Here is a 40,562-nt window from a genome sequence, read left to right on the forward strand (position 1 = left end):
GCGTGTAGTAGCTTTCCACCTGTTCCAGCGCGCGGCCGCGGTAATCGACGCCGGCGTCGACGTTCATGACGTCGAGTTTTTCCTTCAGTAGCGCGATGGTCGGCAGCATGCGGTCGCGGTGCAGGCCGTCCGGGTACAGCAGGTCCGGATCGTAGTTCGACGTCATGATGAAGGACACGCCATTGTCGAACAGGGCCGACAGCAGGTTGTACAGGATCATCGCATCGGCGATGTCCGAGACGTGGAATTCATCGAAGCAGATCAAACGGTATTTCTTGGCGATGCGCTTGGCGACCTCGTCGAGCGGATCGGCCACGCCCTTCAATTCATCGAGCTGCTGGTGCACGCCGCGCATGAATTCGTGGAAGTGCAAGCGCGTCTTGCGCACCAGTGGCACGACGGAATAAAAACTGTCCATCAGGAACGACTTGCCGCGCCCTACCCCGCCCCACATGTACACGCCTTTCGGCACGGCGGGACGGTTGATCAGGCGCTTGAAGGTGCTCGAGCGCTGGCCCTTGTAGGCCACCCACTCGTCGTAGCACAGTTGCAGGCGGTCGACCGCGCGCCGCTGGGCGGCATCGGCCTTGAAATCGCGCTTCTGCAACGCGTGCTGGTAAAACTCTTCAACGTTCATGGGATTCGATTCAACTGGGATTCTGGACATAGCGCAAACGGGCCGGCAAGGCAGAAACTGCTTTGCCGGCCCGCTGCGAGGTACTCTAGCGTTTAGAAATTCAGCGTACGCTTGTCTACTGCCAATGCCGCTTCCTTGGTCGCTTCCGACAGGGATGGGTGGGCGTGGCAGATGCGTGCGATGTCTTCGGCCGAGGCCTTGAATTCCATCGCCACGACGGCTTCGGAAATCAGTTCGGAGGCCATCGGGCCGACGATGTGCACGCCGAGGATTTCATCGGTGGTCGCATCGGCCAGGAATTTCACCATGCCCGAGGTGTCGCCCAGTGCGCGCGCACGGCCATTGGCCATGAACGGGAAGGTGCCCGCCTTGTAGGCGATGCCTTCGGCCTTCAGGGTTTGCTCGGTCTTGCCGACCCACGCGATTTCCGGCGAGGTGTAGATCACCCACGGAATCGTGTTGAAGTTGGTGTGGCCATGCTGGCCGGCGATACGCTCGGCCACGGCAACGCCTTCTTCTTCGGCCTTGTGCGCCAGCATCGGGCCGCGCACGACGTCGCCCACTGCCCATACGTTCGGCAGGTTGGTCTTGCAGTCGCCGTCGACGGCGATGAAGCCGCGCTCGTCCAGCTGCAGGCCGACCTTGTCGGCACCCAGGCCATTCGTGTTCGGCGTACGGCCGATCGAGATGATCAGTTTGTCGAACACGGCTTTTTGCGCTTCGCCCTTGGCGTCCACGAATTCCACGGTGACGTCTTTCTTGCCTGGGGTGATCGCACCGATCTTGCAACCGAGGTTGATCTTCAAGCCTTGCTTGGTGAACAGCTTCGACGCTTCCTTGGCGATCTGCTCGTCGACGGCGCCGAGGAAGACCGGCAGGCCTTCCAGCACGGTGACGTCGGAACCCAGGCGGCGCCAAACGCTGCCCATTTCCAGGCCGATCACGCCGGCGCCGATGACGCCCAGCTTGGCTGGAACGGCGTCGATGGCCAGTGCGCCCGTGTTCGACAGGATCAGTTTCTCGTCGAATGGTGCACCCGGCAGTTCGCGCGCGTTCGAACCCGTGGCGATGACCACGTGCTTGGCGTTCAGGGTTTCATTGGCTTCACCGGTGACGCTGATGTCATACGTGCCAGCGGCGGCAGCGGCGAAAGCGGCGCGGCCGTGGAAGAAGGCGATCTTGTTTTTCTTGAACAGGTACAGGATGCCGTCGTTGTTTTGCTTGACGACGGTATCTTTACGCTTGAGCATCTGGCCCAGGTTCAGCTTCAGGCCGGCGACGTCGATGCCGTGCTCGGCGAAGCTGTGGCCCGCGTGTTCGAAATGCTCGGACGATTGCAGCAGCGCTTTCGACGGGATGCAGCCGACGTTGGTGCAGGTGCCGCCAGGAGCGGCGCCGCCCTTGGCGTTCGACCACTCGTCGACGCAAGCGACGGAAAAGCCCAGCTGCGCTGCGCGGATGGCGGCGATGTAGCCGCCAGGGCCCGCACCGATGACAACTACGTCAAATTGTTTAGTACTCATGTTTTGTTATTCCAATCTCTTCGTCTGGTACGAAAATCCACAATAGAAGGTAAATCACCACGCCGAAGCCGAAGGTCAATGTAAACAGGACGAACACGAGGCGCCAGATCCACGCTTCCATGCCGGAAGCGCGTCCCAGGCCACCGCACACGCCGCCGAGCCAGCGGTCGTTGCGCGAACGGCGCAGGCGGTTGAATTCCTGCACCAGGTCGTTCGCCGGGCCGGCAGCCGGACCGGCGCCGGCGCCGAACGTGCTGTCCGGCTTGTCCAGGTTGATATTGCTCAGGAGCTTGGCTTTCGCTTGCGCGAATTCCGCGTCGCTCAGGGCGCCCGCCAGGTGCAACTCGTGCAGACGCTTGATTTCTTCAGAGACGTTCATAGGAATCCTCTTTCATTGAGATCAGCCAGCTGCGTCTTCTGGCAAGGGGTACCAACTACATTGCCCCGGCGGCTACGCCGGGGTGCTACGGTGCTTACAGGTCCAGCAACAGGCGTGCAGGATCTTCCAGCGCTTCTTTCATCGCCACCAGGCCCAGGACGGCTTCGCGGCCGTCGATGATGCGGTGGTCGTAGGACATGGCCAGGTAGTTCATCGGACGCACCACGATCTGGCCGTTTTCCACGACGGCGCGGTCCTTGGTCGCATGCACGCCCAGGATGGCCGATTGTGGCGGGTTGATGATCGGGGTCGACAGCATGGAGCCGAAGGTGCCGCCGTTCGAGATCGAGAACGTGCCGCCCGTCAGGTCGTCCAGGGTCAGCTTGCCTTCCTTGGCTTTCGCGCCGAATTCACCGATTTTTTTCTCGATGTCGGCGATCGACAGCTGGTCCGCGTTGCGGATGATAGGCACGACCAGGCCGCGCGGCGAACCGACAGCGATGCCGATGTCGAAGTAGCCGTGGTAAACGATGTCGTTGCCGTCAACGGAGGCGTTGATGATCGGGTACTTTTTCAGGGCGGCGACGGCAGCCTTGACGAAGAAGGACATGAAGCCCAGCTTGACGCCGTGCTCTTTCTCGAACTTGTCCTTGTACTTGTTGCGCAGGTCGATGACCGGCTGCATGTTCACTTCATTGAACGTGGTCAGGATGGCGTTCGTCGATTGCGATTGCAGCAGGCGCTCGGCGATACGCGCGCGCAGGCGGCTCATCGGCACGCGCTCTTCCGGACGGTCGCCCAGGCTGGCGGCCGACGGCGTGGCAACTTGCTGCAGGGCCGGCTTGGCGGCGGCTGGCGCCAGCGGCGCAACGGCAGGCTTGGCGGACGCGGCCAGGGCGTCGCCCTTGGTCACGCGGCCATCTTTGCCCGAACCGGCGACGTCGCCAGCGGACAGGCCTTTTTCGGACAGGATCTTGGCGGCGGCAGGCATGGCCACGTCGCCTTTGGTGGCGGCAGGCGCCGAAGCGGTCGAAGCGTCTTGTGCGGCGGCAGCCAGGGCTGGCGCGGCAACGGCCGACACTTCCATCGGGCTGACCTTGGCCGAGCCGTCGGTATCGATGATGGCGATGACTTCGCCGGCAACGACGGTGGCGCCGTTATCCTTGATGATCTGGATGATCACGCCAGCGGCTGGCGCAGGCAGTTCCAGCACAACTTTGTCGGTTTCGATATCGATCATGTTTTCGTCGCGCGCGACTGGTTCGCCGACTTTCTTGTGCCATGCCAGCAGGGTCGCTTCCGCAACCGATTCCGACAACTGGGGAACTTTGACTTCGATTTGTGCCATGTAAAACTCCGTTTATTTTGTTATTGCGGCGCCGCCCCTGCGTAGCAAGGGCGGCGCTCCGTCATCATATACTGGTCAGGCGCCGCGCAAACCGCGCAGCGCCCGTTGTCCCGCCACTTACTTGGTCAGGATAAAGCCCTTCAGCTTCGAGAATGCCGTTTCCAGCAGGTCTTTTTGCTGGGCGTAGTGCTTGTCATAGTAACCGACGGCAGGCGACGCCGAAGCAGGACGGCCGGCATACGCCAGACGCTGACCCGACTCCAGGCCTTCGAAGATGTTGTGCTGGATCTGGAACCAGGCGCCCTGGTTTTGCGGCTCGTCCTGGGCCCATACGACTTCGACCAGGTTCGGGAACTTCTTCAGTTCAGCAGCAAACGACTTGTGCGGGAACGGATACAGCTGTTCCAGGCGCACGATCGCCGTGTCGGTCTGGCCGCGTGTCTTGCGTGCGTTGACCAGGTCGTAATAGACCTTGCCCGAGCAGGCGATGACGCGCTTGACTTTCTTGGCGTCGATTTTCTCGTCGACTTCGCCGATGACGGTCTGGAAACCGCCCTTGGCCAGGTCGGTCAGCGGCGAACCGGCATCCTTGTTGCGCAACAGCGACTTCGGCGTCAGGATGACCAACGGCTTGCGGAACTGGCGCACCATCTGGCGACGCAGCAAATGGAAGATCTGCGACGCCGTCGTCGGCTGCACCACTTGCATGTTGTTGTCGGCGCACAGCTGCAGGAAACGCTCAGGACGCGCGGACGAGTGCTCAGGACCCTGGCCTTCATAACCGTGCGGCAGCATCATGACCAGGCCCGAAGCGCGGCCCCATTTCACTTCGCCGGAGCTGATGAATTGGTCGATCACCACTTGCGCGCCGTTGGCGAAGTCGCCGAACTGGGCTTCCCAGATCGTCAGCGTGTTCGGTTCAGCGGTCGAGTAGCCGTATTCGAAGGCCAGTACGGCTTCTTCGGACAGCACCGAGTCGATGACGGTGAACGGTGCCTGGTTGTCCGACACGTTTTGCAGCGGAATGTAGGTACCCGCATCCCAGCGCTCGCGGTTCTGGTCATGCAGCACGGCGTGGCGGTGCACGAAGGTGCCGCGGCCCGCATCCTGGCCCGTCAGGCGGATGGCGTAGCCGGACGATACCAGCGAAGCGTAGGCCAGGTGTTCGCCCATGCCCCAGTCCAGGTTCATTTCGCCGCGGCCCATGGTGGCGCGGTCGCCCAGGACCTTCTCAACCAGCGAGTGGACCTTGAACTCTTCCGGCACGGTGGTGATGCGCGTGGCCAGGCGTTTCAGTTCCGTCATCGGCACGGCCGTATCGGCCGAGTCGGTCCATTTCTTGTTCAGGAACGGCAGCCAGTCGACGGCGTACTTGTTCTTGAAGTTCGAGATGACTGGATCGACCGTGTGCTTGCCGGCGTCCATGGCGTCGCGGAAAGCGGCAACCATCTTGTCGCCGCCGTCGGCAGGAATCACGCCTTGCGCTACCAGCTTGTCCGCGTACAGCTTGCGGGTGCCCGGGTGCTGGCCGATGCGCTTGTACATCAGCGGCTGCGTCAGTGCCGGCGTATCCTGCTCGTTGTGGCCAAGCTTGCGGTAGCAGATGATGTCGAGGACGATGTCCTTCTTGAATTCCATGCGGTAGTCGAGCGCGATCTGCGTCGCCAGGACCACGGCTTCCGGATCATCGGCGTTGATGTGCAGGACCGGTGCTTCGATCATCTTGACGACGTCCGAGCAGTACAGGGTCGAGCGCGAGTCGCGCGGATCCGAGGTGGTGAAACCGATCTGGTTGTTGATCACGATATGCACCGTGCCGCCCGTGCCGTAGCCGCGGGTTTGCGCCAGATTCAGCGTTTCCATGACCACGCCCTGGCCGGCGAAAGCGGCATCGCCGTGCACCAGGATAGGCAGCACTTGCGCGCCGTGCACGTCGCCGCGGCGGTCCATGCGGGCCTTGACGGAACCTTCGACCACCGGGTTGACGATTTCCAGGTGCGACGGATTGAACGCCAGCGACAGGTGGACCGGGCCGCCCGCGGTGGAGATGTCCGACGAGAAGCCTTGATGGTACTTCACGTCGCCGGCAGGCAGGTCGTCGCCATGCTTGCCTTCGAATTCTTCGAACAGTTCCTGCGGCGCCTTGCCCAGGGTGTTCACCAGCACGTTCAGGCGGCCGCGGTGGGCCATGCCGATCACGATTTCCTGCACGCCTTTTTCGCCGGCGCGCTGGATGGTTTCATCCATCGAGGCGATGAAGGTTTCGCCGCCTTCCAGGGAGAAGCGCTTCTGGCCCACGTAGCGGGTGTGCAGATAGCGTTCCAGGCCTTCAGCTGCGGTCAGGCGGTCGAGGATGTGGATTTTTTTCTCTGGGGTGAAATTCGGGGTGGAGCGGATCGATTCCAGCTTCTCTTGCAGCCAGCGCTTCTCGGCCGGATCGGAGATGTACATGAATTCGGCGCCGATCGAACGCGTGTAGGTGTCGCGCAGATAATTGAGCAGATCGCGCAGGGTGGCGGTCTCGGGGCCAAAATAGGTATTGCTGATGTTGAACACGGTGTCCATGTCCGCATCGGTGAAACCGTAGAAGCTCGGGTCCAGTTCCGGGATCATCGGACGTTCCTGGCGTTGCAGCGGATCCAGGTTGGCCCAGTGCGTGCCGAGGTAGCGGTAAGCGGCGATCAGCTGCGTGGCGGCGACGCGCTTGCGGCCCATTTCAGCATCGAAGGAAGCGGTCACTGTCCGGATCGGACCCGCTTTGGCGCGCTCGGCGAACGAGGCGACGACGGAGGCATGCGCCACGTCAGGCTTGTTGGTACCGTCGACGGCAGGCACGTGCTGCATGGCATCGAAGTAAGAACGCCAGTTATCGGGCACCGAGCCTGGATTGTTCAGATACGCCTCGTACAGGTCTTCCACGTACGGAGCATTCCCACCAAACAGGTAGGAGTTGGTCGTTAATTGCTGCATATATTGCTCACCTTTCTTCGCGCTTCGCGAGATTAGCGGGTTAATCTAACCTTCCGCGACACGGCCTGACCGGTTAGCGGATTGCACATCAAGTTGTGGGGAAGGGCTTTTTTATTGCACCAGCATTCTGCATACCGTCATTTAGAATAGCACGCGGTATTGTAACGCAACAACCGCTCGTTGAATTTTATTTGGCAAGCAAATGTAAGCTCTGTTGTTGATTTTCCCGGGCTTGCAAGCCTGTCACTGTTATGCTTACAACACATCGGCGGCCCTGCCGGCATGCCGCTTGCGCCCAACTGGTCTGCCCGGCAACGGCCCCGCCGCGATGGCTGCCAGCCAATCGGGATCGCCGGCAAACCACTCCACCAGGAAGTCCAGCATGGTGCGCAGCAGCGGCGACATGTGCTGGCGCGACGTATAGACGCCATAGATGCCCATGTCCTGCGGCTGGTATGCGGGCAGCAGCTCCACCAGCTGCCCGCTGGCGATCAGCGGCGTGGCCGAAAAGCGCGGCTGCATGGCGATGCCCGCCCCCGCCACCGTCGCCACCAGCAGAACCAGCGACTCATTCGCCGACAGGCGGCCGCTGACGGGGACAGTGAGCGCTTCCCCGTTGTGCGTGAACTGCCACAGGCTCTTGCCAAAATAGGTATACGTCAGACAGTTGTGCAGGGCCAGGTCTTCCGCCCGCCGTGGCGTGCCGTGCGCCGCCAGGTACGATGGTGCGGCGCACACCACGGAAGCGCAGCTGGCCAGCTGGCGCGCGATCAGGTTCGGTTCGAGCGCATTCGTGATGCGGATCGCCAGGTCGATGCGCTGCTCGACCAGGTTGACGGCGCGGTTCTCCATCTGCAGGTCGACGGCGGCGCGCGGGTAGCGCCGCAGGTAAGCGGTCACTGCGCCAGCCAGCGCGGTCTGCGCCAGCGATTGCGAGCAGGTGATGCGCAGCAAGCCGTGCGGCGTGTCGGCGCCCCCGGGCGCGGTGACGGCCATGGCGCCGGCCAGTTCCAGCATCTGCCGGCAGCGCGCCAGCGTGGCGTCGCCCGCATCCGTCAGGCTCAGCCGCCGCGTGGTGCGATGCAGCAGGCGCGCCCCCGCCCACTGCTCCATCTCGGCCAGGTAGCGCGTCACCATGGCGCGCGACATGTCGAGCGCATCGCTGGCGGCGACCATGCTGCCGCGCTCGGCGATGGCGACAAACACTTGTGCAGCGGTGATACGGTCCATGCGGGCACTCCCTTGATTCGCTCGATTCATGCAACTAAGTATTGCAATCTACCCTATTTGTCGCACATAGTCGAAAGGATAATATGTGCTGGTGATAACAAATAACGAGAAAAACACATGTTGTCGAACTCCACCCTGCATGACCGCCAGGGCGCCGGCTGGCCCTGGGGCGACCGCCGTGCCCCGCGCCGCGCCGACGGTGGCTTTGCCATCGAGCGCCTGGGTAGTACGCGCTCACCCTCCATCCTGTTGAGCGGTTCGCAGGAAGCCATCCTCGTCAACGCGCAATTCCTGCACAGCGATGCCGTGCACGTGGCGCAAACGATACAGGCGGCCGGCAGGCGCCTGAGCGCCATCTATATCAGCAACGCCGAACCGCAGGCGTATTTCGGCCTGGGCGTGCTGCAAGCGGCCTTTCCGCTGGCGCGCATCCTCGCCAGTGGCGACACGGTCGCCGCGATCCGCCGCCAGGCCGGCGCCCGCGTCGCCCACTGGGGCGGCATTCTCAAGCACAACGCGCCGCGCCGCATCGTCGTGCCGCACATCCACGATGGCGCCAGCCTGCCGCTGGAAGGCGTCAGCGTATGCCTGCAAACACTGCTGGCGGAATTCGACTGAGCCAGCACGCCAGACTTACAGCGCCGACAGGAAGCGCACATAGTCGTGCGCGCTGCTCTCCAGCCGCTCCGCATAGCCCGCCTCCTTTGGCCCGTCTTCCGCGCCATAGAAAGCAAAGAACGGGCGCTTCTCGGCGCCCACATAGTCCAGCGTCACGTCAAAAGGCACCAGCAACTGCGCCAGCGTGACTCTCCACTTGCCCTCCGGCGTGAAGTCTTCCTGGCGGATGCCCGCAGTGACGGCCAGGGCCACCTTGCGGCCCTTGAAGGCTACGCCGCCCGTGCCATACGCCCAGCCATACGCCAATACGTCGTCGAGCCACTTCTTCAGCAATGGCGGACAGTTGAACCAGTACAGCGGGAACTGCAAGACCACGTTGCCGTGCGCCTCCACCAGCGCCTGCTCCTGCGCCACATCGATGTTTCCGTCAGGATAAGCCTGATGCACATGGTGGATTGTGTAGCGCTGCGGATGGCGCGCCAATTCCTGCAGCCAGCGCTTGTTGGCCACGGACTTGTCGATCGCGGGATGGAAGACGATAACCAGCGTTTTCATAGTGCTTCTTTCATGGGTGTGGGGTCGGTGGCGCCGCCGCACCGCATGCACCGGAAAGCAGGCAAGCCGCCACCCTGCCCCGAAGCGCGCCATCGCGCCTCCAGAGGCGTATGCAGCATACCCATGGCAGGTATTTTTCACAAGTACGCACAGTTACTACACATACAGTAGGAAAAGTAAGTGACCAGCACGCGAGAAAGCCCCGGCAAGGCGCAATTCGACCTGCGCGTCAGGCCGGCTGGTGCTGTTCGCCCCACTCGCACAAGGTATGGAGCACGGGGATCAGCGATGCTCCCTTGCTGGAGAGGAAATACTCAACCTTGGGTGGCACTTGCGGGTATTCCTTGCGGATGATCAGCGCATCGGCTTCGAGCTCCTTCAGCACGACGCTGAGGGTCTTGAAGGCGATGCCGCCGAGATGCCGCTTGAGTTCATTGTGGCGCAGGACCTTGTTTTCAGCGAGCGCGTACAGGATCAGCATCTTGTATTTGCCGCCGATCAGCGACAGGGTGTAGCCGAATCCCGTCTCGCCCAGGGTCACGCCGCCGGGCGCGCATATGTCTTCATTCATCACGTTCTGTTTCCGGTTTGCCTGGGTGGAGCGTAGCAGCATTGCCTGCCAGCGGCTATTGATCGGCTATTTTTAAGGCGCGCATGAAAAAAGCGAGCCCTCGGGCTCGCTTTTGCGCGCCGGGCCGCAAGGCCCGGCAGGAACGGCTATGCGGCGAAACTTAGGCGCGCTTGGCCAGTGGCAGTACTTCGCGCGTGGTCGAGCCGACGAACAGCTGACGCGGACGGCCGATTTTTTGTTCCGGATCGGCGATCATTTCGTTCCACTGGGCGATCCAGCCGATGGTGCGGGCCATGGCGAAGATACCGGTGAACAGCGACACAGGGATGCCCAGCGCCGATTGCACGATGCCCGAGTAGAAGTCGACGTTCGGGTACAGCTTGCGCGAAACGAAGTATTCGTCGTTCAGTGCAATCTTTTCCAGTTCCATCGCCAGCTTGAACAGCGGGTCGTCTTGCAGGCCCAGTTCGTTCAGCACTTCGTAGCAGGTTTCACGCATCAGCTTGGCGCGCGGGTCGAAGTTCTTATACACGCGGTGGCCAAAGCCCATCAGCTTGACGCCGGAGTTCTTGTCCTTGACTTGCTCGATGAAGGCAGGGATGTTCTCAACGGTGCCGATTTCCTTCAGCATGTTCAGTGCCGCTTCGTTGGCGCCGCCGTGGGCAGGGCCCCACAGGCAGGCGATGCCGGCAGCGATACAGGCGAACGGGTTGGCGCCCGACGAACCGGCCAGGCGGACGGTCGACGTCGAGGCGTTTTGCTCGTGGTCCGCGTGCAGGATCAGGATGCGGTCCAGGGCGCGCACCAGCACGTCGTTGACCTTGTAGTCTTCGCACGGGTTGGCGAACATCATGTGCATGAAGTTGGCGCTGTACGACAGGTCGTTGCGCGGGTACGTGAACGGCTGGCCGATCGAGTACTTGTAGGTCATGGCGACCAGGGTCGGCATCTTGGCGATCAGGCGGATGGCCGACACTTCGCGGTGACGCGGGTCGTTGATGTCCAGCGAATCATGGTAGAACGACGCCAGCGCGCCGACGGTGCCGACCAGGATCGACATCGGATGCGCATCGCGGCGGAAGCCACGGAAGAAGAATTGCATCTGCTCGTGCACCATCGTATGCTTGGTCACGGTGTCGACGAACTTGGCTTTTTGCGCCGCGTTCGGCAATTCGCCGTTCAGCAGCAGGTAGCACGATTCCATGAAGTCGGCGTTGACGGCCAACTGTTCGATCGGGTAACCGCGGTACAGCAATTCGCCCTTGTCGCCGTCGATGTAGGTGATCGACGAATTGCACGAGGCGGTCGACATAAAGCCTGGGTCGTAGGTGAACTTGCCGCTACCGGCGTACAGCTTGCGGATGTCGATGACGTCCGGGCCTACGGTGCCTTTGTAGATGGGAAATTCAAGCGATGGGCTGCCATCGGAGAACGACAGGGTAGCTTTTGTGTCAGAGGTATTCATGGGCTCTTCCTTCTCGGGAGTGAGTCGAAATTAAAATCAAAAATTCTGGCTGCAATTCGCAACGCAATTCGGCGTTGCTACAGCGCGCCACTCGCACCGTTTGCAATATATCGCCCAGGCGTCTAGGCAATGCGCAGTCGTTGCAGCAGTGCATGCACATGCGGCAGATCGACTTCGCCTTCCGGCTCTTTACGGGCCAGTACCAGATCCATTAACGCATTGTCCGATAAATCCAGCAAACGCGTCAGCGCGTCAACTTCTTCATCGGTCAATTCGGTTTCATACGCATCGAGAAAACGGGTCAGGATGATGTCGTTTTCCAGCAGGCCACGGCGTGAACGCCAGCGCAGGCGGGCGCGGTTGGCCGGGTCGGCCTGATGCGAGGACAAAATTGATTCTGTCATTTGGTTTACCACTTTACATGTGCCTTGCGGCACGGTGCTGCTTTGCAGGCGCCGCCTGCCAGGAAGCGAGGATACCCTCTTCCGGCAAACGGCGCCCGGCGGACGCGATCAGACGAATCAGATCGCGCGGCGGACCATCAATTCCTTGATCTTGCCGATCGCCTTGTTCGGGTTCAACCCTTTCGGGCAAACGTCGACACAGTTCATGATCGAATGGCAGCGGAACAGACGGTACGGATCTTCCAGGTTGTCCAGACGCGCACCGGTGGCTTCGTCGCGCGAATCGGCGATGAAGCGGTAGGCTTGCAGCAGGCCGGCAGGACCGACGAATTTGTCCGGATTCCACCAGAACGACGGGCACGACGTGGAGCAGCAGGCGCACAGGATGCACTCGTACAGGCCATCGAGTTCTTCGCGCTGTTCCGGCGTTTGCAGGCGTTCTTTTTCAGGCGGGATCGAATCGTTGATCAGGAACGGCTTGATCGAATCGTACTGCTTGAAGAATTGCGTCATGTCGACGATCAGGTCGCGGATGACTGGCAGACCTGGCAACGGACGCAGCACGATAGGCTCGGTCAGTTCGTTCAGGTTGGTGGTGCAGGCCAGACCGTTCTTGCCGTTGATGTTCATCGCGTCCGAACCGCACACGCCTTCGCGGCACGAGCGGCGCAGGGCCAGCGAGTCATCGACGTCCGACTTGATGCGCTGCAGTGCGTCGAGCAGCATCTTGTCGGTGTCTTTCAGTTCGACCGTCAGGTCTTGCATGTACGGCTTGGCATCCTGGTCAGGATCGTAGCGGTAGATTTTAAATTTGAGAGTGCGTGCCATGGTATAGCCTTAGAAAGTACGTGGTTTCGGTTTGAAGGTATCTACCGTCAGCGGCTTGGTCACGACTGGCTTGTATTCCAGTCGGTTGCCTTCCGAATACCACAGCGTATGCTTCATCCAGTTGTCGTCGTCGCGGGTCGGGTGGTCGTCCTGGGCATGGGCGCCGCGCGATTCCTTGCGGGCGGCTGCCGAAACGATGGTCGCTTTCGCCGTTTCGATCAGGTTGTCCAGTTCCAGCGCTTCCACGCGGGCCGTGTTGAAGACCATCGACTTGTCCTTGAACGACACGTGCTTGCGGCGCTCGTCGAGCTTCATGATTTCAACCACGCCCTGCGCCAGCATCGCGTCGGTACGGAACACGCCGCAGTATTTCTGCATCGTGGCGCGGATTTCATTCGCCACGCCCTGCACGGTTTCCGTGCCGGTCGAGTTTTCCAGGCGCGCCAGGCGGCCCATGGCGAAATCGGCAGCGTCGGCTGGCAAAGGCTTGTTTTCCTTGGCTTTCAGGCCGCTGTTGACGATGTGGTTGCCGGCCGCGCGGCCGAAGACCACCAGGTCCAGCAGCGAGTTCGTGCCGAGGCGGTTGGCGCCGTGCACCGAGACGCAGGCGCATTCGCCGATCGCGTACAGGCCGTTGACGACCTTGGCCGAATTATCCGGACCGGTCGGGGTGACGACCTGGCCGTGGATGTTGGTCGGGATGCCGCCCATCTGGTAGTGAATCGTCGGCACGACAGGAATCGGTTCCTTGGTGGCGTCGACGTTGGCGAACTTGTGGCCGATTTCCAGGATCGACGGCAGGCGCTTGGCGATGGTATCGGCACCGATATGGCGCAGATCCAGCATCACGTGATCCTTGTTCGGACCGCAGCCGCGGCCTTCCTTGATTTCCTGGTCCATCGAACGCGACACGAAGTCGCGCGGCGCCAGATCCTTCAGGGTCGGCGCATAGCGCTCCATGAAGCGTTCGCCTTCGCTATTGATCAGGATGCCGCCTTCGCCGCGCACGCCTTCGGTGATCAACACGCCCGCGCCGGCCACGCCGGTCGGGTGGAACTGCCAGAATTCCATGTCCTGCAGCGGCAGGCCGGCGCGTGCCGCCATACCCATGCCGTCGCCGGTGTTGATGAAGGCATTCGTCGAGGCGGCGAAGATACGGCCTGCGCCGCCCGTTGCCATGACCGTCGTCTTTGCTTCCAGGATCATGCATTCGCCAGTTTCCATTTCCAGCGCGACCACGCCGATCACGTCGCCTTCGGCGTCACGGATCAGGTCGAGCGCCATCCATTCGACGAAGAAGTGCGTACGGGCGCGCACATTGCGCTGGTACAGTGTGTGCAACAGGGCGTGACCGGTACGGTCGGCTGCCGCGCAAGCGCGCTGCACCGGCTTTTCGCCGAAGTGGGCCGTGTGGCCGCCGAATGGACGCTGGTAGATGGTGCCGTCAGGGTTGCGGTCGAACGGCATGCCGAAGTGTTCCAGTTCGTACACGACCTTCGGTGCTTCGCGGCACATGAATTCGATGGCATCCTGGTCGCCCAGATAGTCGCCGCCCTTGACGGTGTCGAACATGTGCCAGAACCAGTTGTCTTCGGCCATGTTGCCGAGCGACGCGCCGATACCGCCCTGTGCCGCGACAGTGTGCGAACGGGTCGGGAAGACTTTGGACAACACTGCGACGTTCAGGCCGGCTTCAGCCAGTTGCAGCGACGCGCGCATGCCGGAGCCGCCGGCGCCAACGATTACCGCATCAAAGCGGCGGGTAGGGATTGCAGATTTATATGCTGCCACGATTACACACTCCAGAGTATCTGTACCGTCCAGGCGGCACAAGCGATCAACCACAGCATGGTGGCAATTTGCAGGGTCATGCGGAGGCCAACGCTTTTCACGTAGTCCATCCAGATATTGCGTACGCCGACCCATGCGTGGTAGAACAGGGCGACGAACGTCACCAGGCTGAATAATTTGAACCATTGCTGCGCAAACAATCCTGCCCAGCCTTCATAGCTGAAGTTGCTGCCGGTAAGGAAGGCGATCAGCAGGATGGCGACATAGGCCACCATGACGAGGGCGGTGACGCGTTGCGCCAGCCAGTCGCGCAAGCCGTAGTGGGCGCCGACGACGAGGCGTTTCGGTCCGATGTTATTGTTTGCCATTAAAATACTCCAAACAGTTTCAATGCGACCAGGGCGGTCAGTACCAGACTGATCACCAGCACGAACTTGGCCGTGTTGCGCGCGGGTTCTTTCTCGGCGGCGACGTGCACGTCCATGAGCAGGTGGCGGATACCGGCACAGAAGTGGTGCAGGAAGGCCCAGACCAGAGCGAGGGTGATCAGCTTGACGAACCAGTGCGAGGCGATGCCCTGGAAGTAGGCGTAGGACATTTCGGAACGCAGGCTCAGTTCCAGCATGTACAGGATGCACGGCAGCAGGGCGAAAATGATGATGCCGCTGATACGATGCAGGATCGAGACGATGGCGCCGATAGCCATGCGGTAATTCGACAATTCGGTAACATGGATGTTACGGAATTGCGGCCGTTCTTTTTTTGGTACTTCTCTTACGGCTTCAGACATAACAAAAACCTCCCCTTTGAATTTCAACTAAATATTGAAGCCGCGATTTTCGCCGATTTTCGCAACCCATACCAATATCTATTGTTACATATAACCAAAATGGTTTTTTACTACAAAATACCGCGCTACTTTCCGTAGTTCACGTAATTTAGTTACAGAATCGCAGGCAAAGCACAGCCCGCCGGGGCTGGCCACGCTTTGCCTGCGCACTCTGTTGTCTCCAGCGCCCGCCTTGCGGCGCGCACTTTACAAGCGATGTACTTCAGCCTTGCCGCTTGTGCGGGCGCCCGCGGGCGCCCCGCTGCTTCAGCTGAGTTCATTCTGATAATGATGACGACTGGTCAGGTACAAGCCCCGGCGCAGTTCGACCGGCTTGTCGCCGTAGGTAAACGACACGCGCTCGGAACTGAGCAAGGGCGTGCCGAGGTCGATATTCAACAGTTGCGCCGCGCCCGCGTCGGCGCACACGGCGCGGATCTGCTCGGACGCACGTATCATGCGCGTGCCAAATTCCGTTTCAAACAGGCCATACATGGGGCCCTTGTATTCCACCAGGCGCTCGGCCGTCAGGCCCTTGAAGATCAGGCCCGGCAGCCACAGTTCCTCGACGATCGTCGGCACGCCGTCGAAATACTGGACGCGCTTGATGAAGATGACGGCGTCGCCGGACTTCAGGTCCATCAGGCGCGCCACGTCGGCCGGCGCGCGCACGCGCTTGACCTCGATAAACTTGCTTTCTGGATAATGCGGCACGCCTTCGTCCGGCACCAGGCGCAGGAAGCGGAAATGCGCGCGCGCCTCATGGTGGGTGGAAACGAAGGTGCCCTTGCCCTGGCGGCGCATGACGAGGTTCTCGGCGGCCAGCTCATCGATGGCCTTGCGCACCGTGCCCTGGCTGACCTTGAAACGGCCGGCCAGTTCGACTTCACTGGGGATCAGCTCGCCCGGCTTCCATTCGCCCGATTGCAGGCTCTGCGTGATGAGCGCCTTGATCTGCTGATATAAGGGACTGAAGGTGGGCGAGGCGTTCGCCGCAGGCATGACCACGGCAGTGGTATTGACGCTGGCGACAGGGGTGGAAACGCTGGCGGCCGGTGCGGCAGCAGGCGCGGCCGGGGTGCCCGCGGTCGGACTGACCGCCCCGCTTGCAGCAGTGGCATTGTTGGTCAGATTGGACGAGGCGGAATTCATAGTCCGACATTTCAACACAAATCACTGCCCGCGTCCAGTAAAACACTCGCAGTTATCTGTCTTATATAAGACATAAGATATGATTGACAGATAGAGATCGGAGGCCTAAACTGCCCTCGATAAAACTTGTGAGCCAGCGTTTTATGTTGTCGGCCAGCCACTCTGGTCTCGAGCAGCACAGGCGTGACGGCAGCGTACACCAGCAATTCGGTGGCGCCGGCCGGTTTTGGTATCATTATAGTTTTTCCGGATAAGCGTAAGCCCAGCTTCAAGCCCGTTTTCTTTCCCATTTTTGGAGATTCATCATGGCTAAAACCCCAATGCGTGTTGCAGTGACCGGCGCCGCCGGCCAGATCGGCTACGCCCTGTTGTTCCGCATCGCCAATGGCGACATGCTCGGCAAAGACCAGCCTGTCATCTTGCAACTGCTTGAAATCCCGGACGAAAAAGCCCAGAAGGCGCTCAAGGGCGTGATGATGGAAATCGACGACTGCGCCTTCCCGCTGCTGACGGAAATGACCGCCCATTCCGATCCGCTGACCGCATTCAAGGACGTCGACGTGGCCATACTGGTCGGCGCGCGCCCACGCGGCCCAGGCATGGAACGCAAGGACCTGCTGGAAGCGAACGCACAGATCTTCACGGTGCAAGGCAAGGCGCTCGACGCCGTCGCTTCGCGCAACGTGAAAGTCCTGGTGGTCGGCAACCCTGCCAACACCAACGCCTATATCGCCATGAAATCGGCGCCATCGCTGCCAGCGAAAAACTTCACCGCCATGCTGCGCCTGGACCACAACCGCGCCCTGTCGCAAGTGGCTGCCAAGACCGGCACCGCCGTGAAAGATATCGAGAAGCTGACCGTCTGGGGCAACCACTCGCCAACGATGTACGCCGACTACCGCTTCGCCACCGTGAACGGCAAGGCTGTGAAAGACCTGATCAACGACCAGGAATGGAACGCCAACACCTTCCTGCCTACCGTCGGCAAGCGCGGCGCGGCCATCATCGAAGCGCGCGGCCTGTCGTCGGCAGCGTCGGCAGCGAACGCCGCCATCGACCACATCCATGACTGGATGCTGGGCACCGCCGGCAAGTGGACCACCATGGGCGTTCCTTCGGATGGCTCGTATGGCATTCCTGAAGGCACCGTGTTCGGCTTCCCTGTCACCACCGACAACGGCGAGTACACCATCGTTCAAGGTCTGGAAATCGATGCATTCTCGCAAGAGCGCATCAACCTGACCCTGAAAGAGCTGACCGAAGAGCGCGAAGGCGTGAAACACCTGCTGGCATAAATCCAGTCCTGGCGGCGCGGCGTATGTTGCGCCGCCCGCCAAGCAGGCCGCTCCGCGCACGTCGCGGCGCGGCTGTTTTATCAAGTAGTCTTTACCTGCAGAAATGCCTTAAGCATGCACCCTTCCGAGGTTTTATTCCAAGGCAAACGCCAGCCGCTGTTGCTCGCCGCTTGCGACCACTACGCCGGCTCTGAAAAGCTGATGCGTAAATCGATTGCTTTGCAACAAGAGCTTGGGCCCCTGTTCGACATCACGTTCGACTGCGAAGACGGCGCCAGCGCCGGCAATGAAGAAGCGCACGCGCAGATGATCGCCGGCCTGCTGGCCAGCGACGACAACCAGTTCAACCGCATCGGCGTGCGCGTGCACGACGTCGACAGCCCGTTCTTTGCGCGCGACGTGGAACTCATCTGTGCCGCCGCATCCCGCCTGGCCTACATCGCCGTGCCCAAGGTGGGCGGCGTGCAGGACGCCATGCTGGCCATCGACCTGATCAACCTGCACGCGCGCCGCGCCGGCCGCGACGACTTGCCCGTGCATATACTGATCGAGACGCACGGCGCGCTGCGCGACGCCTACGCCATCGCCGCCCTGCCCCAGGTCGAATGCCTGTCCTTCGGCATCATGGATTTCGTCTCCGCCCATTACGGCGCCATCCCGGCCGCCGCCATGCGCACGCCGGGCCAGTTCACCCATCCGCTGGTGGTGCGCGCCAAGCTCGAAGTGGCCGCCGCCTGCCACGCGCATGGCAAGGTGCCGTCGCATAACGTGACGACCGATGTGCGCGATTCGGCCGTGGTGGCCAACGATGCCCAGCGCGCGACGGCCGAGTTCGGCTATACGCGCATGTGGAGCATCCATCCGGACCAGATCAAGCCCATCATCAAGGCTTTCACGCCGCGCCTGTCCGAAGTCAACGAGGCGAGCAATATCCTGAATGAGGCGCTGCGCGCCAACTGGGGCCCGATCGCGCAAAATGGCCGCTTGCACGACCGCGCCAGCTACCGATATTATTGGACCGTTTTGCAACGCGCCAAACTGGCGGGCCTGGGCCTGCCCGAGGCGGCCGCGGCATTACTCAATACCCCCTCTTCCAGCACCACTGAAAACTGACAGGAATTACACGATGTCCATCTCCAAATTAGCAATTGCCTGCAGCGTCGCGCTGGGCGCGATGACCCTCACGCTGACGCCAGCCAGTTTCGCCGCCACGGACACCGCCAAGGCGCCGGCAAAAGCCAAGGTGGTCAAGGCCAAGGCCAAGACCACCAAGGCAAAAGCTGCCACCAAGGAAGCGCATCCACTGGCCATGTCGGTCATCGACAAGGAAGAGTCCGACGAGCCGGACACCGCAGGCTCCGCCTCCACCGATTTCAATTGTGAACTTGGTAATAAAATTACCATCTACACCAATGCCACGGATGACAAACACATCGCCCTGCGCTGGAAGAAGCGCCTGCACCGCCTGAGCCGTGTCGGCACCACCACCGGCGCCAACCGCTTCGAAAACCGCCTGTATGGCCTGGTCTGGATCGGCATTCCGGCCAAGGGCATGCTGCTCGATTCCAAGCAGGGGCGCCAGCTGGCCAACGAATGCAAGGATGCGGAGCAAGCCAAGCCGGCGGCATTGGTGGAAGCCCCGGCCTCGCTGGGCGTGCTGCCGGCAACCGGCGGCTGATGTGCGTAGCAAGGGCCTCTTCGGGGGCTCAGTCATGTTTTGTACCCTGAATAATCAATAAATAGACGATACCCAACAAGGAGAGGTCATGTCCCGCAACACTCTGAACACGCTCAAGGACTTTAATATTTCGGACAGCAAGAAGGGCAAGCTGTATTCCCTGCCTGCGCTGGAAAAAAGCCTGGGCATCAATGTCTCCCGCCTGCCGGTGTCGATTCGCATCGTGCTCGAATCGGTGCTGCGCAACTGCGACGGCAAGAAAGTCACCGAAGAACACGTCAAGCAATTGGCGAACTGGGGCCCGACCGCCGAGCGCACCGACGAGATCCCGTTCGTAGTAGCGCGCGTCGTGCTGCAAGACTTCACCGGCGTACCGCTGCTGGCCGACCTGGCCGCCATGCGCAACGTGGCCGCCAAGATGGGCATCAACGCCAAGAAGATCGAACCGCTGGTACCGGTCGACCTGGTGGTCGACCACTCGGTGACCATCGATCACTACCGCGAAAAGAAAGCGCTGGACCTGAACATGAAACTGGAATTCTCGCGTAACAACGAGCGTTACCAGTTCATGAAATGGGGCATGCAGGCATTCGACACCTTCGGCGTCGTGCCACCAGGCTTCGGCATCGTCCACCAGGTCAACCTGGAATACCTGGCGCGCGGCGTGCACCACGCAGGCAAGAAAGCCGGCGATGTGTACTACCCCGACACCCTGGTCGGCACCGACTCGCACACCACCATGATCAACGGCATCGGCGTGGTCGGCTGGGGCGTGGGCGGCATCGAGGCGGAAGCCGGCATGCTGGGCCAACCGGTCTACTTCCTGACGCCTGACGTCATCGGCGTCAACCTGTCGGGCGCGCTGCGCGAAGGCTGCACCGCCACCGACCTGGTACTGACCATCACCGAATTGCTGCGCAAAGAGAAAGTCGTCGGCAAGTTCGTCGAATTCTTCGGCGAAGGCACCGAATCGCTGACCCTGACCGACCGCGCGACGATCGCCAACATGGCACCGGAATACGGCGCGACCATGGGCTTCTTCCCAGTCGACGAAGCAACCATCGATTACTTCAAGGGCACCGGCCGCAGCAAGGCTGAAATCGCCGCGTTCGAAGGCTACTTCAAGGCGCAAAACCTGTTCGGCGTGCCGAAAGCGGGCGACATCGACTACACCCGCGTGGTGGAACTGAACCTGGCGTCGGTCGCTCCGTCGCTGGCCGGCCCGAAACGCCCGCAAGACCGTATCGAAATCGGCAACGTCAAGGCCAACTTCGCGGAACTGTTCGCCAAGCCGACGACCGAAAACGGCTTCAACAAGAATCCGGCCGACCTGGCCGCCGTGTACGAAACGACGAATGGCGTGAAAGTGTCGAACGGCGACGTGCTGATCGCCGCGATCACCTCGTGCACCAACACCTCGAACCCGAGCGTGATGCTGGCTGCCGGCCTGCTGGCCAAGAAAGCCGTGGAAGCGGGCCTGAAAGTCGCTCCGCACATCAAGACCTCGCTGGCTCCCGGCTCGCGCGTCGTCACCGAGTACCTGACGGCCGCCGGCCTGCTGCCCTACCTGGAAAAACTGGGCTTTGGTGTCACCGCCTACGGCTGCACCACCTGCATCGGCAACGCCGGCGACCTGACGCCTGAACTGAACGCCGCCATCGCCACCCACGACATCGTCGCTTCGGCCGTGCTGTCGGGCAACCGCAACTTCGAAGCGCGCATTCACCCGAACATCCGCTCGAACTTCCTGGCCTCGCCACCGCTGGTCGTCGCCTACGCCATCGCCGGCAACATGACGCGCGACCTGATGACCGAGCCAGTCGGCAAGGGCAAGGGCGGCAAGGACATCTACCTGGGCGACATCTGGCCAAGTTCGGCTGAAGTGTCGGCCATGATGAAGTTCGCCATGAACGCCAAGGTGTTCAAGGATAACTACGCCGACGTCAAGGGCGCGCCAGGCAAGCTGTGGGAAAAAGTCACCACCGTGTCAGGTCAAGTCTACAACTGGCCGAAATCGACCTACATCGCGGAACCACCGTTCTTCGACAACTTCTCGATGACGCCAGCGGCAGTGGCCACCGGCATCGAAGGCGCGCGCGCACTGGGCGTGTTCGGCGACTCGATCACCACCGACCACATCTCGCCAGCCGGCTCGATCCAGGAAAACGGTCCTGCAGGCAAGTGGCTGAAGGAAAACGGCGTCCTGAAAGCGGACTTCAACTCCTACGGCTCGCGTCGCGGCAACCATGAAATCATGATGCGCGGCACGTTCGCCAACGTGCGCATCAAGAACCGCATGATCCCTGCCAAGGCAGACGGTTCGGCGGTCGAAGGCGGCATCACGATCCACCAGCCTTCCGGCGAAGAAATGTCGATCTACGACGCGGCGATGAAATATGTTGCTGAAGGCACGCCAACCATGGTCTTCGGCGGCGAAGAGTACGGCACGGGCTCGTCGCGCGACTGGGCAGCCAAGGGCACCCAGCTGCTGGGCGTGAAAGCCGTGATCACCCGTTCGTTCGAACGCATCCACCGTTCGAACCTGGTGGGCATGGGCGTGTTGCCACTGCAATTCATCGGCGACGACAGCGTGCAGACGCTGGGCATCACCGGCAATGAAACCTTCGACCTGAAAGGCCTCGAAGGCGAAATCAAGCCACAGCAACTGGCCACCCTGGTGATCCACCGCGCCGACGGCACCAGCGTCGACGTGAAAGTGCTGCTGCGCATCGATACGCCGATCGAAGTCGATTACTACAAGCACGGCGGTATCCTGCCATTCGTGCTGCGTCAACTGCTGGCCGAGTAATCGCTCCAGCTGTGATGTAAGATGAAAGCGCCGGTTCCGACCGGCGCTTTTTTTTCGCCGGCAGGCCCGTGACGGCTTGAAATTGCGACGATTGGCATGATCTACAGACAGCTTACGTATTGCGTGCGGCCGAATCCTCTACAATACGGTTATAAGGGTTTATCATTGTTTGACTGATCCATTTTTTTCACTTTCCGAGACTCTTATCCCGCTATGCGTCGTCCTTCCAAAGATTCATCCCATAAACTGACTGCCGACAGCCAGCGCCTGGTCACCTTTGCCCAGGCGATCGTACAGGCAGCCAGCCGTCTCGAAGAGCGGTCCTGGGAACACAGCCTGGATACGCAGCTCCAGAAATTACTCAAGACCGGCCACCAGGACACCATCGACAACACCCTGGGCAGCCTGTTCAAGGAAGACTTGAACGCCTACGACGTGCTGATGGACTGCGTTGAAGCCGTCAGCGAATCGACCGTCATCGTGCACGAGGACGTGCGCTACGACGCCCTGCTGGTGGCCGTGCCCATCCTCGCGTGGACGCGCTTTTCCATCGCCTCCGGCCCCATGGCCGGCGATGCGCACGGCGTGCTGTCCGCGCACTTTGCCGCCCACCTGCTGGCCGACGGCACGAAGATGGCGATGGCGCCCACCCTGTACTCGATCGACCAGCTGCCGCGCAGCCACGTCGAGACCTATGCCAAGACGCAGAAGCTGGCACAGGCCGCGCTGAAAGGCACGGCCGTCAAGCCGTCAAGCAAGGAGGCGGAAACGGCGCCCTTCCTGGCCGACACGCGCTACCTGCTGGTGGCCGTGGTGGCCCCTGCTGGCGCACCGCTGTTCCGCTGGCAAACGCCGGCCAGCCAGCTCGACTTCATCGCCGAGCGTAGCGCCGCCCTGGAACAATGGCGCACGCAGGCGACGCCGACCATCGCCCGCCTGCTGCCTGGCTGCGGTCTGGAACTGCTGCTGCCGGAAGCGTACTACGTGGCCTGCCGCGAAGCGGACAAGCTGATACGCCCCGTCTCCGTGCGCGCCGCCGTGCATTACCTGACGCACACCCTGGCCATCGAGCCGTCGGAACTGCGCGCCGTCATCGCCGGCTTCGGCGAGGAAGCGGCCGACGGCCAGGTGGACGAGTACCGCATCGCCTTCACCCTGCGCCAGGCGCCGGACGTCATCTACGGCATCGTCTGGCCCCTGTACGGCCAGGAAGACGAGGATGGCACGCCGATCGAAGGCCTGATCCAGGTCGGAATCGCCGCGCTGGACAAGCAAAAGACGCCCGTCGATGAAATTATCGAGCATCTCAACGCGGCCGGCGTGACGCAGATCAAGCGCCATGCGGAGCGTTTCGTCGGCGAATATTGCGACGATTGCGGCGCGCCCCTGTTTGCCGACCCCGTGGGCGAGCTGGCGCATGCGGAAATGCCCGAGGATACGCCGCAGGGCACCGAGCATTTCCATTGATGCTGTAATGCTGTTGTCGGATTACGCGCTACGCGCTAATCCGACCTACGACGCCAATCCGACCTGCGCTGCTACGGAACCGGCGAGGGCCGTAGGTCGGATTAGCCGGTACGGCGTAATCCGACAACACCCCTGATGCAAAAAAAGGCGAAACCGAGGTTTCGCCTTTTTCATTACCACGTCCAGCAATCCACCATCACCACTGTAAAAACGGGTGGCGGATCAGGTTTGCGTTGTAGTAACGCGCGTCGCCCGACACTTCCGCGCCGATCCAGTCGGGCTTCTCGAACGGCTGGTCTTCCGATGCCAGTTCGATCTCGGCCACCACCAGGCCGGCATTGGCGCCGAGGAACTCGTCGACTTCCCACACCATGCCCGCGTGTTCGATGCGGTGTCGGTACTTTTCGATCAGCGGCTGCTCGCACAGGCCGTCGAGCAGCTCGATCGCGTCGGCCAGCGGAATCGGATACTCCCACTCGCCGCGCGACGCGCCCACGTTGGCACCCTTGATGGTCAGCATCGCCTGTTCGCCTTCGATGCGCACGCGCACGACGCGCTCGCGCGCCGACGACAGGTAACCCTGGCGCAGCAGGACCGGCTGGCCCAGGCCGCGCCAGGCGTCGCCGGCAAGCAGGAATTTACGCTCGATCTCGATACCCATGAACAACGCCGTTCAATCCAGCGACAGCAGGATAGGCTGCAGCATGGCCGCGCCCAGGGCCGCGCTGCGCGCGCCGTTCCAGCCGACGGCCGGATCGGGCAGATCGGCGTTTTCCTTGAACGGCATTTCCAGCGTCAGCGCCAGGCACTGGAAGTGGTGGCCGATGTATTTCGACGCCAGCGTCAGCATGTCCGACTTGTACTTGCTGGGCGCATAGCCGAACTTGTCCTGGAAATCGGGGCTGGCCTGCTTGTAGCGCTCGATGAAGGCCTTCTGGTGCGCGGCCTGGGCCGGCGTGAAGTTTTCCAGCATTTCATTGCCGGCCACGAAGTTGTACGGCAGCGCTTCATCGCCATGGATGTCGAAGAACATGTCGACGCCCGTTTCGTGGATCTTGTTTTTCACGCACAGCACTTCCGGGCTGTTTTCCAGCGTAGGCGTCATCCATTCGCGGTTCAGGTTGGCGCCGGCCGCATTCGTGCGCAGGTTGCCACGGATGGAGCCGTCCGGGTTCATGTTCGGCACGATGTGGAACACGGCGCGCTGCAAGAGCTTGCGCGCGATCGGGTTGGCGTCGTCCAGCAGCGAGTCGATGAGGCCTTCGACGAACCATTCGGCCATCGATTCGCCCGGATGCTGGCGCGCGATGACCCAGATCTTCTTTTCCGCCTGCGGATTGCCGATGGTGACCATGTTCATGTCGCGGCCGTCGACCGTGCTGCCCAGGTCGGACACGCGCGCCAGCGGATGCTCGGCCACTTCACCCAGCAGGCGCAGGTGGCGCTCCCACGAATACGGCTCGAAGTAGGCGTAGTACACGCTGTCGAGTTCCGGCGTGTGCGTGATCGTCATCACCTGGCCGTCGAACGCCGTCGGCACGCGGAACCAGTTTTCGCTGTCGTAGCTGGCCACGGCCTGGTAGCCTTCATAGCCGGCCGGATAGGTGGCCTGGCCCGCGTTCAGGAAACGCATCGTGCATGCCTGGCCACGCGCGCCCTGCAGGCGGAAATGGAACCACTGGTGGATGTCGGCGTGGCTGTCCTTGCGCAAGTTCAGGTCGATGGCGCCGGCACTGGTGGCGCTCACCACGTCGATGGCGCCCGAGTCGAAGTTCTGGCTGATTTTAATGGTCATGTAAAGATCCCGTCCAAATGTAAGTGTTCCGGCGTTGCCTCGTGGGCCACGCCGTTGCGCAAAACGCAGTGTAAGCTATCCCGCTATTTTCCGCCCTTTGGCCCCGTTCGCAAAGCCTGACAGGACGATTCATGCACCAATCCGGGGCATCGATGGAAAAGTGCCGGGCAAAAGCGCGAAAAATCGGCCGGCTGTTGCATCTACCGGACAAAAAACTGATTTGTAACAGCGGCTGACACATTGGCACCAGGCCGCCCCCCTATAATTCTTTCTTTCATAGAGTCGCCAGGAAAGAGTCGTGGACAAGAAGTTAACTAATATTCAGGAAAGAAAGTTACGCGAAGCTCAGGCGCGGCGCGAGCACATCATCGACGTCGTCAAGGATCTCATCAAAAAGGGCGGCGCGCGCGCCGTCTCCATCCGCAAGGTGGCCGAAGCGGCCGGATTTTCCACCACGGTCGTGTATGCGCTGTTCCGCGACAAGGCCACCCTGATCGCCCAGGCCATGGACAAGGACTTGCTGGAACTGGTGCGCGCCATGCGCACGGCCTGCGCCGGCAGCGACGACCCGTGGCAGCGCATCGCCCTCGTCGGCCGCGCCTACGTCGAGTATGGCTTCCAGCATCCGGACGAATACTCGCTGATCTTCATGGAACTGCGCCCGCATGCGGAAGTCGACGCCGCCCTCGTGGAGCATGGCAATATCGAACAGGACCCGTATGCCTACGCGCTGCACCTGTTCACCGCACTGGCGCAAGCGGGCAAGGTGCGCAATGACGAGAGCGCCCTGCACGCGATGACGCAGATCTTTTGGCAGGCGCTGCACGGCCTTGTCTCGCTGCGCATCGTCATGGATGCGGGCGACCCGTGGACGCCGCACCCGGAAATGAACGCGCATATCGACGACTTGCTGGCCGTCGTCACGACAGGCATCAGCCTGCGCTTTGCGCCTTGACGTTTGATCCGGCGCAAACCGCTGCGCCGGAAAAGGCAACAATCGAAACCGAGGTGAAAAAAAGGCAGGCGCGGTGATGAACCGCCCTGCCCTGCCTTTCTCCGCGCGGCACTGACTTTATGGTGCTTCCAGCATGCTCTGCGTTTCCTGGTAGCGCGTATGCCAGGACAGCGCCTGTTCCAGCAGGTGCGGCGTGTGGCCGCCGCGCTGGCACGCCGCATCGTAGTAGACGCGCAGCTGCGCGCGGTAATCGGGGTGCGTGCAGCGTTCGATGATCAGCGGCGCCCGTTCGCGCGGCGCCAGTCCGCGCAAGTCCGCATAACCCCATTCCGTCACCAGCACGTCGACGTCGTGTTCCGTATGGTCCACATGCGATACCATCGGCACGACGCTGGAAATGCGTCCGCCCTTCGCCGCCGATTTCGACACGAACATCGACACTTGCCCATTGCGCGCGAAGTCGCCCGAGCCGCCGATGCCGTTCATCATGTGCGTGCCGCACACGTGCGTGGAATTGACGTTGCCGTAGATATCGAACTCGAGCGCCGTATTCAGCGCGATGATGCCCAGACGGCGCACGATTTCCGGGTGGTTGCTGATCTCTTGCGGGCGCAGCACGATCTTCGAGCGGTAGTGGTCGATATTCTCCATCAGCTTCTGGTGCACGGGGGCCGACAGGGTGATCGACGAAGCCGAAGCGAACGCCAGCTGGCCCGAATCGAGCAGCTCGATGGCGCTGTCCTGCAGCACTTCCGAATACATGGTCATGTCGCGGAAGGGCGAGCCGATCAGGCCGTGCAGCACGGCGTTGGCGATGGTGCCGATGCCTGCCTGCAAGGGCAGCAATTCCGGCCCCATGCGGCCAGCCGCCACTTCGCCTTGCAGGAAGGCGATCACGTGGCCGGCGATCGCCTGCGTTTCCGCATCGGGCGGCAAGGCGTTCGACGGGCTGTCGGGGCTGTCCGTGATGACGATGGCGGCGATGCGGGCCGGGTCGATGGCGATGGCCGTGCTGCCCAGGCGCTGGTCGACGCGCGTGAGCGGTATCGGCTCACGGCCAGGCAAGGTTTGCGGAATGTAAATGTCGTGCAAGCCTTCCAGCGCCAGCGGCGTGGACAGGTTGATTTCGATGATGACTTGCCTGGCCTGCTGGGCAAAGGCGGCGGAGTTGCCCACCGACATGGTCGGGATGATGGCGCCGGCGGCCGTGATGGCCGTCGCCTCGATGACGGCGATGTCGACGGCGGCCAGGTTGCCCGAACGCAGCTGCTCGGCCGTTTCCGACAGGTGCTGGTCGATGAACATGACTTCGCCCTGGTTGATCTTGCCGCGCAGCACAGGATCGACCTGGAACGGCATGCGGCGCGCCAGCACGCCCGCTGTCGCCATCAGGCCGTCGCTGCCGTTGCCCAGCGAGGCGCCCGTGATCAGGGTCAAGGACAGCGGGTCTTGCAGGGCACGCTCGGCCAGTGCGCGCGGCAGGGCCTTGGCGTCGCCGGCACGGGTAAAACCGCTCATGCCGACACGCATGCCGTTATGGAACAACTTGGCTGCCTCATCGGCGCTCATGATTTTACCGAGCAAGCCTGGGTGGCGGATACGGTCCTCGTACATCGTGATGCTCCTGATATTCTTAATATTCTCAAACTGGATGGCTGTCATACACCAACCCCATAAGTGGGATTCAGTATAAAATCCCGGCCACATGCATGGCATGAATTAATTTCGTCACATCCAGTCGATATTTTCATGCCGCGCCGAGGCGAGCCCCATCTTGGATATCCGTTCCCTGCGCTATTTCGTGGAAACCGTGCGCCTGTCGAGCTTTACGCAGGCGGCCGAATCGCTGCACCTGACCCAGTCCACCATCAGCAAGATGGTGCGCCAGCTCGAAGATGAAGTCGGCGCCCAGCTGCTGGTGCGCGACGGGCGCAAGCTGACCCTGACGGACACGGGCCGCATCGTCTACCAGCATGGCCAGGAAATGCTGGCCAATATGCGCCAGCTGACGCTGGAAGTGCGCGACACGCAGGCCTTGCAGCGCGGCAGCCTGACGGTCGGCATCCCGCCCATGATCAATGTCCTGTTCACGCCTGTTTTAAAGGCTTTCCGCGCGCGCCATCCGCATATCAGCCTGACCCTGCAGGAAGACACGGGCCAGCAGATCGAACGCAAGGTGGCGGTCGGCGAGCTGGAAATCGGCATGACGGTGCTGCCAGCCGACCCGGAACTCGACCTCGTGGCGGTGGCCATCGCCAGCTACCCGATCTGGGCCCTGGCCGAGCCGGGCACCTTCCAGAAACAGCGCACGACACTGCCGTTCAAGGCGCTGGCCGAGCTGCCGCTGGTGCTCTTGAAAGATGAGTTCGCCCTCACGCGCAGCCTGCGCCAGCATTTCGCGCAGGCGGGCTTCGAACCGCGCATTGCCGCCCAGAGCGGCCAGTGGGACTGGCTGGTGGCGATGGCCTCGGCCGGCCTGGGCGTGGCGCTGCTGCCGGAACCGTTCATCCACCGCCTGGCCGGCGAACCGCTGGAAGCCGTGCGCATCGTCGAGCCGGACCTGGCCTGGCAGGTGGCGCACATCTGGAGCGGGCGCTATCTGTCGCACGCGGCGCGCGCCTGGCTCGCAGTGTGCCAGGACGTGCTGGGCACGAAGTTCGCACATTGACGCAAAAAAGGGTGGCCGAGGCCACCCTTTCTATTACTGCTGCGCGGCGCTTATTTGCCGGCCGCGTCCTCGTTGTACATGCCGGCATATTTCCAGCCGAAGTACAAAATGAACGTGTAACACAGGGCCGGCACGATGAAGGACAGCTGCAGGCTGATCGAATCGGCCAGGAAGCCCTGGATGAACGGCACGATGGCGCCGCCGACGATGGCCATGCACAGGATGCCCGAACCCTGGCCCGTCTGCGCGCCCAGCTTGTTCAGCGCCATGCTGAAGATGGTGGGGAACATGATGGAGTTGAACAGGCCGACGGCGATCAGCGACCACATGGCCGTGTGACCACTGGAGAAGACGGCGACGAGGATCAGCGCGATGACGATGGCGGCATTGAAGGCCAGGGTCTTGCCCGGGCTGACATAGCGCATCACGGCGAAACCGACGAAACGGCCCAGCATGGCGCCGCCCCAGTAATAGCTGACGAAATACGCGGCGTCGGCATGGCTGAGGCCAGCGATATGGCTCTCGCCCAGGAAGTTGATGAGGAAACTGCCGATGCTCACTTCGCCGCCCACGTACAGGAAGATGGCCAGCGCGCCCAGCACCAGGCGGCGGTGCGACCAGATCGACACCTTCTGGCCGTCCTGCGCCAGGCTGGCGGCATCGTCCGCATGCGAAATCTTCGGCAATTTTGCCAGCGCGAACAGCACGGCCAGGATCACCAGCGTGGCGGCCAGCACCAGGTACGGCCCCTGCACGGCGGCCGCTTCCTTGGCGCGGTAGGCCAGTTGCTCGACGGCCGGCAGCAGATCGAACTGCTGCACCGTGAGGATCGTGCCCGACAGGATCAGCATGCCGCCCAGGGCCGGCGCCACCGTGGTACCCAGCGCGTTGAACGCCTGCGTCAGCGTCAGCCGGCTCGACGCCGTCTGCGGGTCGCCCAGTTCCGTCACATACGGATTGGCGGCCACCTGCAACACGGTGATGCCGGCCGCCAGGATGAAGAAGGCCAGCAGGAACAGCGCATAGCTGCCTGTCGAGGCCGGGTAAAACATGGCGCAGCCGGCGGCGGCGATCAGCAGGCCCGTGACGACGCCGTTCTGGTAGCCGATGCGCTTGATCAGCATGCCTGCCGGCAAGGAAACGATGGCGTAAGCGCCAAAGAAGCAGAATTGCACCAGCATCGCCTGCACATAGGTCAGGGTGTAGATCGAGCGCAAATGGGGAATCAGCACATCATTGAGCGATGTCAGCAACCCCCACATGAAAAACAGCACCGTGACAATGATCAGGGCGCCTGTATTGTTTTGCGTGCCGGCCTGTGCGGACTGGACGCCCTGGCCTTGCTTTACGTATTCCATACCTTCTCCATTTTCAAATCCAAGTTTTGTCTTGCCAGGCATGGAAGCGGTTCCATCCGGGCAGCACCGGGACGCACAAGAGTCCACGCCAGAGCACGCGCCAGACATCAGCGCAGGCTATGACTGCCATCAGCAATACGAGGCAGGCATGGCGCAACTCGCGCGCGGCAGGCGCACGGCCGACCGTTTCTCGCCGGAACATTGTTTTAGGAGGCAGCGTGCTTGCGGAGCGCGTATAAAAACAACATTCGGGCAATAACAGCCTTGTAGTAAAACTACGATACAGCGCCCGCATTATGCCCGAAAGCCCCATAAAGCGCAGCTTTCCCCGCCGTTATTCTAAAAATGAATAGCCGTTATTTGAAATCAAAAGTAGCCTTATATCTTGGAATTGGTATACTTATATTGCAGTGCAGCACAACGCGGCACGCCACACAAGGAGTCTGCCATGTCTACCGCATTTACCTATCACACGACGCAAAACAACAATATCATCGCCACCCTGACGCACGCCGCCAAACGCCTCGGCGCCTGGCTGACGCAAGGCAGCGACCGCCGCGAACGCGCCTATGAAGAAGCCTACCTGGCCGAATCGACCGACCGCTACGACCTGGAATACCGCATGCGCGAACTGGCGCGCGCCAACCCGCAGCCAAGCTGGATGAGTGGCCTGAGCCGTTAATAGCTGCCGCAGTTCCCGCTCCCATCATCCCTTTGCAGTCCGCTGCTACAGCACCACCGCAATGCCACCGATAGCTCCATCCTGCTCGCCTTGCGCTTGAGCACGGGATGGGCTACGGCCTGCCAGCACCCATCGCCATCCTCGCCAGCGCGGCAGCCTGCGCGACACGGCGCGCACCAAGCCGGCGCCTGATCGACGACACCGGCATCAACGCGCCCCTGCCGACAGCGGGGCCCGAGGCGGATGGCATCGCCGCCCCCAGCTAGCCATGCTGCAGTGCGTCAGGTCATTTTCCTGAGCTTTTGCACGTTTTCCTGTCAATACATCTAGTTTTACTACGCAATGCTACCGAGTGATTTTTACCACGCGCAGCATCGCCGCTTCAATCCTATAATGGCGGCCCGCGCCCCAGCGCCATACAGATCTCCGCCATGACCGTCATCAGCCACACCCATCCGCTGGTCGTCCAGCTGGAAAACGACTTGCTGCCCCGCTTCCGCGCAGCGCTGCCGCAGGTCACGGCCGGCGCGCCGCAGGTGCTCGCCTCCGTCTTCGCCTTTTCCAGCGGCACGGCCAGCACCTTCCAGGAGTATCACTTCGGCATTTCCTGCCTGCGCGACGGCGTGCCAGACGACCAGCCGGAAGAAGTGGCGCTGCTGGTCAGCGTCTCCGGACTGGACAGCGGCGCCCAGCTGAGCGCGCAAGTGCTGTGGGGCCAGCCCTCGGGCAAGGTCGAGGCGCAGGCGACGCTGCCGGCGGCGGACATCGATGGCTTGCTTGGCGCCCTGCCCGCGTTGCTGGCCGCCCTGCAAGCGGCGGCGCAGCGGGGCCGGCCCGAATTGTGACAAGCGCATGAAAAAGTGCCACTAAACAACAACTTACGATTTCCGCAGCGCAACATTATTGACTTGCACTAGTCATACCCCCTATCCTTTCAGTTACGTTTGGTGAGAATGTGTGCATGTTGGCGCGGCCCCCTGCCGGCCTGCCGATATGCGCCACTGCAACACCGTCCTGCCACAACCAAGTCCATTCCGCATCTTTGCTGCATTGTTGCTGCAACCACCAAGGTGGCGCGCCACAACGGCCGCTGCCAGCAAATACGGAGCCGACTGACATGCGATCAACCATGCCATCCCTGACCACATCCCTGCTGGGCTGCGCCGCGTTCGCGCTGGCGGCCCTGCCCGCGCAAGCACAATCGGCGCCAGCCGACGAGGCCGTCACCACGGCCGCCAGCTTCAGCGCCAACGCCAGCCTCGCCTCGCAATACATTTCGCGCGGCTTTCGCCAGACCTGGGGCAAGCCGGCCCTGCAGGCGGGCGCCGACTATGTCCACCCCAGCGGCTGGTCGCTGGGCACCTGGGCGTCCACCGTCAGCGACCGCTATATCCAGGACGCCCGCGTCGAATGGGACCTGTACGGCGGCTACAGCGGCACCGTGGGCGAGCTGGGCTACAGCGTGCTCGCGTATTACTACAAGTATCCGGGCGCCGTGTATCGCGCCACGGGCGTCAAGTACGACTATGGCGAACTGTCGCTGGGCCTCAGCTACCAGATGCTGTATGCCAAGTACAACCGCACGGTCACGCCGGATTTCTTCGGCATCAGCAATGCGCGCGGCACGGGCTACCTGGACGTCGGCGCGAATGTCGACCTGGGCAACAGCCTGACCCTGAACCTGCACGCCGGCAATGGCCGGGTGGCAGGCACGGGCAACGCCATGTGGAACTGGCGCGACGCCAAGGTGGGCATCACGCGCGCCTTCGACGGCGGCTGGAGCGTGAGCGGCGCCTGGACGCGCGCCTGGGGCGCCACCGATGCCTACGACCATTACACGCTGGGCGTGCCGAATGCGGCGGGCCGGTTCGACACCTCGAACCCCGCGGCGTCCACCTTCGTGGTGGCCGTCAGCAAGACTTTCTAGGCGCGCCACCCGCGTTGCCCATGACACCGATTTCCCTCCTCACCAAGGAATAGCCATCATGCAACTATCTCTCAACAGCAAAATCTGCGTCGCGGCCACCGCGCTGGCCATCCTCAGCCTGGGCGTCACGGCAGCCGTGATCGGCTACAAGAGCAGCGCCAGCGCCGAGGCGGCCGCCCTGGAGCTGGCCCGCACGTCGGCGCGCGAAGTGTCGGGCGCGCTGCAGGCGCGCATCGCCAGCAACCTGTCGAGCGTCTCCAGCCTGGCCGGCGCCATGCGCGGCACGAAAAGCGCCAACCTGCCCATGCAGCGCGAGCAGATCAATGAACTGACCAAGGCCACGCTGTCGAGTTCGGAAGACTTGCTCGGTTCGGCCGTGACGTGGGAGCCGAACGCGCTCGACGGCAAGGATGCGGAATTCGCCAACCAGAAGCCGAACTATGACGCCAGCGGCCGCTTCATGCCCTACTGGACGCGGGGCGCCGGCGGCAAGCTGCAAGTCGAACCCATCGTCTTCGACCCGAAACCGGGCGCCAACGACTGGTATGACGTGCCCAAGCGCACCGGCAAGACGTTTTTCACGGAACCGTACATCTACCCCGTCGACGGCAAGAATGTGCTGATGGCTTCGCTGGTGGCGCCGATCATGATCGATGGCAGCTTCAAGGGCACTGCCAGCGCCGACTTCATGCTGACGCGCCTGGCGAAGATCCTCGCCGACCTGAAGGTCATCGAGGGCGGCAAGCTGGCCCTGATCTCGAACGGCGGCCTGTACGCGAGCCACCCCGTGCCTGAACGCCTGGGCAAGAAGGCCGACGACGTGCCGGCCGCCGGCCTGGACAAAGTGCGCCAGGGCCAGCCCTACGAATACGAGGATGGCAACGGCTACATCCACCTGCTGCAGCCGCTGCAGATCCACCCCGATATCGCGCCGTGGAGCGTGCAGCTGAGCTTCCCGAAAAGCGTGGCCACCGCCTCGGCGCGCGAACTGATGACCTACACCCTGATCGTCGCCCTGCTGTGCGCGGCGACCACGGCCGGCATCCTGATCCTCGTCGTCAACCAGCTGACGCGCCCGCTGCGCACTCTGGGCCGCACCATGACGGACCTGTCCAGCGGCGACGCCGACCTGCGCGTCAAGCTGGAAGTCAAGGGCACCGACGAGCTGGCCGTCATCGGCAAGGGCTTCAACCAGTTCGTGGAAAAAATCCACGCCGTGCTGCTGCAGGTGCAAGCCAGCGCCGACAATGTGGCGCGCGCCAGCGCGGAAATTGCGCAAGGCAATAACGACCTGTCGGCCCGCACGGAACAGCAGGCCAGCTCGCTGGAAGAAACGGCTGCCTCGGTGGAGGAACTGACGGGGACCGTGAAGGAAAACGCCGACCATGCGCGCCAGGCCAACCAATTGGCAGCGTCCGCCTCCAGCGTGGCGCAAAAGAGCGGCGAAGTGGTCGGCAAGGTCATCGCGACCATGACGTCGATCAATGACTCGTCGAACAAGATCGTCGACATCATCAGCGTGATCGACGGCATCGCCTTCCAGACCAACATCCTCGCCCTGAACGCGGCCGTGGAAGCGGCGCGCGCGGGCGAACAGGGACGCGGCTTCGCCGTCGTCGCCACGGAAGTGCGTAACCTGGCGCAGCGCTCCGCCGCCGCGGCCAAGGAAATCAAGCTGCTGATTGACGATTCCGTGGGCAAGGTGGCAGCCGGCAGCAAGCTCGTCGACGAAGCGGGCGCGACCATGGAGCAAGTGGTCGACAGCGTGCGCAAGGTCACCGCCATTATGGCCGACATCAGCGTCGCCACCACCGAGCAAAGCGACGGCATCGCCCAGGTCAACCAGGCGCTGGCGCAAATGGATGGCGTGACGCAGCAGAACGCGGCCCTCGTTGAGGAAGCGGCAGCGGCCGCCGAAAGCCTGCAAGACCAGGCCAGCCACCTGGCCGACGTGGTCAGCGTCTTCAAGCTGGGCGAACAGCTGCACCAGGCCGCGCCGGCGGCAACGACGGCGGCCGGCACGCCGCGCGCCGCTCCGGCCGCGAAGGCGCCCGCGCCGGCCAAACGCCTGGCCGCCGCCAAGCCGCCAGCGGCGGAACGCGCGCCAGCCAAGGCGCCGGCCGGCGACGACTGGGAAGAGTTTTAAGCTGACTGCGCCGCGCCGTCCCGCAACAATGTGGCATTTGCGGGACGGCGCGGCGCGCAGGCGGTTTTGCGTGCGTTTCCAATCGAAACACTGCAAGAATTACCGCAGTCAATACTTCATATGATGGCGCGGATAGCCCGCACGCCACGCAAGACATGTCCGCCAATCGCTGCCGCCTATGCCCGGTACGGCAGAAGCAGCTCAAGCCCGGTTCCACTGTCGCCGCGAACACCATGCGCAGCGACAAGCCCCGTCCCTCCCCCTCGCGCATACGACGCACGTCACCGGCACTGGCCTGCCATACATGCTGGACCTGGGCCAGCCAGCCTGGTGCCGCGTGCATGCCGGCCATTCGCGCCCGTGCCTCGTCGATGCCGCAGCGCTCCCCGCCATGACGCAAGCAGCGTTCCGGCACCTGCAGGCGACAAGCGGCACCTGCTCTCGCCGGATGCGGCGGGCGACGCAGCGGACGCCGGCAGACGCAGCCGGCCGGACGCGCCTGCCGCGACACACAGTGTGTGCGGTGGCATGCCGACATGAAAGAAATATTGATTTAAATCAACCTTCTACTACATTCGGTGAGAATTGGCGTGCGCCCGCTTGCCTATAATATTGCCGCGCTCTCGGCACGCAGGCTTGCCGGACTAAAAGGATTACGCATGAAAAAAATATGGGCAGTATTGTTGACGTCGAGCACCACACTATTGGCGGGCTGCGGCGGTGGCGGCGGTAGCGGCGATGCGGGCGTTCCCGCCACGTCGCCACTGGCCGCCTACGTGGGCACCTGGCAATCGGCCTGCGACGATCACGACCGCCAGTCCCTCGTCATCGCGTTCAAGGGCGATGGCAGCGGCGCACTGGAACTGACGCCCTACGGCGAAACTTACTTCAAGGCCGATTGTTCCGGAGCCGTGGTGGCGACAGAGAACATGAGCGCAAAGATTACCGGCAAGCCGGACGGCGCGGCCGACATCCAGGTTCAGCTGTCGCAAGATGGCCCGGCATCGACCTTGCATATCGACAAGATCACCTCATCGGTGCCAGCGTACACATTCCAGGTAACCGGTGCTGGCGTGAAATATGTCCTGCGGTTTAACCAGCAACAATGGTGCGTGGATGTGGAAAATGGCGAGTCCTGTATTTGGGACCAGGGCACGCAAGCGGCGCAAAGCGTCCCGGGCGGCCTGGCCTTGCGCGGCAACGACTTGTTCACGGTGATGCAGAAAGATGGCAAGTATGTGCTCGACATGCACTACGTTAAAAAATAAACGCTTGAAATAGCCGTTTGATATGCCGCAGGGCCGCCCGGCCCTGCACTTGCGCCTGTTCGATCGCCTATGTGCAGAATCGAACATACATTGCAAAAATACAAGGCTATCCTGTGGAAAAAACAGGAGCTCGCCATGTCGTCCATCGCCTTTACCCCACCGTCCAGCCAAGGTTTCAGCCACGCCGCCCTTGCCGCCGCGCTGCCTGCGCCAGCCACCGGCACACTTCCCATCGACAACTTGCGAAGCCTGCTCGACGCGGGACTCGACCGGCTGCCGCTGCCCGGCCACGGCGCCACCCTGCAGCGCTGGCAGGCGCTGGCCGCCGTCGCCGCCATCGACTTGAGCTTGCTCAAACTGTACGAAGGCCATACGGACGCGCTGGCCATCCTGGCCGAGATCGACGGTCCCGGCGCGCCGGCCGGCAGCAGCTGGGGCGTCTGGTGCGCGGAAATGCCGGGCGCGCGCGTCAGGCTGCAGCAAACGGCCGATGGCCGCTATGTGCTCGATGGGCGCAAGGCCTGGTGTTCCGGGGCAAGTGGCCTCAGCCATGCCCTGGTCAGTTGCTGGAACGAGCAAGGCCAGGCTTGCCTCGCCTCCGTCGCCCTGGCGCAACCGGGCGTGCACGTCACGGATGAAGGCTGGCAGGCGGTCGGCATGGCCGCCTGCAACAGCGTCGACGTGACCTTTTCCGCCGCGCGCGCCTTTCCCGTGGGCGCGCCCGGTGCCTACCTGGAGCGCCCCGGCTTCTGGCACGGCGGCGCCGGCATCGCGGCCGCCTGGTATGGCGCCGCCTGCGCCATCGCCAGCCACCTGCATGCGCGCGCGCAACACGCCGCGCCCGACCCGATCCGCCTGGCGCAGCTGGGCCGTATCGACTGCGCGCTGCATGCCGCCGCGGCCCTGTTGCGCGAAGGCGCCGCCGACATCGACCGGCATCCGCAGCGCGACGCCATGGGCCTGGCCCTGCGCCTGCGCCTGGCGGTGGAAGACGCCGCGACCCTCGTCATGCACCTGGCCACGCGCGCGCTGGGCGCCGGCCCCCTGTGCCGCGATGCGCAGTTCGCGCGCCTGGCGGCCGACCTGCCCGTGTTCCTGCGCCAAAGCCACGCGGAACGCGACCAGGCCGTGCTGGGCGGCATCGTCGCCGGCGCCGAAGAGCATCCCTGGACGCTCTGACATGCAAGCCGCTACCGCCCCGCAGGAACGCCGCATCGAAGGCCGCGGCACGCCGGACCAGTCATGGCAGGCGTGGCCCGGATGGTCCACCCTGCCCGCCATCGGCGCGGGCGAGCTGGTGCCGCCGGGGGGACGCGCCGTCATCGTCGCGCCGCACCCCGACGATGAAATCCTCGCCTGCGGCGGCCTGCTGCAACTGCTGGCGGCGCAAGGCAGCGCGCTGCTGCTGGTGGCCGTCACGGACGGCGACGCCAGCCACCCGGATTCGCCGCTGTGGCCGCAACAACGATTGCGCCAGGTGCGTCCGCAGGAATCGGCGCAGGCGCTGCAGGCGCTCGGACTGGCCGACCCCGCCTGGCTGCGCCTGCGCCTGCCCGACGGCGGCGTGGCCGACATGGCGCCGCACTTGAGCGCCACGCTGGCATCGCATCTGCGCCCGGGCGACATCGTCTTCACGACGTGGCGCCTGGACGGCCACCCGGACCACGAGGCCTGCGGCCGGGCTTGCGCCGCGGCGTGCTCGTCCAGCGGTGCCACCCTGGTGGAAATGCCCGTCTGGGGCTGGCACTGGGCCGCGCCGGGCGACGCGCGCGTGCCCTGGCACCGCGCGCGCCTGCTGCCGCTGCCGGACGCCATCCTGCAACGCAAGCGCGCCGCCCTGCGCTGCTTTGCCAGCCAGATGCTGCCCGATGCGTCGACGGGCCGGCCCGCCATCGTCGGCGGCGACGCCCTGCAACGCTTGCTGCATGCGCGTGAGGTGTATTTTCTATGAACGCCTCCAGCCCCCCGGACGACCAGCGCGGCGCCTATTTCGAACAGATGTACCGGCACGATGCCGACCCGTGGCTGGTGCGCCAGCGCTGGTACGAGGAACGCAAGCGCGCGCTGCTGCTGGCCAGCCTGCCGCAGCAACGCTATCGCCACGCCTATGAGCCGGGCTGCGGCAACGGCGAGCTGACCGTGGCGTTGGCGCGGCGCTGCGAGCGCGTACTGGCCGCCGACTTGTCCGCGCAAGCATTGCAGCTGGCGCAGCGCAGGCTGGAGGACTCGGGTCACGGCGGCAACGTCAGCTTCGCGCGCCACCGGCTGCCGCAGGACTGGCCGCGCATCCTGCCGGGCGGCGACAAGTTCGACCTGATCGTCATCAGCGAGATCGCCTACTATCTGTCGCCCGAGGAGCTTTCGCGCGTGGTCGAGCACAGCATCGCCGGCCTGGCGCCGGGCGGCAGCATCGTCGCCTGCCACTGGCGCGCGCCGTTTGCGCAGCGTATCCAGTCCACCGTGCGCGTGCATGCGGCCTTCCAGGATGCGCCCGGCCTGCACCGCCTGCTGCGCCACGAGGAAACCGACTTTTTGCTCGGCATCTGGTCGAACGATGCGCGCTCGGTGGCGCAGCGCGAGGGCTTCGCATGATCGGCGTCGTGGTCCCCGTGCATGACGAGGAAGACTGCCTCGACGCCTGCCTGGAAGCGCTGCGCGCCGCCGCCACCTGGCCGTTGCTGCTGGGGGAAGCCGTCAGCATCCTCATCGTCCTCGATGCCTGCAGCGACAAGTCGCAGCGTATCGTGCTGAAGCACGCCATGCAGGCGGATCTGCGCTGGCGCCTCGACTGCATCGCCGTCAATGCGCGCAACGTGGGCGCCGCGCGCGCCGCCGGCGCCGCGCTGCTGCTGCAAAGGGGGGCGCGCTGGCTGGCGTTTACGGACGCCGATACGCGCGTCTCGCCGTCCTGGCTCAGTACCCAGCTGGCACTGCAGGCCGATGCCGTCTGCGGCACGGTGGCCGTCGACGACTGGTCGCCGCATGCCGGCAACGCGGACGCCCTGCGCGCGCACTTCAAACACACATATACGGACGCCGATGGCCACCGGCATATCCACGGCGCCAATCTCGGCGTGTGCGCCAGCGCCTACCTGCGCGCCGGCGGCTTCGCGCCCCTGGCCTGCAGCGAGGACGTGGCGCTGGTGGCGGCCTTGCAGGCATGCGGCGCGCATATCGCCTGGAGCGCCGCGCCACGCGTGACGACCAGCGCCCGCCGCAATGCGAAGGCGAGGGGCGGCTTTGGCGATACCTTGCTGCAAGTGGTGGCAGCGATGAACGTGGCGGCGGTGCCAGCCACGTGAGCGCGGCAAAAAAAATCGCCGGAGCGGGAGTCTTTCCCGGTCCGGCGATGAGGTCTGGCCTGCGCGGTTGCCCGCGCCGCCCGATTACCTGAGCGGCATGGCGATGCCGAACATCACCGACTGGCTGCGCCCGCTATCCATGTTCAGATTGCTGTTGTAGTCCAGCGTCAGGGTCATGCCGTTCGACAGCAACAGCTTCACGCCCAGGCCCGCCGTCCAGTTGCCCGTCTGCTGCGGCAAGGTGCGGATCACGTACACGGGACCGTCTGCCGCCAGGTCGGCATACGCCAGGCGCGCATCGTCGGCGCCCTGGAACTGGTGACGGTACTCGAGACGCGCACGCGGGAACCACGTGCCCAGGCCGCCCACATACAGGCCCTCGGCGCGCACGCCCAGCGCGCCGATGCGCGAACGCACCGTCTGCTTGAAGTAGCTCAGGGCGTTGATGCCCGGCGCCTTCTCCGTGTACGGATCGAGCTTGGCCGACATCAGTTCCACGCGGCCATACGGCGACCACATCCACGTTTCATGGCGCATCTCGATACCGCCGACGAGCGCGCCGAACACCTGCTTGCCGTCGCGCTCGCCCGTCGCATAACCGCTGCCATCCGTCAGGTAGCGCGTGGCGTCGTACTGCAGGGTGCCGTAGCCGAGCACGCCGTCGAGGAAGACGCCCTTGCTCGGACGCAGGCTGCCATACACGGCCGCCACGGCGCTGTCGGCGCTGCTCTTGCTGCCGTTCTGCCCCACGTCGCTGCGGTCATGGCTGAAGCCGGCGCCGGCGCCGATGGTGGCCAGCTCGCTCAGGCGGTAGTCGCCGCCCACGCTGATGCCGTTGGTGCGGAAATGGAAGCCCGTCTGGCGGCCATTCACGTACTGCTGGCCGAAGTCGACCGCGCCGCCGAGCCACAA

General features: G+C 63.0%; 38 protein-coding genes (1 of these 38 cut by a window edge). 18 read left to right on the forward strand and 20 right to left on the reverse strand.

Annotation, left to right across the window (positions count from 1 at the left end):
- The 6 genes from zapE to AC1RDJ_RS25435 all read right to left on the reverse strand — a co-directional run.
- Positions 1-637 carry the 5' portion of a cell division protein ZapE gene (zapE, locus tag AC1RDJ_RS25410; RefSeq protein WP_071322686.1) on the reverse strand. Its footprint begins 461 nt before the window's first position, so the window shows 637 of its 1,098 coding nt (coding positions 1-637); the start codon lies at positions 635-637; the stop codon falls past the left edge of the window.
- 92 nt (positions 638-729) lie between these two features.
- Positions 730-2,160, reverse strand: a complete 1,431-nt coding sequence (gene lpdA / locus AC1RDJ_RS25415) for a dihydrolipoyl dehydrogenase (protein ID WP_071322685.1) — start codon at positions 2,158-2,160, stop codon at positions 730-732.
- A complete protein-coding gene (locus AC1RDJ_RS25420) occupies positions 2,150-2,539 on the reverse strand; it encodes a PspC domain-containing protein (protein WP_493029082.1) in 390 nt (129 codons plus the stop codon). Before AC1RDJ_RS25420 ends, lpdA begins: the two co-directional genes overlap by 11 nt.
- Before the next feature lie 94 nt (positions 2,540-2,633).
- The gene (gene odhB, locus AC1RDJ_RS25425; RefSeq protein WP_493029083.1) at positions 2,634-3,887 is read right to left on the reverse strand and encodes a 2-oxoglutarate dehydrogenase complex dihydrolipoyllysine-residue succinyltransferase; all 1,254 of its coding nucleotides are present in this window, start codon (positions 3,885-3,887) and stop codon (positions 2,634-2,636) included.
- 117 nt (positions 3,888-4,004) lie between these two features.
- Positions 4,005-6,857, reverse strand: coding sequence for a 2-oxoglutarate dehydrogenase E1 component (locus AC1RDJ_RS25430; RefSeq protein ID WP_071322682.1), 2,853 nt, complete (start codon positions 6,855-6,857; stop codon positions 4,005-4,007).
- 255 nt (positions 6,858-7,112) lie between these two features.
- A complete protein-coding gene (locus tag AC1RDJ_RS25435) occupies positions 7,113-8,087 on the reverse strand; it encodes a LysR family transcriptional regulator (protein WP_071322681.1) in 975 nt (324 codons plus the stop codon).
- Between the two features lie 117 nt (positions 8,088-8,204).
- Here AC1RDJ_RS25435 and AC1RDJ_RS25440 point away from each other — a divergent pair, with 117 nt between their 5' ends.
- Positions 8,205-8,705 carry an MBL fold metallo-hydrolase gene (locus AC1RDJ_RS25440; protein WP_493029084.1) on the forward strand — a complete coding sequence of 167 codons (501 nt, stop codon included), beginning with the start codon at positions 8,205-8,207 and terminating at the stop codon, positions 8,703-8,705.
- 15 nt (positions 8,706-8,720) lie between these two features.
- Here the strand turns inward: AC1RDJ_RS25440 and AC1RDJ_RS25445 are convergent, their stop codons facing one another.
- The 9 genes from AC1RDJ_RS25445 to AC1RDJ_RS25485 form a co-directional block, all read right to left on the reverse strand.
- Complete coding sequence (locus AC1RDJ_RS25445) at positions 8,721-9,260, reverse strand: NAD(P)H-dependent oxidoreductase (RefSeq protein ID WP_493029085.1); 540 nt, start codon at positions 9,258-9,260, stop codon at positions 8,721-8,723.
- A 229-nt stretch (positions 9,261-9,489) separates the two neighbouring features.
- Positions 9,490-9,831 (reverse strand): winged helix-turn-helix transcriptional regulator, encoded by a 342-nt coding sequence (locus tag AC1RDJ_RS25450; protein WP_493029086.1) that lies wholly within the window; start codon positions 9,829-9,831, stop codon positions 9,490-9,492.
- Positions 9,832-9,991: 160 nt separating this feature from the next.
- On the reverse strand, positions 9,992-11,296 hold the full coding sequence (gltA, locus tag AC1RDJ_RS25455) for a citrate synthase (RefSeq protein ID WP_071322677.1): 1,305 nt from the start codon (positions 11,294-11,296) through the stop codon (positions 9,992-9,994).
- 122 nt (positions 11,297-11,418) lie between these two features.
- A complete protein-coding gene (locus AC1RDJ_RS25460) occupies positions 11,419-11,700 on the reverse strand; it encodes an FAD assembly factor SdhE (RefSeq protein ID WP_071322676.1) in 282 nt (93 codons plus the stop codon).
- Positions 11,701-11,817: 117 nt separating this feature from the next.
- Positions 11,818-12,528 (reverse strand): succinate dehydrogenase iron-sulfur subunit, encoded by a 711-nt coding sequence (locus AC1RDJ_RS25465; RefSeq protein WP_071322675.1) that lies wholly within the window; start codon positions 12,526-12,528, stop codon positions 11,818-11,820.
- A 9-nt stretch (positions 12,529-12,537) separates the two neighbouring features.
- Entirely contained in the window at positions 12,538-14,319 is a 1,782-nt protein-coding gene (sdhA, locus tag AC1RDJ_RS25470) for a succinate dehydrogenase flavoprotein subunit (protein ID WP_071322674.1), read from the reverse strand.
- Between the two features lie 2 nt (positions 14,320-14,321).
- Positions 14,322-14,687: a succinate dehydrogenase, hydrophobic membrane anchor protein gene (gene sdhD / locus AC1RDJ_RS25475; RefSeq protein ID WP_071322673.1), complete on the reverse strand. Its 366-nt coding sequence runs from the start codon at positions 14,685-14,687 to the stop codon at positions 14,322-14,324.
- Positions 14,687-15,109 carry a succinate dehydrogenase, cytochrome b556 subunit gene (sdhC, locus tag AC1RDJ_RS25480; protein WP_071322672.1) on the reverse strand — a complete coding sequence of 141 codons (423 nt, stop codon included), beginning with the start codon at positions 15,107-15,109 and terminating at the stop codon, positions 14,687-14,689. The genes sdhD and sdhC overlap by 1 nt, the downstream gene beginning before the upstream one ends.
- A 306-nt stretch (positions 15,110-15,415) precedes the next feature.
- Positions 15,416-16,300, reverse strand: coding sequence for a GntR family transcriptional regulator (locus AC1RDJ_RS25485; protein WP_493029087.1), 885 nt, complete (start codon positions 16,298-16,300; stop codon positions 15,416-15,418).
- A gap of 305 nt (positions 16,301-16,605) precedes the next feature.
- Between AC1RDJ_RS25485 and AC1RDJ_RS25490 the strand changes: the two genes are divergently transcribed.
- The 5 genes from AC1RDJ_RS25490 to AC1RDJ_RS25510 all read left to right on the forward strand — a co-directional run bounded on the left by AC1RDJ_RS25490 (position 16,606) and on the right by AC1RDJ_RS25510 (position 23,549).
- Positions 16,606-17,595, forward strand: a complete 990-nt coding sequence (locus AC1RDJ_RS25490) for a malate dehydrogenase (RefSeq protein WP_493029088.1) — start codon at positions 16,606-16,608, stop codon at positions 17,593-17,595.
- Positions 17,596-17,709: 114 nt separating this feature from the next.
- Positions 17,710-18,708, forward strand: coding sequence for an HpcH/HpaI aldolase/citrate lyase family protein (locus AC1RDJ_RS25495; protein WP_071322671.1), 999 nt, complete (start codon positions 17,710-17,712; stop codon positions 18,706-18,708).
- 13 nt (positions 18,709-18,721) lie between these two features.
- Positions 18,722-19,273 carry a hypothetical protein gene (locus AC1RDJ_RS25500; RefSeq protein ID WP_493029089.1) on the forward strand — a complete coding sequence of 184 codons (552 nt, stop codon included), beginning with the start codon at positions 18,722-18,724 and terminating at the stop codon, positions 19,271-19,273.
- Between the two features lie 88 nt (positions 19,274-19,361).
- Positions 19,362-22,082 carry an aconitate hydratase AcnA gene (acnA, locus tag AC1RDJ_RS25505; RefSeq protein ID WP_071322669.1) on the forward strand — a complete coding sequence of 907 codons (2,721 nt, stop codon included), beginning with the start codon at positions 19,362-19,364 and terminating at the stop codon, positions 22,080-22,082.
- A 213-nt stretch (positions 22,083-22,295) separates the two neighbouring features.
- Positions 22,296-23,549 (forward strand): DUF2863 family protein, encoded by a 1,254-nt coding sequence (locus tag AC1RDJ_RS25510; protein WP_071322668.1) that lies wholly within the window; start codon positions 22,296-22,298, stop codon positions 23,547-23,549.
- A gap of 196 nt (positions 23,550-23,745) precedes the next feature.
- Here the strand turns inward: AC1RDJ_RS25510 and AC1RDJ_RS25515 are convergent, their stop codons facing one another.
- Complete coding sequence (locus AC1RDJ_RS25515; RefSeq protein WP_493029091.1) at positions 23,746-24,210, reverse strand: CYTH domain-containing protein; 465 nt, start codon at positions 24,208-24,210, stop codon at positions 23,746-23,748.
- A gap of 12 nt (positions 24,211-24,222) precedes the next feature.
- Positions 24,223-25,344 carry a M14 family metallopeptidase gene (locus tag AC1RDJ_RS25520; RefSeq protein ID WP_493029092.1) on the reverse strand — a complete coding sequence of 374 codons (1,122 nt, stop codon included), beginning with the start codon at positions 25,342-25,344 and terminating at the stop codon, positions 24,223-24,225.
- 298 nt (positions 25,345-25,642) lie between these two features.
- On the opposite strand from AC1RDJ_RS25520, the gene AC1RDJ_RS25525 reads away from it, so the two are divergent.
- Positions 25,643-26,299: a TetR/AcrR family transcriptional regulator gene (locus AC1RDJ_RS25525; RefSeq protein WP_493029093.1), complete on the forward strand. Its 657-nt coding sequence runs from the start codon at positions 25,643-25,645 to the stop codon at positions 26,297-26,299.
- Positions 26,300-26,416: 117 nt separating this feature from the next.
- On the opposite strand, the gene scpC is transcribed toward AC1RDJ_RS25525, so the two are convergent.
- Complete coding sequence (scpC, locus tag AC1RDJ_RS25530) at positions 26,417-27,913, reverse strand: succinyl-CoA:acetate CoA-transferase ScpC (RefSeq protein WP_493029094.1); 1,497 nt, start codon at positions 27,911-27,913, stop codon at positions 26,417-26,419.
- 160 nt (positions 27,914-28,073) lie between these two features.
- Here scpC and AC1RDJ_RS25535 point away from each other — a divergent pair, with 160 nt between their 5' ends.
- A complete protein-coding gene (locus tag AC1RDJ_RS25535) occupies positions 28,074-28,967 on the forward strand; it encodes a LysR substrate-binding domain-containing protein (protein WP_493029095.1) in 894 nt (297 codons plus the stop codon).
- 50 nt (positions 28,968-29,017) lie between these two features.
- Here the strand turns inward: AC1RDJ_RS25535 and fucP are convergent, their stop codons facing one another.
- The gene (fucP, locus tag AC1RDJ_RS25540; RefSeq protein WP_493029096.1) at positions 29,018-30,325 is read right to left on the reverse strand and encodes an L-fucose:H+ symporter permease; all 1,308 of its coding nucleotides are present in this window, start codon (positions 30,323-30,325) and stop codon (positions 29,018-29,020) included.
- A gap of 448 nt (positions 30,326-30,773) precedes the next feature.
- Here fucP and AC1RDJ_RS25545 point away from each other — a divergent pair, with 448 nt between their 5' ends.
- The 10 genes from AC1RDJ_RS25545 (at position 30,774) to AC1RDJ_RS25590 (ending at position 39,650) form a co-directional block, all read left to right on the forward strand.
- Positions 30,774-31,007: a DUF3563 family protein gene (locus tag AC1RDJ_RS25545; protein ID WP_083411673.1), complete on the forward strand. Its 234-nt coding sequence runs from the start codon at positions 30,774-30,776 to the stop codon at positions 31,005-31,007.
- A 107-nt stretch (positions 31,008-31,114) separates the two neighbouring features.
- Positions 31,115-31,273 (forward strand): hypothetical protein, encoded by a 159-nt coding sequence (locus AC1RDJ_RS25550; protein WP_493029097.1) that lies wholly within the window; start codon positions 31,115-31,117, stop codon positions 31,271-31,273.
- Between the two features lie 165 nt (positions 31,274-31,438).
- Entirely contained in the window at positions 31,439-31,852 is a 414-nt protein-coding gene (locus tag AC1RDJ_RS25555) for a hypothetical protein (RefSeq protein ID WP_493029098.1), read from the forward strand.
- A 284-nt stretch (positions 31,853-32,136) separates the two neighbouring features.
- Positions 32,137-32,934, forward strand: coding sequence for a TorF family putative porin (locus tag AC1RDJ_RS25560; protein ID WP_493029099.1), 798 nt, complete (start codon positions 32,137-32,139; stop codon positions 32,932-32,934).
- Positions 32,935-32,992: 58 nt separating this feature from the next.
- Positions 32,993-35,080 carry a methyl-accepting chemotaxis protein gene (locus tag AC1RDJ_RS25565; protein ID WP_493029100.1) on the forward strand — a complete coding sequence of 696 codons (2,088 nt, stop codon included), beginning with the start codon at positions 32,993-32,995 and terminating at the stop codon, positions 35,078-35,080.
- 590 nt (positions 35,081-35,670) lie between these two features.
- Complete coding sequence (locus AC1RDJ_RS25570) at positions 35,671-36,348, forward strand: hypothetical protein (RefSeq protein ID WP_493029101.1); 678 nt, start codon at positions 35,671-35,673, stop codon at positions 36,346-36,348.
- Positions 36,349-36,483: 135 nt separating this feature from the next.
- Positions 36,484-37,527 (forward strand): acyl-CoA dehydrogenase family protein, encoded by a 1,044-nt coding sequence (locus tag AC1RDJ_RS25575; protein ID WP_493029103.1) that lies wholly within the window; start codon positions 36,484-36,486, stop codon positions 37,525-37,527.
- Between the two features lies 1 nt (position 37,528).
- Complete coding sequence (locus AC1RDJ_RS25580; protein ID WP_493029104.1) at positions 37,529-38,299, forward strand: PIG-L deacetylase family protein; 771 nt, start codon at positions 37,529-37,531, stop codon at positions 38,297-38,299.
- Positions 38,296-38,940 (forward strand): class I SAM-dependent DNA methyltransferase, encoded by a 645-nt coding sequence (locus AC1RDJ_RS25585; RefSeq protein ID WP_493029106.1) that lies wholly within the window; start codon positions 38,296-38,298, stop codon positions 38,938-38,940. The genes AC1RDJ_RS25580 and AC1RDJ_RS25585 overlap by 4 nt, the downstream gene beginning before the upstream one ends.
- Positions 38,937-39,650, forward strand: coding sequence for a glycosyltransferase family 2 protein (locus AC1RDJ_RS25590; protein WP_493029107.1), 714 nt, complete (start codon positions 38,937-38,939; stop codon positions 39,648-39,650). The genes AC1RDJ_RS25585 and AC1RDJ_RS25590 overlap by 4 nt, the downstream gene beginning before the upstream one ends.
- Positions 39,651-39,734: 84 nt before the next feature.
- Here AC1RDJ_RS25590 and AC1RDJ_RS25595 read toward each other — a convergent pair.
- On the reverse strand, positions 39,735-40,562 hold an 828-nt coding region (locus tag AC1RDJ_RS25595), incomplete at its 5' end, for an autotransporter outer membrane beta-barrel domain-containing protein (RefSeq protein WP_493029108.1).

It is taken from the genome of Janthinobacterium sp. GW822-FHT07H10, from assembly GCF_058798675.1.

Coding starts and splice junctions, on each gene's coding strand:
- lpdA (WP_071322685.1), bottom strand. CDS start 2,160: ATGAGTACTAAACAATTTGACGTAGTTGTCATCGGTGCGGGCCCTGGC.
- AC1RDJ_RS25420 (WP_493029082.1), bottom strand. CDS start 2,539: ATGAACGTCTCTGAAGAAATCAAGCGTCTGCACGAGTTGCACCTGGCG.
- odhB (WP_493029083.1), bottom strand. CDS start 3,887: ATGGCACAAATCGAAGTCAAAGTTCCCCAGTTGTCGGAATCGGTTGCG.
- AC1RDJ_RS25430 (WP_071322682.1), bottom strand. CDS start 6,857: ATGCAGCAATTAACGACCAACTCCTACCTGTTTGGTGGGAATGCTCCG.
- AC1RDJ_RS25435 (WP_071322681.1), bottom strand. CDS start 8,087: ATGGACCGTATCACCGCTGCACAAGTGTTTGTCGCCATCGCCGAGCGC.
- AC1RDJ_RS25440 (WP_493029084.1), top strand. CDS start 8,205: ATGTTGTCGAACTCCACCCTGCATGACCGCCAGGGCGCCGGCTGGCCC.
- AC1RDJ_RS25445 (WP_493029085.1), bottom strand. CDS start 9,260: ATGAAAACGCTGGTTATCGTCTTCCATCCCGCGATCGACAAGTCCGTG.
- AC1RDJ_RS25450 (WP_493029086.1), bottom strand. CDS start 9,831: ATGAATGAAGACATATGCGCGCCCGGCGGCGTGACCCTGGGCGAGACG.
- gltA (WP_071322677.1), bottom strand. CDS start 11,296: ATGAATACCTCTGACACAAAAGCTACCCTGTCGTTCTCCGATGGCAGC.
- AC1RDJ_RS25460 (WP_071322676.1), bottom strand. CDS start 11,700: ATGACAGAATCAATTTTGTCCTCGCATCAGGCCGACCCGGCCAACCGC.
- AC1RDJ_RS25465 (WP_071322675.1), bottom strand. CDS start 12,528: ATGGCACGCACTCTCAAATTTAAAATCTACCGCTACGATCCTGACCAG.
- sdhD (WP_071322673.1), bottom strand. CDS start 14,687: ATGGCAAACAATAACATCGGACCGAAACGCCTCGTCGTCGGCGCCCAC.
- sdhC (WP_071322672.1), bottom strand. CDS start 15,109: ATGTCTGAAGCCGTAAGAGAAGTACCAAAAAAAGAACGGCCGCAATTC.
- AC1RDJ_RS25485 (WP_493029087.1), bottom strand. CDS start 16,300: ATGAATTCCGCCTCGTCCAATCTGACCAACAATGCCACTGCTGCAAGC.
- AC1RDJ_RS25490 (WP_493029088.1), top strand. CDS start 16,606: ATGGCTAAAACCCCAATGCGTGTTGCAGTGACCGGCGCCGCCGGCCAG.
- AC1RDJ_RS25495 (WP_071322671.1), top strand. CDS start 17,710: ATGCACCCTTCCGAGGTTTTATTCCAAGGCAAACGCCAGCCGCTGTTG.
- AC1RDJ_RS25500 (WP_493029089.1), top strand. CDS start 18,722: ATGTCCATCTCCAAATTAGCAATTGCCTGCAGCGTCGCGCTGGGCGCG.
- acnA (WP_071322669.1), top strand. CDS start 19,362: ATGTCCCGCAACACTCTGAACACGCTCAAGGACTTTAATATTTCGGAC.
- AC1RDJ_RS25510 (WP_071322668.1), top strand. CDS start 22,296: ATGCGTCGTCCTTCCAAAGATTCATCCCATAAACTGACTGCCGACAGC.
- AC1RDJ_RS25515 (WP_493029091.1), bottom strand. CDS start 24,210: ATGGGTATCGAGATCGAGCGTAAATTCCTGCTTGCCGGCGACGCCTGG.
- AC1RDJ_RS25520 (WP_493029092.1), bottom strand. CDS start 25,344: ATGACCATTAAAATCAGCCAGAACTTCGACTCGGGCGCCATCGACGTG.
- scpC (WP_493029094.1), bottom strand. CDS start 27,913: ATGTACGAGGACCGTATCCGCCACCCAGGCTTGCTCGGTAAAATCATG.
- fucP (WP_493029096.1), bottom strand. CDS start 30,325: ATGGAATACGTAAAGCAAGGCCAGGGCGTCCAGTCCGCACAGGCCGGC.
- AC1RDJ_RS25545 (WP_083411673.1), top strand. CDS start 30,774: ATGTCTACCGCATTTACCTATCACACGACGCAAAACAACAATATCATC.
- AC1RDJ_RS25550 (WP_493029097.1), top strand. CDS start 31,115: ATGGGCTACGGCCTGCCAGCACCCATCGCCATCCTCGCCAGCGCGGCA.
- AC1RDJ_RS25555 (WP_493029098.1), top strand. CDS start 31,439: ATGACCGTCATCAGCCACACCCATCCGCTGGTCGTCCAGCTGGAAAAC.
- AC1RDJ_RS25560 (WP_493029099.1), top strand. CDS start 32,137: ATGCCATCCCTGACCACATCCCTGCTGGGCTGCGCCGCGTTCGCGCTG.
- AC1RDJ_RS25565 (WP_493029100.1), top strand. CDS start 32,993: ATGCAACTATCTCTCAACAGCAAAATCTGCGTCGCGGCCACCGCGCTG.
- AC1RDJ_RS25575 (WP_493029103.1), top strand. CDS start 36,484: ATGTCGTCCATCGCCTTTACCCCACCGTCCAGCCAAGGTTTCAGCCAC.
- AC1RDJ_RS25580 (WP_493029104.1), top strand. CDS start 37,529: ATGCAAGCCGCTACCGCCCCGCAGGAACGCCGCATCGAAGGCCGCGGC.
- AC1RDJ_RS25585 (WP_493029106.1), top strand. CDS start 38,296: ATGAACGCCTCCAGCCCCCCGGACGACCAGCGCGGCGCCTATTTCGAA.
- AC1RDJ_RS25590 (WP_493029107.1), top strand. CDS start 38,937: ATGATCGGCGTCGTGGTCCCCGTGCATGACGAGGAAGACTGCCTCGAC.